This is a genomic window from Nocardioides sp. J54 (genome assembly GCF_000519005.1).
Taxonomy (GTDB): Bacteria; Actinomycetota; Actinomycetes; order Propionibacteriales; family Nocardioidaceae; genus Nocardioides.
Map to the genome: position 1 here is coordinate 1 of NZ_JAER01000027.1, position 54,762 is coordinate 54,762.

The 54,762-nt window shown below is 73.2% G+C and carries 52 protein-coding genes, 1 other RNA gene and 1 riboswitch; of the genes, 26 read left to right on the forward strand and 27 right to left on the reverse strand.

Going from position 1 to position 54,762, the window contains the following annotated elements; genetic code table 11:
• Positions 1-710 precede the first annotated feature (710 nt).
• The 3 genes from NOCJ54_RS0115940 to NOCJ54_RS26285 form a co-directional block, all read right to left on the reverse strand.
• Positions 711-1,145, reverse strand: a complete 435-nt coding sequence (locus tag NOCJ54_RS0115940; RefSeq protein WP_036518315.1) for a hypothetical protein — start codon at positions 1,143-1,145, stop codon at positions 711-713.
• Between the two features lie 54 nt (positions 1,146-1,199).
• Entirely contained in the window at positions 1,200-2,048 is an 849-nt protein-coding gene (locus NOCJ54_RS0115945; RefSeq protein WP_028656282.1) for an NmrA family NAD(P)-binding protein, read from the reverse strand.
• A gap of 67 nt (positions 2,049-2,115) precedes the next feature.
• Complete coding sequence (locus tag NOCJ54_RS26285) at positions 2,116-3,009, reverse strand: SDR family NAD(P)-dependent oxidoreductase (protein ID WP_051485944.1); 894 nt, start codon at positions 3,007-3,009, stop codon at positions 2,116-2,118.
• Between the two features lie 54 nt (positions 3,010-3,063).
• Between NOCJ54_RS26285 and NOCJ54_RS26290 the strand changes: the two genes are divergently transcribed.
• A complete protein-coding gene (locus NOCJ54_RS26290; protein ID WP_051485945.1) occupies positions 3,064-3,747 on the forward strand; it encodes a GOLPH3/VPS74 family protein in 684 nt (227 codons plus the stop codon).
• Positions 3,748-3,763: 16 nt separating this feature from the next.
• Here the strand turns inward: NOCJ54_RS26290 and NOCJ54_RS26295 are convergent, their stop codons facing one another.
• A complete protein-coding gene (locus tag NOCJ54_RS26295) occupies positions 3,764-4,597 on the reverse strand; it encodes a hypothetical protein (RefSeq protein WP_036518316.1) in 834 nt (277 codons plus the stop codon).
• Between the two features lie 216 nt (positions 4,598-4,813).
• Here NOCJ54_RS26295 and NOCJ54_RS0115965 point away from each other — a divergent pair, with 216 nt between their 5' ends.
• From NOCJ54_RS0115965 to NOCJ54_RS26305, 3 genes are read left to right on the forward strand one after another with little or no spacing between them, the layout of a single operon-like run.
• Entirely contained in the window at positions 4,814-5,935 is a 1,122-nt protein-coding gene (locus NOCJ54_RS0115965; protein ID WP_036518317.1) for a Nif3-like dinuclear metal center hexameric protein, read from the forward strand.
• Positions 5,932-6,675, forward strand: coding sequence for a zinc ribbon domain-containing protein (locus tag NOCJ54_RS28435; RefSeq protein WP_028656285.1), 744 nt, complete (start codon positions 5,932-5,934; stop codon positions 6,673-6,675). The genes NOCJ54_RS0115965 and NOCJ54_RS28435 overlap by 4 nt, the downstream gene beginning before the upstream one ends.
• The gene (locus NOCJ54_RS26305) at positions 6,675-7,838 is read left to right on the forward strand and encodes a bifunctional RNase H/acid phosphatase (protein ID WP_036518319.1); all 1,164 of its coding nucleotides are present in this window, start codon (positions 6,675-6,677) and stop codon (positions 7,836-7,838) included. Before NOCJ54_RS28435 ends, NOCJ54_RS26305 begins: the two co-directional genes overlap by 1 nt.
• Positions 7,839-7,857: 19 nt before the next feature.
• On the opposite strand, the gene yaaA is transcribed toward NOCJ54_RS26305, so the two are convergent.
• Positions 7,858-8,637 carry a peroxide stress protein YaaA gene (yaaA, locus tag NOCJ54_RS0115980; protein WP_028656286.1) on the reverse strand — a complete coding sequence of 260 codons (780 nt, stop codon included), beginning with the start codon at positions 8,635-8,637 and terminating at the stop codon, positions 7,858-7,860.
• Between the two features lie 23 nt (positions 8,638-8,660).
• Here yaaA and NOCJ54_RS0115985 point away from each other — a divergent pair, with 23 nt between their 5' ends.
• Both NOCJ54_RS0115985 and cobU read left to right on the forward strand, forming a co-directional pair.
• Entirely contained in the window at positions 8,661-10,094 is a 1,434-nt protein-coding gene (locus tag NOCJ54_RS0115985) for an RNB domain-containing ribonuclease (protein ID WP_028656287.1), read from the forward strand.
• Positions 10,091-10,612: a bifunctional adenosylcobinamide kinase/adenosylcobinamide-phosphate guanylyltransferase gene (gene cobU, locus NOCJ54_RS0115990; protein WP_028656288.1), complete on the forward strand. Its 522-nt coding sequence runs from the start codon at positions 10,091-10,093 to the stop codon at positions 10,610-10,612. The genes NOCJ54_RS0115985 and cobU overlap by 4 nt, the downstream gene beginning before the upstream one ends.
• A 24-nt stretch (positions 10,613-10,636) precedes the next feature.
• Here cobU and NOCJ54_RS0115995 read toward each other — a convergent pair whose 3' ends face one another.
• Both NOCJ54_RS0115995 and cobT read right to left on the reverse strand, forming a co-directional pair.
• Positions 10,637-11,401 carry an adenosylcobinamide-GDP ribazoletransferase gene (locus NOCJ54_RS0115995; RefSeq protein ID WP_028656289.1) on the reverse strand — a complete coding sequence of 255 codons (765 nt, stop codon included), beginning with the start codon at positions 11,399-11,401 and terminating at the stop codon, positions 10,637-10,639.
• 13 nt (positions 11,402-11,414) lie between these two features.
• The gene (cobT, locus tag NOCJ54_RS0116000) at positions 11,415-12,452 is read right to left on the reverse strand and encodes a nicotinate-nucleotide--dimethylbenzimidazole phosphoribosyltransferase (RefSeq protein ID WP_028656290.1); all 1,038 of its coding nucleotides are present in this window, start codon (positions 12,450-12,452) and stop codon (positions 11,415-11,417) included.
• A 241-nt stretch (positions 12,453-12,693) separates the two neighbouring features.
• Here cobT and NOCJ54_RS29090 point away from each other — a divergent pair, with 241 nt between their 5' ends.
• From NOCJ54_RS29090 to NOCJ54_RS26315, 3 genes are read left to right on the forward strand one after another with little or no spacing between them, the layout of a single operon-like run.
• The gene (locus NOCJ54_RS29090) at positions 12,694-14,178 is read left to right on the forward strand and encodes an ABC transporter substrate-binding protein/permease (RefSeq protein ID WP_232221807.1); all 1,485 of its coding nucleotides are present in this window, start codon (positions 12,694-12,696) and stop codon (positions 14,176-14,178) included.
• Complete coding sequence (locus tag NOCJ54_RS0116015; protein ID WP_084255325.1) at positions 14,175-14,975, forward strand: amino acid ABC transporter ATP-binding protein; 801 nt, start codon at positions 14,175-14,177, stop codon at positions 14,973-14,975. Before NOCJ54_RS29090 ends, NOCJ54_RS0116015 begins: the two co-directional genes overlap by 4 nt.
• 28 nt (positions 14,976-15,003) lie before the next feature.
• Positions 15,004-15,612, forward strand: a complete 609-nt coding sequence (locus tag NOCJ54_RS26315; RefSeq protein WP_084255327.1) for a 2'-5' RNA ligase family protein — start codon at positions 15,004-15,006, stop codon at positions 15,610-15,612.
• Here NOCJ54_RS26315 and NOCJ54_RS0116025 read toward each other — a convergent pair.
• Positions 15,526-15,840 (reverse strand): DMT family transporter, encoded by a 315-nt coding sequence (locus tag NOCJ54_RS0116025; protein WP_028656292.1) that lies wholly within the window; start codon positions 15,838-15,840, stop codon positions 15,526-15,528. The two genes, NOCJ54_RS26315 and NOCJ54_RS0116025, sit on opposite strands and share 87 nt — an antisense overlap.
• Before the next feature lie 13 nt (positions 15,841-15,853).
• Positions 15,854-15,919: riboswitch (guanidine-III (ykkC-III) riboswitch) on the reverse strand.
• Positions 15,920-15,954: 35 nt separating this feature from the next.
• Positions 15,955-16,758, reverse strand: coding sequence for a GTPase domain-containing protein (locus NOCJ54_RS0116030; protein ID WP_051485946.1), 804 nt, complete (start codon positions 16,756-16,758; stop codon positions 15,955-15,957).
• Positions 16,759-16,841: 83 nt separating this feature from the next.
• Between NOCJ54_RS0116030 and NOCJ54_RS0116035 the strand changes: the two genes are divergently transcribed.
• Positions 16,842-17,288 carry an MmcQ/YjbR family DNA-binding protein gene (locus NOCJ54_RS0116035; protein WP_028656294.1) on the forward strand — a complete coding sequence of 149 codons (447 nt, stop codon included), beginning with the start codon at positions 16,842-16,844 and terminating at the stop codon, positions 17,286-17,288.
• A gap of 22 nt (positions 17,289-17,310) precedes the next feature.
• Here NOCJ54_RS0116035 and NOCJ54_RS0116040 read toward each other — a convergent pair whose 3' ends face one another.
• The gene (locus NOCJ54_RS0116040; protein ID WP_028656295.1) at positions 17,311-17,535 is read right to left on the reverse strand and encodes a hypothetical protein; all 225 of its coding nucleotides are present in this window, start codon (positions 17,533-17,535) and stop codon (positions 17,311-17,313) included.
• Between the two features lie 69 nt (positions 17,536-17,604).
• Between NOCJ54_RS0116040 and NOCJ54_RS0116045 the strand changes: the two genes are divergently transcribed.
• Complete coding sequence (locus NOCJ54_RS0116045) at positions 17,605-18,138, forward strand: glycine cleavage system protein R (protein ID WP_028656296.1); 534 nt, start codon at positions 17,605-17,607, stop codon at positions 18,136-18,138.
• A gap of 22 nt (positions 18,139-18,160) precedes the next feature.
• Here NOCJ54_RS0116045 and NOCJ54_RS0116050 read toward each other — a convergent pair whose 3' ends face one another.
• From NOCJ54_RS0116050 to NOCJ54_RS0116060, 3 genes are read right to left on the reverse strand one after another with little or no spacing between them, the layout of a single operon-like run.
• On the reverse strand, positions 18,161-18,703 hold the full coding sequence (locus NOCJ54_RS0116050; protein WP_028656297.1) for a MarR family winged helix-turn-helix transcriptional regulator: 543 nt from the start codon (positions 18,701-18,703) through the stop codon (positions 18,161-18,163).
• Complete coding sequence (locus NOCJ54_RS26320) at positions 18,700-20,340, reverse strand: FUSC family protein (protein WP_157514930.1); 1,641 nt, start codon at positions 20,338-20,340, stop codon at positions 18,700-18,702. The genes NOCJ54_RS0116050 and NOCJ54_RS26320 overlap by 4 nt, the downstream gene beginning before the upstream one ends.
• Positions 20,341-20,399: 59 nt before the next feature.
• Positions 20,400-20,876, reverse strand: coding sequence for a MarR family winged helix-turn-helix transcriptional regulator (locus tag NOCJ54_RS0116060; protein WP_051485948.1), 477 nt, complete (start codon positions 20,874-20,876; stop codon positions 20,400-20,402).
• A 61-nt stretch (positions 20,877-20,937) separates the two neighbouring features.
• On the opposite strand from NOCJ54_RS0116060, the gene NOCJ54_RS0116065 reads away from it, so the two are divergent.
• A complete protein-coding gene (locus NOCJ54_RS0116065; protein ID WP_028656299.1) occupies positions 20,938-21,279 on the forward strand; it encodes a hypothetical protein in 342 nt (113 codons plus the stop codon).
• Between the two features lie 43 nt (positions 21,280-21,322).
• On the opposite strand, the gene rnpB is transcribed toward NOCJ54_RS0116065, so the two are convergent.
• Positions 21,323-21,706, reverse strand: an RNA gene (gene rnpB, locus NOCJ54_RS28445) — RNase P RNA component class A.
• Between the two features lie 52 nt (positions 21,707-21,758).
• Between rnpB and NOCJ54_RS0116070 the strand changes: the two genes are divergently transcribed.
• Positions 21,759-22,199: a tetratricopeptide repeat protein gene (locus NOCJ54_RS0116070; protein WP_051485949.1), complete on the forward strand. Its 441-nt coding sequence runs from the start codon at positions 21,759-21,761 to the stop codon at positions 22,197-22,199.
• Here the strand turns inward: NOCJ54_RS0116070 and NOCJ54_RS0116075 are convergent.
• Genes NOCJ54_RS0116075 through NOCJ54_RS0116085 form a run of 3 tightly spaced genes read right to left on the reverse strand, consistent with a single transcriptional unit; the run spans position 22,183 to position 25,438 of the window.
• Positions 22,183-22,968 carry a transglutaminase family protein gene (locus NOCJ54_RS0116075; RefSeq protein WP_051485950.1) on the reverse strand — a complete coding sequence of 262 codons (786 nt, stop codon included), beginning with the start codon at positions 22,966-22,968 and terminating at the stop codon, positions 22,183-22,185. The two genes, NOCJ54_RS0116070 and NOCJ54_RS0116075, sit on opposite strands and share 17 nt — an antisense overlap.
• Before the next feature lie 2 nt (positions 22,969-22,970).
• Positions 22,971-23,921: an alpha-E domain-containing protein gene (locus NOCJ54_RS0116080; RefSeq protein WP_028656302.1), complete on the reverse strand. Its 951-nt coding sequence runs from the start codon at positions 23,919-23,921 to the stop codon at positions 22,971-22,973.
• On the reverse strand, positions 23,921-25,438 hold the full coding sequence (locus NOCJ54_RS0116085) for a circularly permuted type 2 ATP-grasp protein (protein WP_028656303.1): 1,518 nt from the start codon (positions 25,436-25,438) through the stop codon (positions 23,921-23,923). Before NOCJ54_RS0116085 ends, NOCJ54_RS0116080 begins: the two co-directional genes overlap by 1 nt.
• A 79-nt stretch (positions 25,439-25,517) precedes the next feature.
• Between NOCJ54_RS0116085 and NOCJ54_RS0116090 the strand changes: the two genes are divergently transcribed.
• The 4 genes from NOCJ54_RS0116090 to NOCJ54_RS0116105 all read left to right on the forward strand — a co-directional run bounded on the left by NOCJ54_RS0116090 (position 25,518) and on the right by NOCJ54_RS0116105 (position 28,290).
• On the forward strand, positions 25,518-25,712 hold the full coding sequence (locus NOCJ54_RS0116090; RefSeq protein ID WP_028656304.1) for a hypothetical protein: 195 nt from the start codon (positions 25,518-25,520) through the stop codon (positions 25,710-25,712).
• Positions 25,713-26,021, forward strand: a complete 309-nt coding sequence (locus tag NOCJ54_RS0116095; RefSeq protein ID WP_051485951.1) for a hypothetical protein — start codon at positions 25,713-25,715, stop codon at positions 26,019-26,021.
• Positions 26,022-26,089: 68 nt separating this feature from the next.
• The gene (locus tag NOCJ54_RS0116100; RefSeq protein WP_028656306.1) at positions 26,090-26,650 is read left to right on the forward strand and encodes an HhH-GPD-type base excision DNA repair protein; all 561 of its coding nucleotides are present in this window, start codon (positions 26,090-26,092) and stop codon (positions 26,648-26,650) included.
• 113 nt (positions 26,651-26,763) lie between these two features.
• Complete coding sequence (locus NOCJ54_RS0116105) at positions 26,764-28,290, forward strand: RNA polymerase sigma factor (RefSeq protein WP_028656307.1); 1,527 nt, start codon at positions 26,764-26,766, stop codon at positions 28,288-28,290.
• Between the two features lie 624 nt (positions 28,291-28,914).
• Here the strand turns inward: NOCJ54_RS0116105 and NOCJ54_RS0116110 are convergent.
• On the reverse strand, positions 28,915-29,136 hold the full coding sequence (locus NOCJ54_RS0116110) for a DUF7455 domain-containing protein (RefSeq protein WP_028656308.1): 222 nt from the start codon (positions 29,134-29,136) through the stop codon (positions 28,915-28,917).
• A gap of 429 nt (positions 29,137-29,565) precedes the next feature.
• Here NOCJ54_RS0116110 and NOCJ54_RS0116115 point away from each other — a divergent pair, with 429 nt between their 5' ends.
• The 3 genes from NOCJ54_RS0116115 to NOCJ54_RS0116125 all read left to right on the forward strand — a co-directional run bounded on the left by NOCJ54_RS0116115 (position 29,566) and on the right by NOCJ54_RS0116125 (position 34,263).
• Entirely contained in the window at positions 29,566-31,563 is a 1,998-nt protein-coding gene (locus NOCJ54_RS0116115) for a DNA gyrase/topoisomerase IV subunit B (protein WP_157514931.1), read from the forward strand.
• Between the two features lie 87 nt (positions 31,564-31,650).
• On the forward strand, positions 31,651-33,819 hold the full coding sequence (locus NOCJ54_RS0116120; RefSeq protein WP_157514932.1) for a CocE/NonD family hydrolase: 2,169 nt from the start codon (positions 31,651-31,653) through the stop codon (positions 33,817-33,819).
• Between the two features lie 36 nt (positions 33,820-33,855).
• Positions 33,856-34,263 (forward strand): hypothetical protein, encoded by a 408-nt coding sequence (locus tag NOCJ54_RS0116125; protein ID WP_028656311.1) that lies wholly within the window; start codon positions 33,856-33,858, stop codon positions 34,261-34,263.
• 24 nt (positions 34,264-34,287) lie between these two features.
• Here the strand turns inward: NOCJ54_RS0116125 and NOCJ54_RS0116130 are convergent, their stop codons facing one another.
• Genes NOCJ54_RS0116130 through NOCJ54_RS0116145 form a run of 4 tightly spaced genes read right to left on the reverse strand, consistent with a single transcriptional unit; the run spans position 34,288 to position 39,792 of the window.
• Complete coding sequence (locus NOCJ54_RS0116130; RefSeq protein ID WP_028656312.1) at positions 34,288-34,782, reverse strand: beta-class carbonic anhydrase; 495 nt, start codon at positions 34,780-34,782, stop codon at positions 34,288-34,290.
• A 9-nt stretch (positions 34,783-34,791) separates the two neighbouring features.
• Positions 34,792-36,555, reverse strand: coding sequence for an MFS transporter (locus NOCJ54_RS0116135; RefSeq protein WP_051485953.1), 1,764 nt, complete (start codon positions 36,553-36,555; stop codon positions 34,792-34,794).
• Positions 36,552-37,274: an LppX_LprAFG lipoprotein gene (locus NOCJ54_RS0116140; protein WP_028656314.1), complete on the reverse strand. Its 723-nt coding sequence runs from the start codon at positions 37,272-37,274 to the stop codon at positions 36,552-36,554. The genes NOCJ54_RS0116135 and NOCJ54_RS0116140 overlap by 4 nt, the downstream gene beginning before the upstream one ends.
• A 4-nt stretch (positions 37,275-37,278) precedes the next feature.
• Entirely contained in the window at positions 37,279-39,792 is a 2,514-nt protein-coding gene (locus NOCJ54_RS0116145) for a DNA gyrase/topoisomerase IV subunit A (protein ID WP_028656315.1), read from the reverse strand.
• A gap of 105 nt (positions 39,793-39,897) precedes the next feature.
• Between NOCJ54_RS0116145 and NOCJ54_RS0116150 the strand changes: the two genes are divergently transcribed.
• The 3 genes from NOCJ54_RS0116150 (at position 39,898) to NOCJ54_RS0116160 (ending at position 44,447) form a co-directional block, all read left to right on the forward strand.
• Positions 39,898-42,621: a bifunctional acetate--CoA ligase family protein/GNAT family N-acetyltransferase gene (locus NOCJ54_RS0116150; protein ID WP_232221808.1), complete on the forward strand. Its 2,724-nt coding sequence runs from the start codon at positions 39,898-39,900 to the stop codon at positions 42,619-42,621.
• A gap of 73 nt (positions 42,622-42,694) precedes the next feature.
• Positions 42,695-43,288: a DUF5998 family protein gene (locus NOCJ54_RS0116155; protein ID WP_232221809.1), complete on the forward strand. Its 594-nt coding sequence runs from the start codon at positions 42,695-42,697 to the stop codon at positions 43,286-43,288.
• The gene (locus NOCJ54_RS0116160; RefSeq protein ID WP_232221810.1) at positions 43,281-44,447 is read left to right on the forward strand and encodes an alkaline phosphatase family protein; all 1,167 of its coding nucleotides are present in this window, start codon (positions 43,281-43,283) and stop codon (positions 44,445-44,447) included. The genes NOCJ54_RS0116155 and NOCJ54_RS0116160 overlap by 8 nt, the downstream gene beginning before the upstream one ends.
• A 30-nt stretch (positions 44,448-44,477) precedes the next feature.
• Here the strand turns inward: NOCJ54_RS0116160 and NOCJ54_RS0116165 are convergent, their stop codons facing one another.
• On the reverse strand, positions 44,478-45,143 hold the full coding sequence (locus tag NOCJ54_RS0116165; protein ID WP_028656319.1) for a thymidine kinase: 666 nt from the start codon (positions 45,141-45,143) through the stop codon (positions 44,478-44,480).
• A gap of 170 nt (positions 45,144-45,313) precedes the next feature.
• On the opposite strand from NOCJ54_RS0116165, the gene NOCJ54_RS28440 reads away from it, so the two are divergent.
• Positions 45,314-46,606, forward strand: coding sequence for a hypothetical protein (locus NOCJ54_RS28440; RefSeq protein WP_157514933.1), 1,293 nt, complete (start codon positions 45,314-45,316; stop codon positions 46,604-46,606).
• Positions 46,603-48,630, forward strand: a complete 2,028-nt coding sequence (locus NOCJ54_RS0116175; protein ID WP_028656321.1) for a M3 family metallopeptidase — start codon at positions 46,603-46,605, stop codon at positions 48,628-48,630. Before NOCJ54_RS28440 ends, NOCJ54_RS0116175 begins: the two co-directional genes overlap by 4 nt.
• 31 nt (positions 48,631-48,661) lie before the next feature.
• Here NOCJ54_RS0116175 and NOCJ54_RS0116180 read toward each other — a convergent pair whose 3' ends face one another.
• The 3 genes from NOCJ54_RS0116180 to NOCJ54_RS0116190 all read right to left on the reverse strand — a co-directional run bounded on the left by NOCJ54_RS0116180 (position 48,662) and on the right by NOCJ54_RS0116190 (position 51,710).
• On the reverse strand, positions 48,662-49,879 hold the full coding sequence (locus NOCJ54_RS0116180) for a PQQ-dependent sugar dehydrogenase (protein ID WP_028656322.1): 1,218 nt from the start codon (positions 49,877-49,879) through the stop codon (positions 48,662-48,664).
• An 80-nt stretch (positions 49,880-49,959) separates the two neighbouring features.
• Entirely contained in the window at positions 49,960-50,823 is an 864-nt protein-coding gene (gene panB / locus NOCJ54_RS0116185; RefSeq protein WP_028656323.1) for a 3-methyl-2-oxobutanoate hydroxymethyltransferase, read from the reverse strand.
• Positions 50,824-51,242: 419 nt separating this feature from the next.
• On the reverse strand, positions 51,243-51,710 hold the full coding sequence (locus tag NOCJ54_RS0116190) for a VOC family protein (protein ID WP_028656324.1): 468 nt from the start codon (positions 51,708-51,710) through the stop codon (positions 51,243-51,245).
• 72 nt (positions 51,711-51,782) lie between these two features.
• On the opposite strand from NOCJ54_RS0116190, the gene NOCJ54_RS0116195 reads away from it, so the two are divergent.
• On the forward strand, positions 51,783-53,825 hold the full coding sequence (locus tag NOCJ54_RS0116195) for an NAD(+) synthase (protein ID WP_028656325.1): 2,043 nt from the start codon (positions 51,783-51,785) through the stop codon (positions 53,823-53,825).
• Positions 53,826-53,908: 83 nt separating this feature from the next.
• Here the strand turns inward: NOCJ54_RS0116195 and NOCJ54_RS0116200 are convergent, their stop codons facing one another.
• Positions 53,909-54,670, reverse strand: coding sequence for a hypothetical protein (locus NOCJ54_RS0116200; RefSeq protein ID WP_028656326.1), 762 nt, complete (start codon positions 54,668-54,670; stop codon positions 53,909-53,911).
• Positions 54,671-54,762 lie beyond the last annotated feature (92 nt).

Here is a 54,762-nt window from a genome sequence, read left to right on the forward strand (position 1 = left end):
CGCACCTGCCGCGCTCCCGAGCCGCCGCACGGACGCTCACCACGACACCGACTTCCGGGTCGTGATCGATGTCTTCGATCACGGTCTTCTCGATCCCGAACACTGCCCGCCATAGGCTGAGATCACGCACGCCGTTCTCCTGCGCTTGGTTCCTGTTCCTCGACAGCTCAGAAACTTAGACAGGAAGCGGCGTGCGGCCTCTCAAGACGACGAAACTCGCCCACACATCAGTCAGAAGAGCCCTGTGGACTGGGAAATCTCCCTCCACAGCCCGCCTTGAAGGCCCGGTGGTTTCGAGGCTCGGCGCCGGGGCGCCTCGCACCTCAACCACCGGGAGTGCGGGCGCCCGGCGCGACCAACCCGAGCCACCTACGCGACCGCAGGCCGACGTGCGGACCCGACCACCCACCCAGCCTCCCCGTCGCTGCCTTTCGGCACTGTGACGGCTACGCGACCGAAGCCCGGCTGACACCGACCAGTCCACCTACGCACCGCAAGCCACCCGGCCGGACCCGACCATCCGCCGTACTTCCTCGTCGCTGCCTTTCGGGTCTGTGCCGGCTACGAGACCGCAGCTCGCCGGGACCACGCCCCGATCGCCTACCCAACCGCAAGCCGACAGCCGGACCCGACCACCCACCCAGCCTTCTCGCCGCTGCGATTGAGAGCTGTGCCGGCTCACCAACCGCAGCCCATAAGCAGCCTCCCCGTCAGTCCTCCGCGCCCGGCTTCCGCTCGTGGCCGGGGCGGCCGTTGCTGCGGCGGTCCTCCTTCATCTCCGCCTCGTAGAGGTGGCGCTTGCCCTCGACCAGGGCCTCGCGGGCCTCGCGGTCGAGGCGTTTGAAGGTGGCGTAGTAGCCGTCGTCGTACTCCTCGACGACCTGGAAGGTCCACCGGCCCTGGAGGACGTTGCGGCCGACGAGCTCGCGGTCGATCTTGTCGGCGAGCTCGGCGTGGCCGGCCTCGCGCAGCTGCTCGACGCCCTTGCCGAGGGTGAGGTCGGCGGTGCCGCTGAGGCGGTGGAAGGTGTAGAGGTGGCCGCGGGCGATCTCGATCGCCTCCAGCGCCTCGGAGATGTTGCCGAGGGCCTCGACGGTCAGGTCGTCGACACCGTCGGGTCGGGTGTGGTCCTCATCGATCGCCATGGTCCGACGATGCCCGCGACGGGGGAGGAGCACACGGGTCCGCCCCCGTGCCGGTCAGAGGACGGCGCGGATCGCGTCGGCGAGACTGGTCGCCGGGCGACCGAGGAGGCCCTCGAGGTCGGCGGTGTCGACGTGCAGCTCTCCGCGGGCCAGGCCGAGGTCGCCGTCGGCGATGACGGCGGCGTACTGCTCGGGCAGGCCCGCGCCGACGAGCACCTTCGTCAGCTCCTCGGCCGGGACGTCGGTGTAGATGACCGGGGTGCCGGTGACCTCGGTGACGGTGGCGGCGAGGTCGGTGAGGGTGAAGGCGGCGCCCCCGAGCTCGTAGACCTCCTTCGGCTCGTCGAGGAGCAGCGCGGCAGCGGCAGCCTCGGCGAAGTCGGCGCGGGTGGCGGCGCTGACCTTGCCGTCGCCGGCGCTGCCGAGGACGGTGCCGTGCTCGAGGTAGGTGGCGAGCTGGCCGGTGTAGTTCTCGAGGTACCAGCTGTTGCGCAGGAAGGTGTGCGGCAGGCCGGAGGCGGCGATCGCCTCCTCGGTCGCCCGGTGCTCGGCAGCAAGGACCAGCCTGCTGGTGTCGGCGTGCGGGATGCTCGTGTAGGCGAGCAGCTGCACGCCGGCGGCGACGGCCGCGTCGATGACGTTCAGGTGCTGTGCGGCGCGCTGGCCTACCTCGCTGCCGGAGACGAGCAGGACCTTCTCGGCGCCCTCGACGGCCGCGGCGACGGCCGCGGGGTCGTCGTAGTCGGCACGCCGCGCGGTGACGCCGAGGTCGGCCAGTGCGGCGAGGCGCTCCTCGTCACGACCGACGGCGACGACCTGGTCGGCGGGGACGCCCCGCGCGAGCAGGGACTCGACGACGAGACGGCCGAGGTGGCCGGTGGCACCGGTGACGACGAGGGACATGGGGAGACCTTTCAGCAGGACGTGGTTGACAGCCGGTTGAACCGGCGAGGGTGGTGGTTGCTTCCCGTCAGGGGCGGGCGGTCGCCGTACGACGGGCGGCCTCGGAGTCCGGCGAGTGCCGGTGCGCGAGCGCCATGAGGAGGTCGGAGAGGCGTGGGGCCGCGACGTTGAACGCCGCGTAGAACGTGCCGAACGCGCCGTCGACGGTGATCGGACGGTCCTCCAGCGCCCGCACCACGCGCTCCGCGCAGTGCTCGGCCGACTCGCCCCGGCCCTCGTAGGCCGCGGTCGGGCCGATCATCGGCGTGCGCACGATCGCGACGCGCATGTTGGTGCAGGTGACGTTGTCGAAGAACGCCTCCCGGCCCAGGATCCGGCCGAACACCTCGAGCGCGGTCTTGGAGGCGATGTAGGGGGCGAACTTCGGCGCGCGGATCTGGTTGCCCCACGTGACGATGTTGACCACGTGGCCGAACCGCTGCGCACGCATCGCCGGCAGCAGCCCCATCGTCAGCCGCACCGGGCCGAAGTAGTTGACCGCCATCATCCGGTCGAAGTCGTGCAGCCGCCCGTGCGTCAGCTCCAGCGAGCGCCGGATCGAGTGCCCGGCGTTGTTGACGACGTAGTCGACCGTGCCGTGCTCGGCGAGGAGTCGCTCCACCAGCGCGTCGACGGAGTCGGGGTCCGTCATGTCCACGACGTACGACGACGCCTCGCCGCCCTCGTCGCGGATCTCCTGCTGCACCCGGGCCAGCTCCGCCTCCCGCCGCGCGGCCAGGAGCACGTGCGCGCCCCTCCGCGCGGCGGCGCGGGCAGTGGCCTCGCCGATGCCCGAACTGGCGCCGGTGACCAGCACGGTGCGCCCGGCGAGCGGGCCGGGGCTGCCGCTGACGGCGCGGGCGACGCGCGCGAGCCGGGCCCGTGGGGACTGGAGCAGCGGGGTGCTGAGCAGGCTGGTCATCGACGCGATGATCGCACGCCCACGAGCCCGGGGGAGCAGCCGTAGGGTCCTGCCATGAGCCTTGCGACGGACCTCGTGCTCCTCACCACCGACCCGGCCACGGGCCGCAGCATGTTCGGCTCGAACGAGACCGGCCCGGTCCTGGGCGGGGCGCTGCTGGTGGACCTCGTGCTGGCGGAGCGGGTCGAGGTCGACGGCCCGCCCAGGCGGGCGCGGGTGCGCCTCGTGACCGGCCGCCCGGTCGGCTCCGCGCCGCACGACCGTGCCCTCGCCCTGGTGCGCCCCGGCAAGGAGCCGCGGGCGTCGTCGCTGGTGCCGAGGCTCGGCAAGGGGGCCAGGGCTGGGCTGCTCGACCAGCTCCGCGCCGAGGAGGCGCTCGCCCCGCGGACGGAGCGGGCCCTGGGGATCTTCCCCGTGACACGGCACGACGTCGTTGACGTCGCCCGGCGGGAGCGGGTCCTGGCCGCGGTGCGAGCCGTGCTGCTCGGTCACGTCGGGCCCGACGAGGTGACCGGTCCGCTGGTCGGCCTCCTCCACGCCGGCGGGGTGGTCAAGCGGCTGGTGGCGCAGCCCGAGCGCCGCGGCGCGGTGCGCCGCGCGAAGGAGGTCGCGAAGGGCGACTGGGCAGGCTCGGCGGCCAGGGCGGCCGTGGTCGCGGCGAGCCAGGCGGCCACGGCCGCCGTCAGCGCCGCGGTGGCGGTGTCGGTCACGAGCGACGGCGGCGCGCCCGGCGCCTGACCCGCCAGGGCGCCGGTCAGTACCACGGACCGCGCACGGGCTCCTCCACCTTCAGGTCGCACAGGCCGGACGTGCCGGTGACGGTGCCGACGGTCAGGTCGTAGGTCGCCCACGGGCCGTCCGCACCGTGCTGGACGCACACGCTGATGGTGTGGACGGCGTCCTCCTGCCACGAGTGCCGCTGGCAGCCCGCGACCTGGTTGCCCGGGCTCAGGACGCCGCGCTCGCGCAGCTGCCGCGTCGGCGGGACCCGCTTGCAGGAGCTCGCATCGTCGAGGACCTCGGAGGAGAGCGCGAGCAGGTCCCGTCGTACCTCCCGCAGGCTGCCGGCCGGTGGCGGGTCGAAGGAGCAGTGACCGGAGTCGCCGAGGGAGGCGATGCCGCCGGGGCGGGTGGAGTCCCAGGTCATCCACGGTCCGGTCGGGACCGACTGGACGCACAACCGGAACGACGAGCGGTCCGCGCCGGGCTGGTAGTCGATGCGCTCCGAGCTCGTCCAGACCTCCAGCTCCTCGAGCCGCTCGGCGTCCAGGGTCGCCGGGTAGGCGCCGGTCGCGGCGCGCTCCTGCCCGGCCGCATCGGCGAGGCTGTCCAGGTCCTCGATGACCAGGGTGCTGCGGTCGTCGAGCACCTGCGCGTAGGCCTCGGGGATCGTGCGCAGCACCTTCTCGCCGCGCACGACGTCGGGCAGCCCGAACTCGGGCCACTTCAGGACCGCCCCGGCCTGCTCGACGCCGCACTCGGTGCCGAACCCGTAGACGTAGGCGCCCTGGCGGCGCTCGACCGTCAGCCGGGCGCCGTGCTCGCCCGTCAGGCACTCCTCGTCGCCGGGCCTCGATCCGGCGCTCATCCTCGCGCAGCTCGTCGTTCACCTCGGCGAACATCCGCGACCACGAGTCCTCGCGGGAGGACACCTGCGCCGCCCGCGGCGAGTCGCCGTCACCGTCGTCGCCGTCGTCGTCGGTGCCGCTGCACGCGGCCAGGGCGGGGAGGAGCAGGGGGAGCAGGGCCGCAGGGGCCAGCAGTCGACGCACGGCGCACTTCCTACCCCAGTAGCCTGACGGCCATGCCCGCACTCAAGGACGTCGTCGACCTCGTCCACGGTTGGTACCCACCCGCGACCGCCGACTCCTGGGATGCCGTCGGCCTGGTCCTGGGGGACCCGGAGCAGCAGGTGAAGAAGGTGCTCCTCGCCGTCGACCCCTCCCCGGCGGTCGCCGAGCAGGCGGCGGACTGGAAGGCCGACCTGCTCGTGGTCCACCACCCGCTCTTCCTCAAGCCGGTCCACGGTTTCGCCGCCACCACGCCCAAGGGACGCACCTTTCACACGCTGGCGAAGGCCGGGTGCGCGCTGCTCACCGCGCACACCAACGCCGACCAGGCGGTCGGTGGCGTGTCCGAGGCGCTCGCCCACGCGGTCGGGCTCGCCGACCTCGAGCCGATCGTCCCCGCTCCGTCGGGCCCGCGCGACAAGCTGACGATCTTCGTCCCCGCCGACGCCGCCGCCCCGGTGCGCGCCGCGATCGCCGAGGCCGGCGCCGGGCGGATCGGCGCCTACGACTTCGCCTCCTTCACCAGCGCCCCGGGCGAGGGTCGCTTCCGCCCGCTCGACGGCGCGGAGCCCATGGTCGGCACCGTCGGTCAGCTCGAGACCGTGGAGGAGGTCCGCATCGAGGTCGTGCTCGACCGCTCGCTGCGCAGCGCCGTCGTCCGCGCGATGCTCGCCGCGCACCCCTACGAGGAGCCGGCCTACGACGTCACCGAGGTCGCCGACGCCGGGCTCGCGCCCACCGGCACCGGACGGATCGGCACCCTGCCGCAGGTCACCCTGCGCGAGTTCGCCGAGCACGTCGCCGCCGTCCTGCCGCTGACCTCCCACGGCGTCCGCGTCGCGGGAGACCCGGAGCGCCCGGTACGACGCGTCGCGGTCTGCGGCGGCGCCGGGGACTTCCTGCTCGACCGGGTCGCGGGCCTCGGCGTGGACGCCTACCTGACCAGCGACCTGCGGCACCACCCCGCCGCGGAGTTCGTCGAGAAGGGCGGTCCTGCGCTCGTCGACGTCGCCCACTGGGCCGCCGAGTCGACCTGGCTCCCGGTGCTGCGGGACCGGCTCGGCGAGGCGCTCGGCGACGCGCTCGAGACCCGGGTGAGCGACATCGTCACCGATCCTTGGACAATGCACCTGTGAACGCCGACCCCGCCGCCCAGCTCCGCCTGCTCGACCTCCAGGCCCTCGACGCCCAGGTCGACCAGCTCAGGCACGTGCGGGCCAACCCGCCGCAGGCCGCCGAGATCAAGGACCTGCTCGGCAAGCGCGCCGACGTGGACGGCCGGCTGCGCGACCAGCGCATCGTCGTCGACGACCTCGCGCTGGCCCAGGCCAAGGCCGACGCCGACGTCGAGCAGGTCAAGGCACGTCGTACCCGCGACCGCGAGCGGATGGACTCCGGTGCGATCGCCGACCCCAAGGCGCTGGAGCGGATGCAGCAGGAGCTGCAGTCGCTGGAGCGGCGCATCGCGACCCTCGAGGACGAGGAGCTCGAGGTGATGGAGCAGCTCGAGGAGGCGCAGTCCGCGCTGGCCGAGCTGACCTCCGCCATCGACGAGCTCGACGCCCGGCTCGGCGAGCTCGCCACCGCCCGCGACGAGAAGGCGGCCGAGCTCGACGCCCAGATCGCCGAGGTGTCCGCCGGCCGCGCCGCGATCGTCGCCGACATCCCCGACGACCTGCTCGCGCTCTACGAGAAGCTGCGCGCCAGCAAGGGTGGCGTCGCCGTCGGTGCGCTGCGCGCCCGCCAGTGCGGCGGCTGCCAGCTCGCCCTCGACGCCGGTGAGCTCGCGGAGATCCGCGCCACCCCGGCCGACCGCGTGGTGCGCCACGAGGAGTGCCAGCGGATCCTCGTCCGGACGCCGGAGAGCGGCCTCTGATGGTGTCCCCGCAGCGGGTCGTCGTCGAGGCCGACGGCGGCTCCCGCGGCAACCCGGGGCCGGCCGCCTACGGCGCCGTGCTGCGCGACGCCGACACCGGGGCCGTCCTCGCCGAGGACGCCCGCACCATCGGCGTGGCGACCAACAACGTCGCGGAGTACTCCGGCCTCGTCGCCGGGCTCTCCCTCGCCCGCGACCACGCGCCCGGCGCCACGGTCGAGGTGCGGATGGACTCCAAGCTCGTCGTCGAGCAGATGTCGGGCCGCTGGAAGATCAAGCACGCCGACATGAAGGTGCTCGCGGCCGAGGCCGCCGCCATCGCACCGGCCGGTACGACGTACACCTGGGTCCCGCGCGCCGACAACAGCCACGCCGACCGGCTGGCCAACGAGGCGCTCGACGGCCTGCGCGAGGGCGTGAGCGTCCCCGGTGACGGCCTGCCTGACGCCCCGGACTCCGCCGCCGAGGAGGCGTCCTCGCCGTCCAGCGGACCCGGCGAGCCGACGACCATCGTGCTGGTCCGCCACGGCGTCACCGCCCACACCACCGGCCGCCGCTTCTCCGGCGGCCTCGGCGGCGACAACCCGCCGCTGTCGGAGGAGGGCCGTGCCCAGGCCGCCGAGGTGGCCGCGTGGCTGAAGGAGCTCAAGGAGAGCATCGACGTCGTCGTGGCCTCGCCCGTGCGTCGTACCCGCGAGACGGCCGAGATCGTCGCCGGCGCGCTCGGCCTGCCCGTCGAGGAGGAGCCGGCGTTCGCCGAGATGGAGTTCGGCGAGTGGGACGGCCTCACCTTCACCGAGGTCGCCGAGCGCGACAAGGAGCGGATGGAGGCGTGGTTCGCCGACATGTCCTACCCGCCGCCGGGTGGTGAGTCCTTCGTCCAGGTCCGCGAGCGGGTCCTCGCCGGCCTCGCGCGGTTGCTGGAGACCCACGCCGGGCGCACCGTCGTCGTGGTCAGCCACGTCACGCCGATCAAGACCCTCGTCGCCCATGCGATGGAGGCCCCGCTCGACTCGGTCTTCCGCCTCGAGCTCGCCCCGGCCGCGGTGTCGGTGATCTCGTTCTGGCCGGACCCGAGGACGGGGGAGAAGAAGGGCTCGCTGCGGTTCTTCAACGCCCTGGCACCCGGGCGGCGGACGCTGCGCGACACCGGGCGCTGGTAGAGCCCTCGCCCCCACCAGCTCAGAGCTCGCTGACCACCACGTCCAGCTGCGTGCCGTTCTTCCCGGCAGCGCCGACCTCGACGGTCCAGCCGAGCCGCTCCAGCACCCCGGCGAGCGCGGCGGGGGTGCGCGGGTCGGCGCCGTCCTCGAGCAGGGCACGGACGATGCGGCCCTTGGTGGCCTTGTTGAAGTGGCTGACCACCTTGCGGGTGCCGTTGTGCTCGTGCAGCACCCGCACGGTCGCGGTGCGGGCCGCGAGCTCCGGGCCGGGGCGCCAGAAGCTCGCGTACATCCCCGAGCGCAGGTCGACGAAGAGGCCCTTGCCGATCGCCGCGGCCATCACTTCGGGCAGCGCCTCGCGCCACACGCCGGCGACAGGGCCGAGGGCGGGAAGGCTGACGTCGCCGGAGAGCCGGTACGACGGGATGCGGTCACCGAGGCGCACCATGCCGAACAGGCTGGACGCCACGGCGACCCGCGACGTCGCCCGCCGCTTCGCCGCGGCGGACAGGGTCTCGACGTCCAGCGCGTCGTAGAGCACGCCGGTGTAGATCCGGTCGGCGCGAGCGGTCGGGGCGTCCGTCAGGTCGGCGTTGCGGGCGACCAGGTCCCGCTGGCCGGCGGACAGGCCGAGCACCGCGGCCGCCTTGTCGGCGTCGTCGCGGCACAGCGTGACCAGGGCGTCGAGCACCTCGGCCCGGGCGGCGGTCAGCCCGGGCGACGAGAGCGCCTCGAGGTCGAGGGGCTTGCCCCGCTTCGGCTCGGACTTCCCCTCGCTCGGGGGCAGCAGGATCAGCACCGGGCAAGGATAGGGTCGAGCCCATGCCGAACAACCTCGTGGTCCGGGTCCACGCGAGCTCGCCGGCGCTCCAGGAGGGCCTGCAGGCGATCGTCGAGGATCTCGAGCTCCCGGGCGAGTTCCCCGCCGAGGTGACCGCCGCCGCGGAGCGGGCCGTCGCCGACGCCGTGCTGCCCGACCTCGACCGGACCGACCTGCCGCTGGTCACCATCGATCCCGAGGGGTCGATGGACCTCGACCAGGCCGTGCACATCGAGCGGGACGGCGACGGCTTCGTCGTCCACTACGCGATCGCCGACGTCGCCTCCTTCGTCACGCCGGGCGACCCGGTCGACCTCGAGGCGCACCGCCGCGGCGAGACCCTGTACGGCGCGGGCAGTCGGATCCCGCTGCACCCACCGGTGCTGTCCGAGGACGGCGCCTCGCTGCTGACCGAGCAGGTGCGCCCGGCGCTGCTCTGGACGGTCCGCCTCGACGCCGCCGGCGCGATCACCGGCGTCCACGTCGAGCGGGCGCGCGTGCGCTCCACCGGACGCTGGTCCTACGTCGAGGCCCAGAAGGCGCTCGACGACGGCTCCGCGCCGGAGGTCCTCCAGCTGCTGCGCGAGGTCGGCCGGCTGCGCGAGCAGCAGGAGGTCGACCGGGGCGGCGTCTCGCTGCCGCTGCCGGAGCAGGAGGTCGACGAGACCGACGCCGGCTTCCAGCTCGTGCTGCGCGAGCAGCTGCCCGTCGAGCAGTGGAACGCGCACATCTCGCTGCTCACCGGCATCGCCGCCGCAGCCCTCATGGTCGAGCACCGTGTCGGCCTGCTGCGCACCCTGCCGCCGCCGGACCCGCGCGACGTCGAGCGGTTGCGCCGCGTCGCCAAGGGCCTGCGGATCGACTGGCCGGCCGACGCCGACTACCCGGCGTTCATCCGCTCCCTCGACCCGGCGGTGTCGCAGCACCAGGCGATGGTCGTGGCCTGCACCCGCCTGCTGCGCGGCAGCGGGTACGCCGCCTTCGACGGCGACCTGCCCGAGCAGACCCTGCACTCGGCGATCGCCGCCGAGTACGCCCACGTGACGGCGCCGCTGCGGCGCCTCGGCGACCGCTACGCTGGCGAGGTGTGCCTCGCCCTGTGCGCCGGTGAGCCGGTCCCGGACTGGGTCCGCGAGGCGCTGCCCGCGCTCCCGAAGGAGCTGCAGGACTCTGCCCGTCGGGCCGGGGCCTACGAGCGCGCCGTGCTCGACCTGCTCGAGGCAGCCGTGCTCGCCGACCGGGTGGGTGAGGACTTCGACGGAGTCGTCACCAGCGTCCGCGAGGACGAGCCGGAGGTCGGTGTCGTCGTGCTGGCCGAGATCGGCGTCGAGGCGCCGGTGACCTCGCCACGCCCGCTCCCGCTCGGCGAGGACGTGCGCGTGCGCCTCGCCTCCGTCGACCTGGCCGCCCGCAAGGTCGCCTTCGAGCTGCCGTGAGGGTCCTCGTCACCGGTGGCGTGCGATCCGGCAAGTCGCGCCACGCCGAGGCCCTGCTCGCCGACGCCGGTGACGTCACCTACGTCGCCGCCGGCCCCGTGTACGACGACGCCGACTGGGCCGCGCGCATCGCCGTGCACCGCGAGCGCCGGCCGGCGGGCTGGCGCACCGAGGAGACCCGCGACGTCGCCGGTGTCCTCACCGGCGCTGGGGGAGCGGTGCTCGTCGACTGCCTCGGCACCTGGCTCACCGCCGTGATCGACGAGGCCGGGCTGTGGGAGGCGCCGGTCGGCGAGGTGGAGGCGCACGTCCTCGCCGAGCTCGACCGCGTGGTGGAGGCCGTCGCCGCAGCGAGCGTGCCGGTCGTGCTGGTCACCAACGAGGTCGGCCTCGGCGTCGTACCGGTCGAGCGGTCGGGGCGGCTGTTCCGCGACCTGCTCGGCACGGCCAACCAGCGCGTCGCCGAGGTCTGCGACGAGGTGCACCTCGTGGTGGCCGGACGGGTGCTCCGTCTCTGAGCCAGGGCCGGTTCAGGGCTGGTGTCAGAGGTGGTCGTAGCCGGCGAGCCCGACGAGCAGCACCGCCAGCGCGACCTCGATGGAGGCGCCGAAGACGTCGCCCGTGACCCCACCGAAGCGGCGCACCGCGTGCCGCACCAGCAGCGCGACCGCGACGGCTGCGACGAGGACGGTCACCGGGCCGCGCACCGGGTCCAGCAGGGCCGCGAGGCCGGCCAGCGCCGCCCACCCGAGGACCGCGACGGGCAGCGGGACCCGCCGGGTGAAAGTGACGCCGAGACCGTCCTGACGGGCCGGGGGAGCCAGGCGGCAGCAGGTGATCCACAGCGCGGCCCGCGACGCGCAGACCAGCAGGCCGGCGACGACGGCGTACCGCCACTCGCCGGGCAACGGGACGAACCACGACAGCGCCGCGGCCTGGGCGCCGAGCACGAGCACCAGCGCCGCGACGCCCGCCGGCCCGGCCGTGCCCGACTTCATCACCGCCAGCGACCGCTCACGGTCGTAGGAGGACGTCAGGCCGTCGACCACGTCGGAGAGCCCGTCGAGGTGCAGCGCCCGGCTGCCGACCGCGAGCGCCGCGAGCGCGACGAGCGCCACGGCGACGTCGGGCAGCCCGAGGCGTCCGCCGGCCCAGAGCACCACCGCGACGGTGGCACCGAGCGGCAGGACCGCGACCGGGGCGAGCAGCAGCGCCCCTGTGGCGGTGCCGGGGGTCACCCGCAGCACGGGCGGGACCCGCAGGGCGGTCAGCATCCCGATCGCGAGCCGCAGGCTGCGACCCACCACGGCGGGGCTCACCTCACTCCGAGGGCGGCAGGAGGTCGGCGAGCAGGGCGACGTCGCGCAGCACGGCGACGGCCGAGCGGAGCACCGGGACCGCGGCCACGGCGCCGGAGCCCTCGCCCAGTCGCATCCCGAGGTCGAGCACCGGCTCGAGGCCCATCTTCTCCAGCGCGAGCGACTGGGCGGGCTCGGTGGAGCGGTGGCCGGCGGCGAACCACGCGGCGGCACCCGGGGCCATCCGGTCCGCGGTCAGCGCGCACGCGACCGACATCAGGCCGTCGAGCAGGACGGGCACGCCGCTCTCCGCAGCCTCGACCAGGTAGCCCACCGTCGCGGCGAGGTCGGCGCTGCCGACCGCCTGCAGGGTCTGCACCGGGTCCGCCAGCCGGTCACCAGCACGGTCGAGCGCCTGCTGCACGACCTGCTGCTTGAACAGCAGCGCCGCGTCGTCGACGCCCGTGCCGCGGCCGGTGACCTCCTGGGCCGGCAGGCCGAGGGCCGCGGCGACCATGGCGGAGGCCGGCGTGGTGTTGCCGATCCCCATGTCGCCGGACATCAGCAGCTGCGCGCCGGCCGCGATCTCGTCGCGGGCCACCTGGCGGCCGACCTCGATGGCGGCGGCGGTCTCCTCCGCGGAGAGTGCGTCCTCGACGTGGATGGCGCCGCTGCCGCGGCGCACCTTGTGCGCCTGCACCTCGGCCGGCACGCCCTCGAGGTCGTCGTCCACGGCGATGTCGAGCACGCGCACGTGCACGCCGTGCGCGGCGGCGAGCGCGGAGACGCCGGCCTTGCCGAGGACGAAGGTGTGCACCATCGCCGGCGTGATCGCCGGCGGGTAGGCGGAGACGCCGTGCTGGGCGACCCCGTGGTCGCCGGCGAAGATCACCAGGCGCACGTTGTCGAGCGGCGCGGGCGGGCACTGGCCCTGCGTCGCGGCGACCCACACGCCGAGCTCGCCGAGGCGCCCCAGCGCCCCCGCAGGCGTGGCCAGCCCGGCGAGCCGCTCGGCGGCGGCGGTACGGACGGCGGGATCGGGTACGGCGACGGCGTTCATGGACCCAGACGCTATCGCGAGGGCCGACGTGTCCCGGGCCACGTCCCAGCCGAACTGAAGTGGGGCAGTCGAGTTGGTCGACTATCCTCGCGCCATCTCGGGTGGTTCGCTGTCGGCGTCGGGGCCGCACCGCGCCCGGGCGTGAGGAGACGACATGCGACGACGACAGCCGCGACGACAGCTGCGACGACAGCTGCGGCCCGCCCGACGCGCGGCAGGACTCGGTGGGATCGCGCGGATCGTGGCAGTCCTCGCCGGGGTGCTGGGGTCGCTCCTGCTGGCAGCCAGCGGCCCTGCGCACGCCGACGGCGACGGCGATGGTGGTGCCGCCGGCGAACGCCGGGTGGTCCGCGTCGGCACCGAGGGCACCTACCCGCCGTTCTCCTTCCACGAGGCAGGCTCTGCCGAGGTCACCGGCTACGACATCGACGTCGTGAAGGCGGTCGCGGAGCGCGCCGGGTGGGAGCTGGAGTTCGTCGAGACGCAGTGGGACGCGATCTTCCCGGCCCTCGACGCCGGACGGATCGACGTCATCGCCAACCAGGTCTCGTGGAACGAGGAGCGCGCCGCCGACTACGGGCTCTCGGACCCCTACACCTACTCCGAGGGCGTGATCGTCACCCGTGCGGACGAGGACGCCATCACCACGCTCGAGGACCTCGCCGGCCGCACGACCGCGCAGTCGGCCACGAGCAACTGGGCCCAGGTCGCGCGTGACGCCGGCGCGAGGGTCGAGACCGTCGAGGGCTTCGCGCAGGCGGTCGCGCTGCTCGCGCAGGGCCGCGTCGACGCCATCGTCAACGACAACATCGCCGTGCTCGACTACCTCGCCCAGACCGGGTCGGAGGAGGTGAAGATCGCCGGCGTCGCCGAGGGCGAGTCCACCGAGCAGGTGCTCACCTTCCGCCAGGACGACACCGAGCTGCTCACCGCTGCCAACCAGGCCCTCGCCGAGCTGTCCGCCGACGGCACGCTGGCCGAGATCTCCGAGAAGTACTTCAAGGCCGACGTCTCCGTCGAGGGCGGCGGCGGTGACGTCGACGTCAGCGGCGCACGGGCCCGCTCGTCGAACTGGGACATCGTCCGGGACGAGTCCTGGCCGATGATCAAGGGCCTGCTGCGGATCACCGTCCCGCTGACTGTCGTGGCCTTCGCGGGCGGTCTCACCCTCGCGGTCCTCGTCGCGCTGGCGCGCATCTCCAGCAGCCGGATCCTCGCCGGGGCAGCGCGGGCGTTCATCTCCGCGATCCGCGGCACCCCGCTGCTGCTGCAGCTGTTCATCGTCTTCTACGGACTGCCGCAGGTCGGGATCCGGCTCGACGGCTTCGTCGCGGCAGCGCTGGCCTTCGGCCTCAACGTCGCCGGATACGCCGCCGAGATCGTCCGTTCCGCGATCCTCGCCGTGCCGAAGGGCCAGTTCGAGGCGGCGCAGACCATCGGGCTGGACTACCGGCAGACCCTGCGGCGCATCGTGTTCCCGCAGGCCCTGCGCACCGCCGTACCGCCACTGTCGAACACGCTGCTCTCGCTGCTCAAGGACACCTCGCTGGTGGCGCCCCTGCTGCTGTCCGACATCACCCGCGTGGCCCAGGAGGCGGCCGGGCGCACCAACGAGTTCCTGCTGCTCTACGCGTACGCAGGCCTCTACTACTGGATCATCTGCACCCTGCTCTCGGCCGGCCAGACCCGGCTCGAGGCCCGACTCGACAGGTACGTGGCGAAGTGAGCGAGACCGACGTGGGTACGACGAACGGCACGACCACGCCCGAGATCCGGGTCCGTGGCCTCGCGAAGTCCTTCGGCGACAACGCCGTGCTGAGGGGCGTCGACTTCACGGCCGCCCGCGGCACCTCCACGGTGCTGCTCGGGCCGTCCGGCTCCGGGAAGACCACCGTGCTGCGCTCGCTCGCCGTGCTCGAGCGCCCCGACGAGGGCGTGGTCGGCATCGGCGACGTCGAGGTCGACTTCTCCCGCCTGCCCGACGGCAAGGCCGGGCAGCGCGAGGTGGCCCGGCTGCGGGCGCAGAGCGGCTTCGTGTTCCAGACCCACAACCTCTTCCCGCACCGCACCGTGCTGGAGAACCTCATCGAGGGCCCGGTCGTCGCCCAGCGCCGGCCGAAGGAGGAGGTCGTCGCCGAGGCGCGGGTGCTGCTCGAGCAGGTCGGGCTCGCCCAGCGCGAGGACGCCTACCCGTTCCAGCTCTCCGGCGGGCAGCAGCAGCGCGTGGGCATCGCCCGCGCGCTGGCGCTGAAGCCGGAGGTCGTGCTCTTCGACGAGCCGACCTCCGCGCTGGACCCCGAGCTCGTCGGCGAGGTGCTCGCGGTGGTCCGCGACCTCGCCGAGCAGGGCTGGACCACCGTCATCGTCACCCACGAGATCCACTTCGCCCGCAAGGTCGCCGACCAGGCGCTCTTCCTCGACGGCGGCCGGATCGTCGAGGCGGGGCCGCCCGGCGAGGTGCTCGAGGCGCCCCGCACCGAGCGGGCCCGGCAGTTCCTGCGCCGGATCCTCGACCCCGGCTGACAGGTAGGCAGGCAGGTAGGGTCCGGCCGTGGCCCACACCGTCCTGCTCGTCCCCGTCCCGGCCCTCGAGCCGTACGTGCGGGCACGGTGGGAGCACTACGAGCCGGGGTGGGTCTCCCGCGACCCGGCGTTCACCCACGCCCACGTCACGGCGCTGGCGCCGTTCCTGCCGGACCCCGCTGCGGCCGACCTCGCGGTGCTCGCCGAGGTCGCGGCGTCGGTCCCGGCGTTCGACTTCGAGCTCACCGAGGTGGCGGTGTTCCCGGACGGGGTCATCCACCTGCTGCCGGAGCCGGCCGGCCCGTTCTCGTCGCTGACCGGCCGGCTGTGGGAGCTGTTCCCGCAGTGCCCGCCGTATGCGGGCGAGTTCGCGGACGTCGTACCGCACCTGACGCTGGACCACACCGCCGCCGGCGTCACCGTCGAGTCGGTGCGGGCCGACCTGGCCGGCCTGCTGCCCGTGCGCTGCCGGGCCGACCGGCTCGAGCTGCACCACTACGCCGAGGGCGACTGCCGCGTCCTCGCGTCGTGGCCGCTGGGGCCGTCACGGTCAGTGGACGACCTTGAGGCCGACGACGCAACCGACCAGGCCGAGGATCAGCAGGATCCGCACGACGCTGACCGGCTCCTCGCCTGAGGCCATCGCGACCGCGACCGTCAGCGCGGCGCCGATGCCGACCCACACCGCGTAGGCGGTGCCGACGGGCAGGGTGCGCATCGCGTAGCCGAGGCCGAGCATGCTCGCGACCACGGTCACGGCGAACACCACCGACGGACCGAGGCGGGTGAACCCCTCGGAGCGGGAGAGCGCGGTCGCCCACGCTGCCTCGAGACCGCCCGACAGGACCAGGACGAACCAGGCCATCACAGCCACATCCTTCGTGGCCGTCTTGTCGCGCTCCGGGTACGGCTCCCTCGTCCGGCGGCCGCCTTCCGGCCGTGGCCCCAGTCTAGGAACCGCCGCAGGTGCGGGCAAAGCTCAGACGTGGCCGCTGAGCTGGGCGAGCCGCTTCGCGAGCGCGTCGACCAGTGCGTCGGCCTGCTTCGGCGGCAGCGCCGAACCCTTCTCGCCGCCCTGGCTCGACACCGGGAGCACGTCGACCGACAGCCGAGCGCCGCCCGCGAGGGCGCGCAGCTCGTCCACCTTGTCGCCGAACGGGCTGCCGCTGCCGGGGGCGTAGTAGCGGACGACCTCGTCGAGCTGGTCGGGGAAGAGGTCGGCCTTGGTCACCGCGATCACCAGCCACACGGGCTTGTCCCGGCGCACCGCCATCGATGCGATCCGGTGCGCGGTGATCGTCCAGTCCTCGAGCTCGGCGGCCAGCTGCTCGTCCCGGGACGCGTCCGCCGTCCCCGTCGTGCCGGCGGGGCGCCGCGGCGTGGCGTAGCCGTTGGCGACGACGTGGATGACGCCGTCGACCGGCTCGTCGTGGAAGACCTCGTCGAGCGCGCCCAGGCGGGTGGCGGCGTTGTCGCCGGGCACGACGAGGAACCGGAACCCGGAGAGCCGGCGCGAGCGGCGGGTCCGACGCTCCATCACTGCCGAGCCGACGTCGGCCGCGCTGCTGTCGGTGCTGCGCCGCGCGAGCCGGTCCGCGAGCTGGCTCTTGCCGACACCGGTCATCCCCGTGACCGCCACGGTCGGGAACCGGCGACGCAGCAGCCGGCGCGCGCGGTCGGGCGCGGCGGCGATGCCGCCCAGCAACCCGGTCGCGACCGTCGCGCCGACGGCGGCACGGCTGGAGCGGGGCAGGATCGTCCGGTAGCGAGCGGTTCGGGACACGACGCCTCCTCGGGCTGCCATCGGTGACCGGTTCGCCCCGAGCCTACGGTCCGGCCCCGAGCGCACCGGCCTACGCTGGCGGGATGGCCAGGAGGAAGGCACGGCCGGCGACAGTCGACGACGTGCACCGGCTCGCGCTCGCGATGCCGCACGTCGCGGTCGTCGAGGGCACCAGGGGACGCCCGGTCTACCAGGTGGGCGGCAGGTCCTTCGTCTTCTTCCGCAACCCACGCCCGGACGCGTTCGACCCGGGCACGGGCGAGCGGTACGACGACGTGATCGTCCTGTGGGTCGCGGACCTGGGTGAGAAGGAAGCCCTCGTGCAGGACCCGTCGACGCCGTTCTTCACCACGCCGCACTTCGACGGCCACCCGTCCGTCCTCGTCCGGGGCAGCCGGGTCGGAGAGCTGGACCACGACGAGCTGGCCGAGGTCGTGCAGGAGGCCTGGCTCGCGCGGGCGTCGCGGACCCGTGCCGCGCGGTGGCTGGCCGAGCACGGAGGCAGCGCCTCGGGTCCCGCCACGCCCTGAGTGCCGGCCGGGGGGAGAGCGGCTACTGGCGCGGGCGCAGGCAGACGAAGCCGAGCGCCACCCCGATGCCCGCGACCAGCGGGCCGAGGATGCTGAGGCCCTTGGACTGCTCGTCGCCGATGACACCCCACGACACCAGCGTCAGGTAGGCGCCCGCCAGCGTCATGAACACCGCGATCGGCAGGCCGACGGCGAGCGCCGGCCACCGGGAGGGCCGGCCGTAGCGGGGGTCGTCGTGCGGAGGCATGCCGCCATTCTCCGGCACCACCCGGCCCGGCGGGCGACAGGGTGCGGGCGGCTCTCCTAGCCTGCACCCATGGCGACTTTCACCCTCACCTGCATCGGCGACGACCGCGCGGGCCTGGTCTCCGACCTCTCCGGCCCGATCCGCGCCCACGGCGCCAGCTGGAACCGCAGCCAGATGGCGCGGCTGGGCGGCAAGTTCGCCGGGATCCTCCTGATCGACGTGCCGGACGCGGCCGCCGACGCCCTCCTCGCCGACCTCGCCGCCCTCGACTCGGTGGGCCTGCACGTCACCCTCGAGCGCACCGACGCCGTCGAGGACGCAGGCGCCACCGTCCGCTGGACCCTCGAGCTGCTCGGCGCCGACCGGCCGGGCATCGTCGCCGAGATCTCGTCGGCCCTCGCGGCCCAACAGGTCAGCATCGAGGAGCTCGAGACCGACGTCCGCGAGGCACCGATGGCCGGTGGCCACCTCTTCGAGGCGAAGGCCGTCCTCGCTGCCCCGCCCGGCGCGGCCGCAGACACCGTCCGCACCCTGCTCGAGGCGATCGCCGACGAGCTCATGGTCGACATCAGCCTCGACGCCGGAGCCTCGGCGGCCAGCTGACCGGAGGGCCGTCGTACGACGCTCAGCGGGTGGGGCCGGCGCGCCCCTCGAGCTGGACGAGCAGTGCCGACAGCAGGTCGGCGAGCCGCGCGGCGTCCTCAGGGGCCAGGTCGGTGAGCAGCTCCCTGTCTGCGTCGAGCTGGACCGGGAGGTAGTCGGCGTGGAGCCGGGCACCGGCGTCGGTGAGGCTGATCCGCACGATGCGGCGGTCGCGGTCGTCGACGCGGCGCTCGACGAGGCCGCGCTCCTGCAGGGCCTTGACCCGCTTCGTGATCGCGGCGCCGGAGGCGAAGGTCTCGCGCGCGATCTCGGTCGGGGACATCTCGCGGCCGGAGCGGCGGAGCAGTCCGAGCAGGTCGAACTCGGCGCGGGTGAGGCCGGCGCCGTCGAGGTGCTGGTCGGTCGCGGCCAGCAGGGTCGCGATCCGGTTGACCCGGCCGATGACCTCGATCGGTGCCAGGTCCAGCTCGGGGGCGACCGCCTGCCACTGGGCGAGGGCGCGGGCGACCGCGTCGTTGCGGGACGTGGCGCCCGGACGGGCCGGCGGGGGAGCGCTGTCGGTCATCGCGACGCATCCTGCCGCAGCGCGACCAGCGCCTCGTGGGCGCGCTCGGTCGCGGCCGTGGCGGCGGCCTCGTCGTGGCGGCGGGACCACCACTCGCCGCTCGCGTGCAGCGCGGCCTGCCGGAGGGCGGCGTGCTCGTCGTAGATGCGCCGGCGCAGGCGCGCGGCCTGCCCGGGTGACGACCCGGGACCGGCGGCCAGCGCCAGGGCGGCGGCGTCCTCGAGGGCGCCGACGTGGTGGACGACCCGGCGGTGGAGGTGCGGGTTCGGCACGATGACGGCCGCGACCAGCCCGAGCGCCACGCCGAGCAGGGTGTCGAGCAGCCGGTCGGACACCAGCTCGCCGGCCGGGTGCACGTGGCCGAACTCCGTGATCAGCAGCGCCATCGGCGTCACCAGCACCTGGCCCAGGAGGTAGCTGCGGGGGATCACGAGCTCGACGACGGCGTTGAGGGTGAGCACCAGCGCGACCATGACCAGCGGGTCGCGGTGGGCGAGCGGGGCCAGCGCGACGAACAGCAGCACCCCGAGCGCGGTGCCGCCCGCCCGTGCGGGAGCCCGCTGCCAGGTGAGGGTCCGGTCGGGCAGCATGATCGCCGCCGCGGTGACCACGGCCCAGTAGGGCCGGCCCACGCCGAGCAGGTGGGACAGGCTCGCGGCGGCGAGGCAACCGACGAGCACGCGCAGGAGGTACGGCGTGTAGCGCGAGCCCGGCCGGAGTGCGGCCAGGACCGGGTGGCGGGTCGCGAAGGTCGGCGCCACCGCCCGCGTGACCGCCGGGACGTGGGGCGGTGCGGTCGGCACTGCCGGCGGCGGGAGCTCGCCGTTGCGGCCCTTGATGAGCACCGCGTCGGCACGCAGGCGCTCCGCCGCCACCGCGGCCGGGTCGACGAGGACCCGCTCGGCGGCCGCGAGGTGGGCGGCCAGCGCGCGGCGGATCGGGTGGTGCGCCCCGGGAGCGGCGAGGCAGTGCGCGGCGTCGCGCACCGCGGTGACGAGGGCTCCGCGGGTGGCTGCATCCGGCGCGTCGACGTACGCCGCCGCCGCGTCCAGCGCGACGGCGACCGCGCGTCGTTCCGGGCCGTAGGGGCGCACCACGCCCGGAGCCATGACCACCAGCCAGCCCACCAGGGCCGAGCCCGCCGCGAGCCCCAGGTGGCCGGGCACCTGGCCCCACTGCTCGGGGGAGAAGGTGAGGCCGGAGAAGACGAAGATCGGGAGCACGGGACCGGGTGGACCGACGGTCGACGCCTCGCCCACGACCTTGGTGACGGCAGCGAGCACCGCGACCACGAGGATGTGCGCCACCACCGACGTGGTCGACGCGGCAGCCGCCAGGCTCACCGCCACGCCCGCGGTCCAGGCCGCGACCAGGCGCAGGTGCAGCAGCGCCCGCCGCCGGTAGGGCACCGCGTGGCAGTAGACCGCCACCAGCGACCCGGACAGCGCGCAGGCGGTCAGGTCGAGCCGGTCGAACGCGGCCAGCACCAGGGCCGGGACCAGGCCGGCGACGAGCACGCTCAGCGCCGGCTTGTGCCACGGGTGGTGGGGCAGCCGCGCCACCCGGAGGACGGGCGCGACGCTCAGCGTCGCAGGGACGCGGGCCGCCGACGGGCTGGCAGGAGGACGGGCGGACATCCAAGAAGGTTAACAGGTGCTTTACTCGTGAAGCATTTTCCGGCTCGGGCGCGGCGGGCTCAGCCCTTCGCGGCGGCGATGACGGTGGTGAGCCGGTCGTGCAGGTCCATCAGGTCCTCGACCGGCAGCCCCAGCCGCTCGACGATGCCGGCGGGTATCGACTCCGCTTTCGTGCGGAGCGCGCGGCCCTGGTCGGTGAGGACCACGGCGAGGGCGCGCTCGTCCCTGGGGTCGCGCTCCCGCCGGACGTAGCCGGCCGCCTCGAGGCGCTTGAGCAAGGGGGAGAGCGTGCCCGGGTCGAGCTCGAGGAGGCGCGAGAGCTCGGAGACCCGGCGCGGCTGCTCCTCCCAGAGCGCCAGCATCACCAGGTACTGCGGGTGGGTGAGGCCGAGCGGCTCCAGGAAGGGCCGGTAGAGCGCGACCACGCTCCGGGAGGCGATCGCCAGTGCGAAGCAGACCTGCTGGTCCAGGGCGAGCGGGTTGTCGGGCAGATCACCCTGCCTGCTGTCCCCGCGGGGATGAACCGGGCGCGTCATGACGTTAGTCTACCAATAGTTGGGGCACCAACTACTTTGGACAGTGACCAAGGAGCTTGCCATGACAGAAGTCGCCAGCCGCCCCCGCCGCCGCCACCTGATGGACCCGGCGAACCCGGTGCGTCCGGTCAACGACCGCTCGCTCACCCAGGTCCAGCGCTACGTCATGTCCACGCTGGTCGTCTTCACCGCAGCCCACCTGGCCGCCGGCGTCGTCCTCGCCGCGATGGAGGCCGCCGAGACCGCGCAGGCGGCACGGATCGGGCTCAACGTCATCGCGGGTGCGTTCATGGCGATCGCCGTCGTGGCTGCCCGTGCCATCCACCGGCGCACGCCGCTGACCGTGTGGCTGCTGGTCGCCCCGGCGACGACCGCGCTGGGCCTCTGGATCACCCTGCGCTGACCGTGCGCACCGGCGAGCCTGCCGCGACGGGCCGGGTCGAGGTGGGACGGGCTGGCCTGTAAGCCGGGTTCTGTCCCTGTTGCCAGGGGGCGACCATCCATCTGGGGCTGCCGTTGCCGACAGCCTCGAGCGACCTACCCGCACACTCGGGCGAGCAGCCCTTCCGGCCGGAGCCTGCGTGTGCTGTCTGGTCTTGCTCCGGGTGGGGTTTGCCGAGCTGCACCGGTCACCCGGTGCACTGGTGGGCTCTTACTCCACCGTTTCACCCTTGCCGCGCCCCGAGGGGCGAGGCGGTCTGTTCTCTGTGGCACTGTCCCGCGGGTCACCCCGGGTGGGTGTTACCCACCACCCTGCTCTGTGGAGCCCGGACTTTCCTCGGGACCCGACGCCTCGCGGCGATGGGTCACGCGGTCGCCCGGCCAGCCCGTCCGCAGGTCACTCTAGGGAACAACCGCCGCGCGCGGACAGTTGAGGCTGGCATGGAAGAGACGACGCAGCCCGAGGTCCGCATCCAGGCGCCCGCGATCGTCTTCCCGGGCGCCACCTCCCGCCACGAGACGGCGTACCGCACCGCCCACGACCTGCTCGGCCGGCGTGCGCCCAGGGAGGCGCTCGAGGTCATCGAGCCCGCGCTGGAGGAGGAGCCGACCAACCGCGGCCTCCGCTCACTGCGGGTGTGGGCCTACCTGATGCGCGCCCAGCTGCAGAAGGCGCACGACGAGCTCGTCGAGCTGGTCGCCGAGGACCCCTCGGACGCCTGGTCGCGGCACGCCCTCGGCCGCGCGCTCGAGCGCCAGTCCCGCTACGCCGAGGCCCTGCCTCACCTGCGCCTCGCCGCTGCCATGACCGGCGACCCCGAGCACGAGTACGACGTGCTGCGGGTCGAGCGGCTGGCCGGCCAGATCACGCCAGGCGGGTGACCTCCACGTCGACCGTGAGGTTGGCGGTCTGCGCGCCGGCGTAGATCCCGCGCAGGGGCGGGACGTCGGTGTAGTCGCGGCCGTGGCCGATGGCGACGTAGCGGTCGTCCGGGGCGCGGTCAGCGGTCGGGTCCCACCCGCGCCAGCCGTCGTCCCACCACTCCAGCCACGCCCGCGACTCGCCGGCGACGGTCTCGCCGACGACCGGGGCGTCGCCGGGGTGGACGTAGCCGGAGACGTAGCGCGCGGGGATGCCGAGGCTGCGCAGCCCGCCGATGGCCAGGTGCACCACCTCCTGGCAGGCCCCGGCCTGCTCGCCGGCCAGCCGGCACACCGCCAGCGCAGCCTCCCCGGGCAGCGCCGACCGGGCGCCGACCTCCTCGACCGAGGTCGCCAGCTCGACAGGCGGGGCGACCAGGTCGGGCAGGACGAGGTACTCCGTCCACCGGTCGCTGACCTCGCGCGCCACGTAGGCCTCCCACCCGGCCGACGGCTCCGGCGTGGCGCCGTCGCGGCTGACCTGCACCGTCGAGCTCGCCGTCACGGTCATCAGCTCGTGTGGGTCCACCACCTCGAAGACGGTGACCGCCGTGCCGAAGTAGTCGGTGTAGGTGTGGGTCCACGGCGTCGGGCTGATGTCGAGCCGGTGGTGCACGACGATCTGCTCCGGCGTGATCGCCGGCGCCATCCGCGCCTGGTTGTACGACGCCATGGCGGGTCCGTCGTAGACGTACTCCGAGCGGTGCACGATCCGCAGCTGCATGCTCATGGTCAGCCGACCCCCTTCCAGGCGAGGGCCTCGGCCCCGGCGAAGTAGCGCCGCCCGATCGCGTCGGTCGCCGCGGCGCAGGTGCGTTGCAGCCGCTCCATCTCGTCGGGCAGCGTCTCGACGAGGTCCGAGAGCGAGCGGTACTCCAGCTCCGCGCGCATCCGGCCGATCAGCCGCTGCGCCTCGTCCTGGAAGCCCGCCCGGCGCGGGTCGCCGGAGAGGTTGGTGAGTGCCTGCTCGGCGCGGTCGAGCGCGAACACGACCGAGCGCGGGAAGAGGCGGTCCAGCAGCAGGAACTCCGCGGCGGCACGGTCGGTCTCGATCCCGCGGTAGGTGCGGAGGAAGGCGTCGTAGGCGCCCGACGCGCGCAGCGCCGAGGTCCACTGCCCGGCGCCGCTCGAGAGCGCCGTGGTGGCGACGAGCCGGGAGGACATGTCGGCGCGCTCGATGCTGCGGCCGAGCACGATGAACTGCCAGCCCTCGTCGCGGGTCATCGTGGCGTCCGCGGTGCCGTTGATCAGTGCGGCCCGCTCGCGCACCCAGCTGAACACGTAGGGCGGGCGCAGGGTCTGGAAGTGTCCCGACGGGATCGGGCGCCAGGTCGTGTTGATGACCTCCCACAGGGGCACGGTCAGCGTCTCCCGGGCGCCGCGCGCGGCCTCGCGGGCGAAGCCGATGATGGCGGCGATCGAGCTCGGCGACCCGCTGTCGTAGGCCAGCAGCCGCAGCACCTGGTCGATGGTCACGTCGCCGTACAGGTCGACGCCCGCGGCAGCGGCCTGCTCGTCCTCGATGCCCATGCACGACAGCAGGTCGCGGCAGGTCTGCGCCTCGTCGACCGTGGCGTCCTCCAGCAGCAGCTGGGTCTGCACGTCGAGGATCCGCGCGGTGTCGTCGGCGCGCTCGATGTAGCGCCCGATCCAGAACAGCGACTCGGCGATCCGGCTCAGCATCACGACGCCTCCGTGCCGGTCTGCTGGGCCTGGTGCTGGCCCTGGTCGTGGCCTTGCTGGCCCTGGTGCTGCCGTTGCTCCGCGGCCGGCCCGGCCAGCACCCAGGTGTCCTTGGTGCCGCCGCCGCGCGAGGAGTTCACGATCAGCTCGCCCTTGCCGAGTGCGACCCGGGTCAGCCCACCCGGCAGCACCCACACCCGGTTGCCGTCGTTGACCGCGAACGGGCGCAGGTCGACGTGGCGGGGGCCGAGCTCGCCGTCCACGAAGGTCGGCACCGTGGACAGCTGCACCACCGGCTGCGCGATCCACGACCGCGGGTCCGCCAGGACCTTGCCGCGCAGCTCGTCGAGCTCCTCGCGGGTGGCGCGCGGGCCGATCACGATGCCCTTGCCGCCCGATCCGTCCACCGGCTTCAGGACGAGCTCGTCGAGCCGGTCGAGCACCTCCTCGCGCGCCTCCGGCTCCCCGCAGCGCCAGGTGTCGACGTTGCGGATCACCGGGTCCTCGCCGAGGTAGTAGCGGATGATGTCGGGCATGTAGGTGTAGACGAGCTTGTCGTCGGCCACGCCGTTGCCGACCGCGTTCGCGATCGTGACGTTGCCGGCCCGCGCCGCGTCGATCAGCCCCGGGCAGCCGAGCATCGAGTCCGCGCGGAAGTGCACCGGGTCGAGGAAGTCGTCGTCGACGCGGCGGTAGATCACGTGCACCGGGGCCAGCCCCTTCGTCGTGCGCATCATCACCTCGCCGCGACGGCAGACCAGGTCGCGGCCCTCGACGAGCTCGACGCCCATCGTGCGCGCCAGCAGGGTGTGCTCGAAGTAGGCGCCGTTGTAGACGCCCGGGGTGAGCACCACGACCGTCGGGTCGGTGACGCCGGCGGGGGCGGCCGCCCGCAGCGCAGCCAGCAGACGCTGCGGGTAGCTGGCCACCGGCCGGATCCGGTGCTGGGCGATGGCCTCGGGCAGCGCCGCCGAGATCGCGCGCCGGCTGGTCATCACGTACGACACCCCGGACGGGATCCGCACGTTGTCCTCGAGCACTCGGAACTCGCCGTTGTTGTCGCGGATCAGGTCGATGCCCGACACGTGCACCCGCACGCCGTTGGCGGGGCGGATCGTCGAGGCCTGCCGGTGGAAGTGCGAGCTGGTGGTGATCACCTGGCGGGGGAGCACGCCGTCCTCGAAGACCCGGCCGGCGTCGTACACGTCGGCGAGGAGCATCTCCAGCGCCTTCACCCGCTGCTGGAGCCCCTTCTCGATCGTGGTCCAGGTGTCCATCTCGATGACCCGCGGCAGGATGTCGAGCGGCATCGCCCGTTCCTCGCCGCCGATGTCGAAGGTGATGCCCTGGTCGAGGTAGCTGGCCTGCAGCGCCTCCACCCGGCTGATCAGCTCGGGGGTGCTCATCTTGTCGAGCGAGTCGCGCATGCGCAGGTACGGCGGGCGCAGCTGGTCGCCGTCGAACATCTCGTCGTAGGCCGGCCCGCTGGTCCCGTAGCCCTCGAACATCGTGCTCATGTCGTGACACTAGCCGTGGTGGGTGACGCGGGTGTTGCGCGACGCGACGTGCCGGCCACGGGGGAGTAGGTTTCGGGCCATGGCGAATGAAGGCGAGTTCTGGTTCTGCCTCAAGCACCACGCCGTCGAGGGCGTCGACGGGTGCCCCAACAAGGACCGCCTCGGTCCCTACCCGAGCCACGCGGAGGCGGCGCGGGCCCTCGAGAAGGCGGCCGAGCGCACCCAGGCCTGGGACGAGGACCCGGACTGGAACGACGACGCAGGGGAGCGGTAGTTGCTCCGTCGCCGACGCCGGGTCCGCCCGGTCGCCATCGACCCTGCCACCGGCGAGCAGATCTCGCCCCTGCCGTTCATCGGCCTGGTGCTCGTCCTGTCGTCACTCTTCCTCTACGGGTTCTCCGGCCTGCTCGCCCCGGTCTGGGCGGTCGTCGTCCTGCTGCTGACCTGGCTGGCGATGTTCGTGCTCTGCTTCGCCTGGTGGAAGCCGCACCCCCGGCGCGTGCTCGCCCTCGGCATCGTCTCGTGGGCGTGGTGGTTCGTCGCCATCACCGCCGGCGGCATCCTGCTCGACTGGACGGCCTGACGTGCCCGACCGCGCCCCGGGCGGGATCGCCGGGCCGACCGCCTGAACGGCTGCGGCAGGATGGACCCATGGCCATCCACATCACCGACGACCCGGCTGCCGACGAGCTGCTGACGACCAACCCCTTCGCCCTGCTCGCCGGGATGATGCTGGACCAGCAGTACCCGATGGAGCACGCCTTCATGGGTCCGCAGAAGGTGGTCAGTCGGCTGGGCGGCTTCGACCCGGCCGCGATCGCGGGCGCCGACCCCGAGGAGTTCAAGGAGCTCTGCAGCGTGCCGCCGGCGATCCACCGGTTCCCGGGCTCGATGGCGGCCCGCCTGCAGGAGCTCGCCCGCATCGTCGTCGACGAGTACGACGGCGACGCCTCCCGGATCTGGACCGAGGCCACCGACGGCAAGGACCTCGCCAAGCGGCTCCAGGCCCTGCCGGGCTTCGGTGCCCAGAAGGCGAAGATCTTCGTCGCCCTCGTCGCCAAGCAGCTCGGCGTCCGGCCCGACGGCTGGGAGAAGGCCGCCGGCGACTACGCGCTCGAGGGCTACCGCTCCGTGGCCGACGTCGTCGACCGGGACTCGCTGCAGAAGGTGCGCGACTACAAGAAGATGAAGAAGGCCGCCGCGAAGGCCTGACGCACCGGGGGAGAGCCCGGATGCCGAAGGGCTTCGGACCCCGTGGCAGAATGAGATCTGCGGTCTTGACGCCTCCGGGCCTCGCCGCGCCCTAGACCCGCCAGTATCGAGAGGTGTTCGTGTCCTCGAACCGTTCGGTCCCGCCCGCCGTGCTCACCCACCCGTCCATCGTCGCGCTCGTCGAGCGCGGCACGCCTGCCGGAAAGGTGACCGCCGAGGAGGTTCGCCAGGCGTTCGCCGCGGCTGACGTCGCCCCGGCCCACCTGAAGTCGTTGATGGCCCACCTCGCCGGACTCGGGATCTCCGTCGAGCTGGGCGCGCCCGCCGAGCAGCGCGCGGTCGCCGCCGCCCGCAAGACGGCCGCGAGCACCGCCACCACCGCGAAGAAGACGCCGGCCAAGAAGGCCGCAGCCCCCGCGGCGAAGAAGGCGGCGGCGCCGGCCAAGAAGGCCGCGGCGCCGAAGGCGGCGGCCCCCAAGGCCGCCAAGGCGGCCAAGGGCGGCGAGAAGGCGGCCGCGGAGGCCGAGGTCGTCGACCTCGCCGAGGTGACCGTCGTCGGCCCCGACGGCAAGAAGGTGCTGCCGGACCTCCCCGACGAGCAGTTCGAGAAGGACGTCGCGGCCGACCCCACCATCAAGGAGGACGAGGAGGAGGCCACGGCCACCTCGTCGTTCGTGGTCTCCGCCGCCGACGACACCGACGAGCCGGCCCAGCAGGTCATGGTCGCCGGTGCGACCGCCGACCCGGTCAAGGACTACCTCAAGCAGATCGGCAAGGTCCCGCTGCTCAACGCCGAGATGGAGGTCGAGCTCGCCAAGCGGATCGAGGCCGGCCTGTTCTCCGAGGAGAAGCTCGCGAAGGGCGGCAAGATCTCGCCGAAGCTCCAGGAGGAGCTCGAGTGGATCGCCGAGGACGGCCGCCGCGCGAAGAACCACCTGCTCGAGGCCAACCTGCGCCTCGTCGTCTCGCTCGCCAAGCGCTACACCGGCCGCGGCATGCTCTTCCTGGACCTGATCCAGGAGGGCAACCTGGGCCTCATCCGCGCGGTCGAGAAGTTCGACTACACCAAGGGCTACAAGTTCTCGACCTACGCCACCTGGTGGATCCGCCAGGCCATCACCCGCGCGATGGCCGACCAGGCCCGCACCATCCGCATCCCGGTGCACATGGTCGAGGTCATCAACAAGCTCGCCCGCGTCCAGCGGCAGATGCTCCAGGACCTGGGCCGCGAGCCCACCCCGGAGGAGCTCGCCAAGGAGCTCGACATGACCCCCGAGAAGGTCGTCGAGGTCCAGAAGTACGGCCGCGAGCCGATTTCTCTGCACACCCCGCTCGGCGAGGACGGGGACTCGGAGTTCGGTGACCTCATCGAGGACTCCGAGGCGATCGTCCCCGCCGACGCGGTCAGCTTCACGCTGCTGCAGGAGCAGCTGCACGCCGTCCTCGACACGCTCTCCGAGCGCGAGGCGGGCGTCGTCAGCATGCGCTTCGGCCTGACCGACGGCCAGCCGAAGACCCTCGACGAGATCGGCAAGGTCTACGGCGTCACCCGCGAGCGGATCCGCCAGATCGAGTCGAAGACCATGTCGAAGCTGCGCCACCCCTCCCGCTCCCAGGTGCTCCGGGACTACCTGGACTGAGCGCGAGCGCGTCGCCTGTCGACGGAAGCCGCACGGGCGCTCGCAAGCTCGGCCCGCGGGCATCCGTCGACGCGCCTTCGGCGCTGGGCGCCGCGCTGCCGCGCGCGCGGTTGGCTTGCGCAGGTCCTGCCTCCGCCTGGCGGCAGGCCGGGCGTAGGTGGTCGGTGCGCGCCCCCCGGTGGTTGAGGTGCGACGAGCGCCAGCGAGGAGCCTCGAAACCTCCGGGCCTGTCAGGCGGGCTGCGGCGGGCACAGTCGGGTGGACCGGGGCCGCTGGCTCCGACGTTCGGCGCTGGGGCGCCTCGCTGGCTGGTGGCGCGAGCGCGTCGCCTGTCGAGGGCGGCGCGCAGGCACTCGCAAGCTCGGCCCGCACTTGCCCTCGACGCGCCTTCGGCGCGGGCGCCGCGCTGCCGCGCGCGCCGTTGGCTCCGGTGCGTGGCTGAGTTCGCCTGGCGGCAAGCCTCGGGTTGGCTGCGCCGGACTCCCGGTGGTTGAGGTGCGACGAGCGCCAGCGAGGAGCCTCGAAACCTCCGGGCCTTCGCGGCGGGCCGCGTGGCGAAGGTCACGCCCCGAAAAACACCGCAGCCCCGGGATCGCCCCGGGGCCGCGGTCCAGCAGGTCGACGTCAGTCGGCGGCGGGGGCCGGCTTGTCGGTCAGCTTGTGCGTCTCGTCGTGCACGTGAGCAGCGATCTCGCGGATCTTGTCACCGTGCTCGCGGGCGTGGTGCGCGCAGAAGAGAAGCTCTCCGCCCGTGATGAGCTCCACTCGGAGGTAGGCCTGGGCGCCACAACGGTCGCAGCGGTCCTCCGCGGTGAGCGGGGCGCTGGGAGCTACAGCAGTCGTCATCTCGGGCCTCTCTTTCGCCGGCTACAACACCCTCATCGGGTGACGTGTGGATCAACGTAGCGACCAGGACAAAGATTCCCGACCGGTTGTGGCTGATTCCACGTTCCCGATGCGTTCATCCCATCACCAAGTCCCCGTAGGATTCCTGATTTTCCACTACCCGAAACAAGGTTGTGATCCTCCGACCGGTCACTGTGACCTGATCTGGTCAGTCCCCTCGCCGATGTCCGTCATCGTCCACCCGGCCCGCACCGTGTGCCTGCACCGGCCTCCGGCGTGTCGCGGGTAGATTCAGGCTTGGTAGTACCCAGCCGCCGTGCGTGCAGCACCAGTTTTTCCAGAAGGAGTCCGGTCATCGCCGACAACGCCTACAACGCAGCCCACCTCCTGGTCCTCGAGGGCCTCGAAGCCGTGCGGAAGCGTCCCGGGATGTACATCGGCTCCACCGACACCCGGGGCCTGATGCACTGCCTGTGGGAGATCATCGACAACGGCGTCGACGAGGCCCTGGGGGGCTTCGCGCACCGCGTCGAGGTCACCCTGCACGGCGACGGCTCGGTCGAGGTCCACGACGACGGCCGCGGCATCCCGACCGACAAGGAGCCCAAGACCGGGCTCACCGGCGTCGAGGTGGTGGCGACCAAGCTGCACGCCGGTGGCAAGTTCGGCGGCGGCTCGTACGTCGCGACCGGTGGTCTCCACGGCGTCGGCCTGTCGGTCGTCAACGCGCTGTCGAGCCGGATGGACATCGACGTCGACCGCTCGCCGGCCCGCCAGGGCATCAGCTTCCAGCGCGGCGTGCCGGGGGTCTTCGACGGCGAGGGACCCGACGCCCCGTTCACCCCGACCTCCGGGCTGTCCCGCAAGGGCGGGCGGGTCGCCAAGGGCAAGTCCGGCACCCGGATCCGGTTCTGGCCGGACCGCCAGATCTTCACCAAGGACGCCGGCTTCGTGCTCGACGGCCTGATCGGCCGCGCCCGCCAGACGTCGTTCATCGTGCCGGGCCTCGAGCTCGTCATCCGCGACCAGCGCGCTGCCGACGCCAGCGAGTGGGTCGAGGAGAAGTTCCGCCACGACGGCGGCATCGGCGAGTTCTGCGACTTCCTCTCCACCGGCGAGCCGGTCACCGACGTGCTGCGCCTGCAGGGCAGCGACACCTTCACCGAGACCGTCCCGCTGCTCGACGACAAGGGGCACATGACCCCGCAGGACGTCGAGCGCGAGCTGACCGTCGACGTCGCCGTCCGGTGGAACAACGGCTACGACACCGAGCTGCGCTCCTTCGTCAACGTGATCGCTACCCCCAAGGGCGGCACGCACGTCTCCGGCTTCGAGGCCGCGCTGACCAAGACGTTCAACGAGGCGATGCGGGCGTCGAAGGCGCTCCGGGTCAACGACGACGACGTGATCAAGGACGACATCCTGGAGGGGATGACGGCCATCGTCACGGTCCGCCTGGCCGAGCCGCAGTTCGAGGGGCAGACCAAGGAGATCCTCGGCACGCCGGCCGCGCGCACCGTCGTCCGCAAGGTCGTGGCCAAGGAGCTCAAGGCGTTCCTCACCTCGAGCAAGCGCGCCGAGAAGGCGCAGGCCAAGCTGCTCATGGAGAAGGTCGTCTCCGCCTCCAAGACCCGCATCGCGGCGCGCCAGCACAAGGAGACCCAGCGCCGGAAGAGCGCCCTCGAGTCGTCCACGCTGCCGGCGAAGCTCGCCGACTGCCGCGCGAACGACAACGAGCGCACGGAGCTGTTCATCGTCGAGGGTGACTCCGCGCTCGGCACGGCCAAGCTGGCCCGCAACGCCGAGTTCCAGGCGTTGCTGCCCATCCGCGGCAAGATCCTCAACGTCCAGAAGGCGTCGGTCGGCGACATGCTGAAGAACGCCGAGTGCGCCTCGATCATCCAGGTCGTCGGCGCCGGCTCGGGCCGCACCTTCGACCTCGAGGCCCGCCGCTACGGCCGGATCATCTTCATGGCCGACGCCGACTCCGACGGCGCGCACATCCGCACGCTGCTCGCGACCCTGTTCTTCAAGTACATGCCCGAGCTGATCATGGCCGGCCGGGTCTACTCCGCCGTGCCGCCCCTGCACCGGATCGAGATCTCGAACCCGAAGAAGGGCCAGGACAAGTACGTCTACACCTACTCCGACGACGAGCTGCAGCGGAAGCTGGCGGAGCTGAAGAAGAAGAACGTCAGGTGGAAGGACCCGGTCCAGCGCTACAAGGGCCTCGGTGAGATGGACGCCGATCAGCTGGCCGAGACGACGATGGACCCCCGTCGTCGCACCCTCCGCCGGCTGACGGTGGACGACGCCGAGCTCTCGGCCGAGGTCTTCGAGCTGCTCATGGGCAGCGACGTCGCGCCCCGCAAGGAGTTCATCGTGCAGGGCGCCTACGAGGTCGACATGGAGGCGCTCGACGCCTGAGGGCCGTCGCACCGGCGCGGACTGCGTAACTTTCCGTCCGATCGGTCGGTTTTCTCCCCGGACCCGTCACCGGACCCAGGGGAGAGCATGCCCGTACCGCCGCAGCTGACCATCGCGTTCCCGCGCCGTGCTCGGGACGGGGCACCCCGGCGACGCTGGGTGGCGTGGGCCGCCGCCACCGCCCTGGTGGCCGGCCTGGGGGTCCCGGGGGCCGTGGCCCTGGCCGGCGGCGACGCGGACCAGCCGGCAGCCGACGGTGCTGCTGCGGCCGGAGGCCCGGCCGACGGTGCTGACAGGTCGGGGGCCGCGGGTGCGGCCGACGCAGCTGAGCGCGGCAGCGGCACGACGGCAGGCGCCGCGACCGGGGACGGTCCGGGCGGCTCCGGGAGCGCCTCCGGCGACGGCGCGGTGGCGGCCGGCGGCGGCCCCGGCTCGGGCGGGTCCGACATCGACCCCGCGGCGACCGCCTCGGAGCCGGTCTACGGCGTCTCCGTGCGCCGCAACCTCCCGATCACCATGGAGGACGGCGTCGTCCTGCGCGGCAACGTCTACAGCCCGACCGACCCGGCCACCGGCGAGCCCGCCGAAGGTCCGTTCCCGGTCGTGCTGATCGAGACGGCCTACGGCAAGGACCTGGCCGGGTACGCCGGCGGGTTCACCGCGCTGCTGGGCAACCCCGACTACTTCACGAAGCGCGGCTACATCGCCGCGATCGTCGACGTCCGCGGCACCGGCTCCTCGCAGGGCCAGTGGTCGTTCAACCACCCCCAGGAGGCCCGCGACAGCGTGCGGGTCGTGGAGTGGGCCGCCGCGCTGCCGCGCAGCAACGGCAAGGTGGGGATGACCGGGGCGTCGTACCTCGGCATCACGCAGCTCTTCGCCGCCGCCGAGGTCGGCCCCGACTCCCCGCTGAAGGCGATCTTCCCGATGATCGCCTCCAACAGCATCTTCCGCGACGCGGTCCTGCCCGGCGGCCTGCTCGACCTCGAGGGCGTCGCGGCCTACCTCTCGCTGACCGCGGCCACCAACACCCTCAACCCGCTCATCGCCGCCGACCCCGCCACGATCCTCTCGCCGCTGCTGGACCACGCCGCGGGCCTGCTCGACTTCCACGTCGGCGCCACCGCCGACGTGCTGCTGGGCGGGGCGAAGGCCGAGGACGGCGCGTACTGGCGGGCGCGAGGCCCCGAACGGGCCCTGTCGCGCATCGTCGAGAACGGCATCCCGGCCTACCTGGTCGGCGGCTTCGACGACATCTTCCAGGCCGGCGTCTTCCGCAATTACGTCGGCCTGCAGAACGCCGTGGCCGGTCGCGAGACCACGCTGGCGATGCAACCCGGCCAGCGGGTCTCCGGGCGCTACCAGGCGCTGGTCGGCCCGTGGTTCCACGCCACCATCGGCACCTTGCACGTCGATCTCGAGGCGCTCACCCTGACGTGGTTCGACCGCTGGCTCAAGGGCGTCGACAACGGCATCGAGGACACCGACACCCCGCTGCACGTGGTCCAGCGCGACGACACCCGCCGCGACCTGCGGGAGTGGCCGGTCCCGGACGCCCCCGCCCGCGCCTGGGAGCTCGCCGCGGGCGGCCGCCTCGTCGCCGACGCCCCGGACGGCAGCACCTCGCTGCTGTGGACCGGACTGTCGCTGCCGTGCCAGCGCACCACCGAGATGTACGCGCTCGGCATGCTCGAGCTGGTCGCGAAGAAGCTCGGCTTCTCCCAGCCGTGCGCCGACTCCTCCCTCCAGCCGTCGCTGCCCGGCCCGCTCTCGCGCACTTTCACCACCGAGCCGGTCAGCAGGGCGACCACGATCGCCGGGCCGATCAACGCCCAGGTCACGCTGTCCTCGACCACCCGCGACGCCCAGGTCGTCGCCAAGGTGTACGACGTCGCGCCGTCCGGCAAGGCCGTCGAGATCAGCACCGGCGCGCTGCTGGCCTCCCACCGCGCGGTGGACGAGGAGAAGTCGTGGCGCTCGCCGGACGGGCTGGTGCTCTACCCGCACCACCCGATCACCCACGCGGCGAAGAAGCCGCTGACGCCGGGCCGGGCGACCACCCTCGACGTGATGGTGCCGCCGGTCGTGCACACCCTGGCGCCGGGCCACCGGCTGCGGCTGGTGCTCGCCACGGGTGAGCTGCCGGCGTACCTCCCGCTGCCGGGCGACCTGCTCAACCTCGTCGGCGGGATCTACCGGGTGCAGCTGGGCGGGGCGACCCCGTCGCGGCTCGTGGTCCCGGTCCTGGCCGACTGACCGCCCGGGCCGCCGGCGTCCGCGGACGGGACGCCGGTGGGCAACCAGGGCCCGGTCCGCGATGCTGGTGCCGTGGTGAAGCAGGCGCGGGCGGCGGTCGTGAAGCAGCTGAAGGCGCGGGGCGCGAAGGCGCGTCGCGGCCACCTCCGCATCCCCGTGGGCGAGCTTTTCTGGTACGTGGACCCGCGGGCCTCCGGGGTCGGCAGCCAGGCCGGCCTGGTGCTCGAGGTCGGGTGCTGGACGCCCGCGCTGCCGCCCGAGCCGGACGGGGGAGCGGTCGACTGTCCCCTGCTGCTGGACGTGCCGCTGGCCGACCCGGTGGCGGACACCGACCGGCTGCTCGACGTGGTCACCGGGATCGGTGACCTGCCGACGCTCGGGCAGCGGCTCGACGAGCTGCCCGGCGCGCTGGTCGACGCGGCGCTGCGCGAGCTGCTCGGCTGAGCTGCTCGACCGAGCCGGAAGGGCTCAGACCTCCTGGGAGAGCAGGCCCGTGTCGACGTCGTAGATGAAGCCGCCGACCTTGACGGTGTCCGGGATCAGCGGGTGCGAGCGCACCTTGCGGATGTCCTCGGCGAGGGCGACCTTCTGGTCCTCGATGACGTGGAAGGTGTGCCAGCTGACGTCGTGACCGACGGCGGCGCCGATCTTCTCCTGGATCGCGGCCTCGGAGTTCGACGCCATCGCGCAGCGGGTGTGCGGGATCACCAGGATCCGGTCCACGTTGAGCAGGTGCGAGCCGAGCACGAGGGCCTCGAGGGCGGCCTCGGTGACGCGGCCACCGGGGTTGCGGAAGATCTTCGCGTCGCCGTAGTCGAGCCCGAGCATCTTGAGCGGGTCGATGCGCGAGTCCATGCAGGTCACGATCGCGACCCCGGCATGGGCCTTGCCGTCGAAGCCTCCCTGGTCGAACGACGCTGCGTAGTTCTGGTTCGCCTTCAGGAGGTCATCGAAATCGCCCATGCCGACAGGTTATCCGCCGGCCCGAAGCGCCTCCGCCGTGTCCACCCCTCGGGTGCCGGCGCGGGCGAACACGAGGAGGGCGAGCAGGCCGGCGGCGAGCGCCGCGACGGCCGCCCCGGCGAACACGGCGTGCTCCTGCACGATGCCGAGCTCGCGGATCCCCAGGTCGGGGTCCTCGGCCTGGGCGGCGTAGAGGCGGCGCAGGCCGATCGTGGTCAGCGCGGAGATGCCGACGAGCATGCCGACCATGCGGGCCACGACGACCAGCGCGCTGGCCAGGCCGTGGGTGTCGTCGTCGGTGGTGGCGAGGATTGCGGCGTTGACCGGGGCGAGGGCGAGGCCGAAGCCGAGGCCGCAGAGCACCAGCGGGACGTTGCTGCCGAAGCCGTCGAGGCTGGTCTCGTCCCAGCGCGCCATCGCCACGAACGAGGCGCTGGCTGCGGCCATGCCGACGGCGGTGAGCACACCGGCCGGCACCCGGCGCAGCAGCCAGCCACCGACGAGCGCGCCGACCGGGAGCGCGGCGAGGAAGCGCAGCAGCACGAGCGCCGCGCCGAGCTGGGAGTCCTGCTGGGTCGTGGTCCGGGCGAAGAGGGGGATGTCGACCAGGGCCGCGATGAGCGCCCAGCCGACCAGGAAGCTGACGACCAGCGAGCCCCACGCGGGCGTCGCCCGCAGCGCGCCCCGCGGCACGATCGGGTCCTCCGCGTGGCGCAGGTGGAGCAGCAGCAGGACCAGCGCGAGGGCGGAGCCGGCCAGGAACCACGGGCCCTGCGGCGAGAACACCGCGACCTCGGGGTCGGCGGTCGCGAAGGCGAGCACGATCCCGCCGAGGACCGCAGCGAGCAGGGTGGCGCCGAGCAGGTCGGCGGCGACCAGGTGGCCGAACCAGCCGCGCAGGTCGACGAGCGCGCGTGGCACGAACCAGCACCACAGCAGCAGGGCGACGCTGCAGCCGATCGTGGCGACGCCGACCGGTGTCACCCAGCGGGACCCGCCGTCGACGTACGGGATGAACAGCTGGCCCCAGGTGAGGTCGCGCTGCAGCTCCGAGGGCTGGACGAAGGTGATGAACCCGGTCACCACGGTCGCCGCGAGCAGGAGGACGGCGACGAGGCGACCGCCCCAGCGCCGCGCCGACGGACCGGCCCCCGGGGTGGGGCTGCCCGCCGCGACCGCCCGCACGGCGCCGCCGCGCGCCAGGAGCGAGACGGCGACGAGCAGGGCCGCCCCGCCGGCGAGGTTGATGGCGAAGATGCCGCGCCAGGTGGTGAACGACAGCACGACCGCCCCGAAGAGCGGACCGAGGACGGCCCCGAACTCCTGCACCGCCGACACCAGGCCGAGCGGCAGGCCGCGGCGCTCGACGGGGTAGAGCGCGGCGACCAGCGACATCGTCGCCGGCACCAGGCCACCGCCGCCGACCCCCTGGAGGAAGCGGCCGGCCACCATGCTGGGCAGGTCGTAGGAGATGGCGGTGACCAGCGAGCCGATGGCGAAGAGCACCAGCGACATGGCCAGCACCGGGACCTGGCCGCGCAGGTCGGCGATGCGGCCGATCAGCGGCAGCATGGCGACGTACCCCAGCAGGAAGCCGGACACGATCGGCGCGGCCCGCTGGAGCTCGTCGACCGGGATCCCGGCGCCGGCCATCATGTCCGGCAGGGCGAGGACGACGACGTAGGTGTCGATCGCCGCGAAGGCCACCGCCACCCCGCACAGCACCAGCAGGAGGCGGTCGCGGCCGGTCGGCCGCGCGTCGATGGCGGTCATTCCGGTGCGGTGATGTCCTTGGTGACGTCGTAGCCGGTGACGTCGATCGTGTAGGTGACCTCCTCGGCGTCCGGGAAGAAGACGCCGGTCAGCCGGGCGGTGCGCAGGTAGCCGTCGTCGTCGACCCGGTAGGTCGCGCCGAACTCGTCGCCCTCGGCGCAGGGGAGGATCTCGCGGATCGCGTCACCCGTGGCCGTGCCGGACCAGGTCGTGAAGACCTCCTTGTTGTCCTTGCCGCCGCGCTCGGACTCGCCCTTCTCGACGTCGGTGCTGGACGTCAGCACGTTCGAGACGCCGGAGTCGGGCGACAGCAGCGTGGCCGGGTCCGGCGCACAGAGGTCGTCGGGCTGGAAGCGGTCGCTCCAGCCGCCGAGCAGCGGGTGGTTGATCCACAGCGTGCCGCCGGTCGAGACGACGGGCACGTCGTTGACCGCGAACCCGGTGACCTTGCCGCTGACCTCGCCCTCGAAGGCGGCCGGGTCGGCGACGATCGTCCCGGTGGCCGACGACAGGTAGTCGACGCCCGGGTCGTCGGTCGTCGAGATCGACACCGTGATGCCGCTCGTGCCGTCCAGCAACTCCTTGGCCTTCGCGCCGGCCTCGGACCAGGAGGAACCCCCGCCACCACCGCCGCCGTCGTCGCCGGAGCAGGCGGAGAGCCCGCCGACGGCGAGGAGTCCGGTGAGCAGGCCGGCGGCGACACGGGTGGGGGTCGTCATGGGGTCACCCTGACACATCGGTGGAGGCCGCACCGGGGGAGGTCGCGGCGACGGCCGGGCTCGCCGTGAGCGGTCCGGCGACGGCGACGATCGGCTGGCTGCCGGGCACGCCGGAGCCGTCCCGGCGCCCGCCGGACTCGGGAAGGTCGACCGGTGCGCCGCTGGCAGCGGCCGCCCGGGCCGGGGCCGGACCGGCCCACGCGAAGACCAGGGCGTCCTCGCCCTTCAGGAACCGGTGGCAGCGCACGCCGCCGGTGGCCCGGCCCTTGGCGGGGTACTCCCAGAAGTCGGTCACCTTCACCGAGCCGGGCTCGGTGCCGGGCAGGGCGGTCGAGGAGCCGGACGCCGTCACCAGCACCACGCCGCCCGGCGCGTTGAGGTCGAGCGCGCCGAACCACACGACCCGCTCGCCGTCGGCGACCCGGATGCCGGCCATGCCGCCGCCGGAGCGGCCCTGCGGGCGGACCGTGTCGGCGGTGTAGTGGAGCAGCTGGGCGTCGGAGGTGACGAAGCACAGCTCCTCGGCGCCGGTGGTCAGCTGGACGGCGCCGACGACCTCGTCGCCGTCCTTGAGCGAGATGACGTCCCACTCGTCCTTGTTGAGCACCTCGGGGTTGACCCGCTTCACCACGCCCAGCTTCGTGCCCAGCGCCAGGCCGGGGCCGTCCCCGACCAGGGTGGTCAGCGCGAGCGCCCGCTCGCCGGCCGCCAGCTCGAGCATCTCGCTGAGCGGCAGGCCGCCCTGGAGGTTCGGCTCGTTGGCCGAGGGCGGGATCGCGGGGAGGTCGAGCACCGAGAGCCGCAGGAGCCGGCCGGCGGAGGTGAGCACGCCGATGTCGGCTCGGGCCGTCGTGCGCACCGCGGACACGACCACGTCGTGGTTGGCCCGTCCTCCGCCGGTGCCGAGCTCGTCGGCGCCGGAGGTGCGGGCCAGCAGCCCGGACGACGACAGCAGTGCGAAGCACGGGTCGTCGGGGACCTCGAGCGGGGTGGCCGCGGCGGCGACGGCGGTGCCGGCCGACTCGAGCAGGACGGTACGACGCGGGGTGCCGTAGGTCTTGGCGACCTCGGCCAGCTCGGTCGAGACGACCTTCTTCAGCAGGCCCTCGTCGGCGAGGATCGCGTCGAGCTCCTCGATCTCCTTGCGCAGCGTCTCCTGCTCCTTCTCCAGCTCGAGGCGGGAGAAGCGGGTGAGCCGGCGCAGCTGCATCTCGAGGATGTACTCGGCCTGCAGCTCGGAGAGGTCGAACACGCTCATCAGCCGCTCCTTCGCGGCCGCGGAGTTGTCGCTGGTCCGGATGACCTGGATGACCTCGTCGATGTCGAGCAGCGCGATGAGCAGGCCGTCGACGAGGTGCAGCCGGTCGGCCTTCTTGCCGCGGCGGAACTGGGAGCGGCGGCGCACCACGTCGTACCGGTGCTGGAGGAAGACCTCCAGCATCTCCTTGAGGCCCAGCGTCCGCGGCTGGCCGTCGACCAGGGCCACGTTGTTGATCCCGAAGGAGTCCTCCATCGGCGTCAGCTTGTAGAGCTGCTCGAGCAGGGCCTCCGGGACGAACCCGTTCTTGACCTCGATGACCAGGCGTAGGCCGCTCTCGCGGTCGGTGAGGTCCTTCATGTCCGCGATGCCCTGGATCTTCTTGGACTGGACCAGGGTCTTGATCCGCTCCATGACCTTCTCGGTCCCGACGTTGTAGGGCAGCTCGGTCACCACGATGCCCTTGCGCCGCCCGACGGTCTCGATCCGGGCCGTGGCGCGCATCTTGAACGAGCCACGACCGGTCTCGTAGGCGTCGCGGATGCCGTCGAGGCCGACGATCTTGCCGCCGGTCGGCAGGTCGGGGCCCGGGATGAACCGCATCAGGCCCTCGACGTCGGTCTTCGGGTGCTGGATGAGGTGGCGCAGCGCCTGGACCACCTCGACCAGGTTGTGCGGGGCCATGTTGGTCGCCATGCCGACCGCGATGCCGGTGGTGCCGTTGACGATCAGGTTCGGGATCGCCGAGGGCAGCACGGTCGGCTCGTACTCGCGGCTGTCGTAGTTGGGCTTGAAGTCGACGGTGTCCTCGTCGATCGACTCCGTCATGGCGACCGCGGCCGGGGCCATCCGGGCCTCGGTGTAACGCATGGCCGCCGGGGGGTCCTCGCCGCCGGGGGAGCCGAAGTTGCCGTGGCCGTCGACCATCGGCAGCCGCAGCGCCCACGGCTGGGCGGTGCGGACCAGGGCGTCGTAGATCGCGCCGTCGCCGTGCGGGTGCAGGCGACCCATGACCTCACCGACGATGCGCGCACACTTGGAGTGGCCGCGGTCGGGGAGCAGCCGCATGTCGTTCATCGTGTAGAGGATCCGGCGCTGCACCGGCTTGAGGCCGTCGCGGGCGTCCGGCAGCGCCCGGGAGTAGATGACCGAGTAGGCGTACTCCAGGAACGACGACTGCATCTCGTCGCGGATGTCGGTGTCGAGGATGTGCTCCTCGAAGTCCTCCGGGAGGGGTTCCTGCCTGGTGCGCCGTGCCATGGGACCCATTCTCGCTGGTCGCCCCGATGATTCCGCGGAGGAGGGTCCGGTCTGTCACCGGACGCGGCTCTGGCGCGTGCGGGGCTGCCCGATAGATTTCTCCCTGTGACCGCCGGAGACGCGACCCCGACCCAGGAGATCGTCGCGCCCCCGGCGCACTGGGAGGGCGACGTCCTGCTCCGCGACGGCCGCACCGCCCACATCCGGCCGATCCGGCCCGAGGACGACGAGATCCTCGTCGAGTTCTACTCCCGCGTGTCCGACGAGTCGAAGTACTACCGCTTCTTCTCGCCGATGCCGGTCCTCTCCGAGCGGGACGTGCGCCGGTTCACCCACGTCGACCACGTCGACCGGGTCGCGCTCATCGTGATCCTGCAGGAGAAGATGATCGCCGTCGGCCGGTACGACGCCGTGGGTGACGGCGAGGCCGAGGTGGCCTTCCTCGTGGAGGACGGGCACCAGGGGCGCGGCATCGCCCAGCTGCTCCTCGAGCACCTCGCCCAGGCCGGGCGGGAGCGGGGGATCGAGCGGTTCACCGCCGAGGTGCTGCCGGACAACACCCGGATGATCCAGACCTTCCGCGACGCCGGCTACCGCGTCGCCAGCGGCTACCACGACGGCGTGATCACGCTGGAGTTCCCGATCGACCCGACCGACACCGCGATCGGGGTGATGCGCGACCGCGAGCACGCCGCCGAGGCCGCCTCCATCCACCGCTTCTTCCACCCCAAGTCGGTCGCGATCATCGGTGCCAGCCGCCGTCAGGACACCATCGGCCAGGTCCTCGTCCGCAACCTGGTGATGGCCGACTTCACCGGGCGCGTCTACGTCGTCAACCCCAGCGCGCCCGCCGTCTCCGGCCTGCCGGCCTACCGCAACGTCAACGACATCCCCGACGACGTCGACGTCGCGGTCGTCGCCGTCCCGGCCGACGCGGTGACCGACGTCGTCCTCGACTGTGCCAACAAGGGTGTCCACGGGCTGATCGTGATCTCCTCCGGCTTCGCCGAGACCGGCGAGGAGGGCCGCCGCCGGCAGCGCCACCTCGCGGGGCTGTGCCGCTCCTACGGCCTGCGCCTGATCGGCCCCAACTGCCTCGGCGCGATCAACACCGACCCGACCGTGCAGGTCAACGCCTCGCTCTCCTCGGTCATGCCCAACCGCGGTCGAGCCGGCTTCTTCTGCCAGTCCGGTGCCCTCGGCTCCGCGATCCTGGAGAAGGTCAAGAACCGTGGCCTGGGCATCTCGACCTTCGTCAGCGCGGGCAACCGCGCCGACGTCTCCGGCAACGACCTCCTGCAGTACTGGGAGGAGGACGACGCCACCGAGGTCGTCATGATGTACCTCGAGTCGATCGGTAACCCGCGCAAGTTCTCCCGCATCGCGCGGCGGGTCTCCAAGCGCAAGCCGATCGTCGCGGTCCGGTCCGGCCGGACGACCCAGGGCGTGCCGATGGGCCACGCGGTCCGCCGGATCGGTGCCCCGCAGGCCGCCGTCGACGCCATGTTCCGCCAGGCCGGCGTGATCCAGGTCGACACCCTCGACGACATGTTCGACGTCGCCCAGCTGCTCGCGCACCAGCCGCTGCCGCGCGGGCGCCGGGTCGCGATCGTCGGCAACTCCGACGCGCTCGGCCTGCTCGCCGCCGACGCCGCCTCGGCCGTCGGGCTGGTGGTCAACCGGTCCGTCGCCCTCGGCGCCGACGCCACCGCGGAGGACTTCGAGGACGCGCTCGACGACGCCATCGACGACCCGGACGTCGACTCCGTCATCGCCGTCTACATCCCGCCGCTCGACGTCAGCGGCGAGGAGGTCGCCAACGTGCTCGCCGCGGTCGGCGAGCAGTCGGACAAGCCGCTGGTGTCGTCCTTCCTCGGCGCGGAGGGCATCCCCGAGCTGCTGCGGGTGCCCGACGTCGCGGGCTCCTCCGCGGGACGCGGCTCCGTGCCGTCGTACCCCGCGGTCGAGGCGGCGGTGCGGGCCCTGGCCCGGGTCGTCGACTACGCGGTGTGGCTGAAGAACCCCGACGGGAAGGTGGCCGAGGCCGAGGACGTCGACGTCCGCGCTGCCCGCCGGCTGGTCAACGGGATCCTGTCCGACCCCGCCGTGGTCGCCGCCGACCGCGAGGTCGAGCTCGACCAGGACCAGGTGACGCGCCTGCTGGCGGCCTACGGCATCGAGCTGTGGCCGACCCTGCAGGTCAGGGACGTCGACGACGCGGTCGCCGCGGGGGAGACGCTCGGCTGGAACGTCGTGCTCAAGTCGACCCTGCCGTCGGTCCGCGAGCGGCCCGACCAGGTCCACGTGTGGCGCAACATCGACGACGAGGCCGAGATGCGTGAGGCCTGGGACGACCTGTGCCGCCTCGTGGACCCGGCGACGGGCCGGTTCGTGGTCCAGCGCAACGCCCCCACCGGGGTCCCGATCGCCGTCCGCTCGTTCGAGGACCCGCTGTTCGGCCCGGTCGTCTCCTTCGGCATCTCCGGCCCGGTCATCGAGCTGCTTCAGGACTGGTCCTACCGGATCCCGCCGCTGGGGGAGCACGAGGTCTCGGCGATGATCCGGGAGGTGAAGAGCGCGCCGCTGCTCTTCGGCTACCGCGGTGCCGAGGCTGTGGACGTCGCCGCGATCGAGGACCTGATCACCCGCGTCGCCGAGCTCCAGAACGACCTGCCGCAGGTCAGCTCCCTCGAGCTCTCGCTGGTGCTCGCCGGCGTCGACGGGGCCCGGGTGCTGACCGCCACCGCGCGGGTCGCCGCGGTCAAGGACCCCCGCCCGGACTCGTTCGTGCGGCGGATGCCCGACCTGATCACGACCATCCCCGACTGAGCCTCGCACCGCGACCAGCGGCGTGCGCCCCCGTCCCGGTGGGGCGCAGGGCGGTCGTGCGAGGATTCCACCCATGCCGAACGCACGTGCGCGCACTGGTGACCACCGGGACCGGATGGCCGAGCTCCACACCGCCATCAACCGCACCGGCTACTACCCCGAGGTCGTCGCCGACGCGGTGACCGATGCCTGTGGCGGGGAGCCGGTGGTGTCCTTCTACGTCCACCACGAGCCGACGTTCGAGCGCGACGAGGTGCGCCGCCACCAGACGGTGGTCGTGCTGACCCCGACCCGGCTCATCCTCGCCCACACCGACGAGCACGCCGGCGACGACCTGCTGCCCGAGCCCTACACCTCGACGTCGACCGAGGCGGTCAGCCTCAGCGCGGTGGCGTCGGTGGTGGTCACCCGGATGACGACCAACCCGACGGCCGGGCCGCGCCCTCCGGCCGAGGCCGTGCTGACCATCGGCTGGGGCGCCGTGAGCCGCGTCGACCTCGAGCCGGCCGGGTGCGACGACCCGCAGTGCGAGGCCGACCACGGCTACACCGGCACCCTGTCCTCCGACGACTTCTCGCTGCGGGTCTCGGCGGCCGCCGACGGCTCGGACGCGGTGGGCGGGCTGCTCTCGTTCGCCGCCTCCCTGTCCGCGCTCACCCGTGGCTGAGCAGGTGGCCGACCCGGGCGCGGAACCGGGGCCGGCGGCCTTCTGCGAGCCGGCGTACGGCGTCCGCTCGCTCGGCGACCTGGTGCCGGCCGCGGCGCACGCGCTCGGCGCCCCGCTCGGCCCGGCACCGTCCGGTCTGGTCCTGCCCGAGGCGGCGTCGTACGTCGTCTTCCTCATCGACGGCCTCGGTGCCCGGCTGCTCGAGCGCTACGCCCACGCGGCGCCGTACCTCTCCTCGCTGCTGGCCACCTCGAGCCCGGCGACGGCCGGGGTCCCGTCGACCACCTCCACGTCCCTGACCTCGCTCGGCACCGGGCTCACGCCCGGCGCGCACGGCCTGGTCGGCTTCACCACCCGGATCCCGGGCACCGACGAGCTGCTCAACGCCCTGCTGTGGGACCACGACGTGGACCCGGCCCAGTGGCAGCCGCACACCACCGCCTTCGCGGCGCTGCAGGCGGCCGGGGTGCGGGTGACCGTCGTCAACAAGCGGGAGTTCAACGGCAGCGGGTTGACCGTCGCCGCGCACCGCGGCGCGGACTACGTCGGCGTCGACAAGGTGGGGGAGCGGATCGCGGCCGTCGTCGCAGCCTCCCGCCCGGGGCCGCGCCAGCCGACCCTCACCTACGTCTACGACGGCGACCTCGACTGGACCGGCCACCGCTGGGGCGTCGCCTCCACCCAGTGGCTCCAGCAGCTCGCGATGATCGACCACGAGGCCGAGCAGCTCCGCGAGGCGCTGCCCGCGGACCGCCGGATGGTCGTCGTCGCCGACCACGGCATGGTCGACGTCGCCGACGGTTCCCGGATCGACGTGTCGGCGCACGACGACCTCCGCTCCGGTGTCGCGATCGTCGGCGGCGAGGCCCGCTTCCGCCACCTCTACTGCACCGGTGGTGCGGTGCCGGACGTCGTGGCGACCTGGCGCGAGGTGGTCGGCCAGCGCGCCGAGGTGCTCACCCGGGCCGAGGCGATCGGCCGCGGCTGGTTCGGCGCCGTGGACCCGTCGGTGCTGCCACGGATCGGCGACGTCGTCGTGGCCTGCCGCGACGACTTCGCCGTGCTCGCCACCGACAGCTTCCCCTACGAGGCGAAGCTGATCGGCATGCACGGCTCGCTCACGCCCGAGGAGATGCTGATCCCGGTCCTCGTCGACTGAATCGACGGGGACCGCGACCGGGTCGGTGGCTCAGGCGAACGGCAGCGGCTCCGGCGACAGGCTGACGGCCCGTGCCCGGGCCGCGGTCATCCGTCGGCGGTGGTGCTGGCGGCAGAGCACCTCGTAGGCGACCTCGACGTCCGCGTCCGCGGGTGCGGCCGGCTCGGAGTCGACGTCGCCGACGACGATCACCTCGCCCTCGGTGACCATGACGCCGTTCTCGGTGCGGGCGTTGTGGGTGGCCCGCTTGCCGCACCAGCACAGCGCCTCGACCTGGAGGACCTCGGTCCGGTCGGCCAGCTCGACCAGCCGTGCCGACCCCGGGAAGAGCCGGGTGCGGAAGTCGGTGAGGATGCCGAAGCAGAAGACGTCGATCTGCAGCTCGTCGACGACCTTCGCGAGCTGGTCGATCTGCTCGGTCGTGTAGAACTGCGCCTCGTCGCAGATGAAGTAGTCGATCCGCGCGCCCTGGGTGAGGGCGTCGACGGTGTAGCGCCAGAAGTCGAAGCCCGGCTCGACCTCCTGCGCCAGCGCGGTCAGGCCGAGCCGCGACGACACCCGGGCCTGGCCGGCGCGGTCGTGCGAGGTGAACAGCCGCCCGGAGCGGCCCCGGGCGGCGTGGTTGTGGTTGGTCTGCAGCGCGAGGGTCGACTTGCCGGCGTCCATGGTCCCGGTACGGAAGATCAGCTCGGCCACGGGCGGCATCCTCTCATCCATCGGATGCGATGGAGAACGCGCCGTGCTCCGCGTGCGAACGCCGTCGTGACCTACGTCCCGCCGCGAGATCGACGGAAAGTGCTGCAAAGAACCGGATGAGGGCGAACACTGGGACGAGTCCGATCTTCCTCAGGAGAGGTGCGGTGGTGATGGGGGATTCCACCAGCCCGGCCCGTCGCTGGCTGTGGCGCACGCTGGGTGTCTTCGGGCTCGTCGCCGCGCTGGCGCTCGTGCTCACGCTGACCGGTGTCACCGGCCGCGGCATCCCGACCGCGACCACCTCCACGACCGACTCCGGTGCCGCCGAGCAGGAGGTCCCGGCCCTCGAGGACGCGCCCGCCGACGTGCCGCCCACGGCCGGGACGCCGCAGCAGGTCGCCCACGTGCCGACCGCGGTCCGTGCGCCCGTCGGCGCGGCCGCGGGCTACGACGGCGCCGTGCTCGACGCGCCGCCCGCGGCCCTGCTGGCCTACCAGCGCGCGGCCTCGATCATCGACGGCGCCGCCGGCTGCAACATCGACTGGCTCGTCCTGGCCGCCATCGGCCGCATCGAGTCCAACCACGGCCAGCGCGAGGACCTCTCCGGCTCGGTGAGCGACACCGGGCTGGTGCGTCCCGCGATCATCGGCACGCCCCAGGACGGCCGGGGTGGGCGCAACAAGGTCAGCGACACCGACGGCGGCAAGCTTGACCGCAACCGGCGCTGGGACGCGCCGGTCGGTCCGCTGGGCCTGCTGCCGGCGACCTGGTCCGCGGTCGCGGTCGACGCCGACAGCGACGCCCGCCGCAACCCCCACGACCTCGACGACGCCGCGCTCGGCCTGAGCGTCCTGCTCTGCTCCTCGCGTGCGGACCTGTCGAAAGAGAAGGAGCTGCGCAAGGCGCTGGCGTCCTTCAACCAGGCCAAGGGGTACGCCGACACCGTGCTCGCCCTCGTCGACCTCTACGCCGAGGAGATGGAGAGCCACGCGCTGGCCGTCGCCCTGCCGATGAGCTACGTGCCCGACGGTGGCCTCGCCGAGCTGTGCGACTGCGGCCGCAAGGACGACGAGGTGGCGCGGTCCGCACGCACGACGCACGCGACCCGGCCCACGGCCCGGCCGGTCCCGCGCTCGGGCCCTGCCGACGCCCGACCGGGTGGTGGCCGCGGCGCGAGCCCGCTGCTGACGGACGACCCGGAGCAGGACCCGAGCGAGGAGCCGGAGCCCACCCCGGAGCCCGAGCTGTCGACGGAGCCCGAGCCGACCCCGGAGCCGGAGCCGACCCCGGAGCCCGAGCCGTCCACCGAGCCGACCGCCGGCCCCGCACCGACCGAGCAGCCCGCACCGGAGGCCGAGGAGCCGGAGGACGAGGCGCCGGAGGACGAGGCGGGCGAGCCCGAACCGTCGACCGAGCCGGACGCACCCGCCGACGAGGAGCCCGTCACTACAGTGACGGAGTGACGACGCACGCCCTGCTCGAGCCGAGCGACCTGCCGCACCAGCTGCCGCCCTTCGCGGAGATCCGCGACGAGGACTACGCGCCTGCGATCGAGGAGGCGATGGCCCGGCAGCTCGCCGCCGTCGCCGCGATCACCGCCGACCCCGAGCCGCCGACCTTCGAGAACACGATCGTCCCGCTCGAGCTCAGCGGGACTGCGCTCTCCCGGGTGATGCGGGTCTTCTACAACAAGGCCAGCGCGGACTCCTCCCCGACCGTCGATGCCGCGCGGGCCGAGCTCGCGCCCCGGCTCGCGGCGCACGCCGACGCCATCCAGCTCGACGCGGCGCTGTGGCAGCGGGTCCAGGCGGTCGCAGCCGACACCAGCGGGCTGGACCCCGAGGCGGCGTACCTCGTCGAGCGGTACGTCGCCGAGCTCCGCCTCGCCGGCGCCGCCCTCGACGAGGACGACAAGGCCCGGCTGCGCGAGCTCAACGGCGAGATCTCCAGCAAGGAGACCGCCTTCGAGCTGGCGCTCCAGGCCGACAGCAACGACCTGGCGCTCGTGGTGGACGACGCCTCCGAGCTCGACGGCCTGACGCCGGGGGAGGTGTCGGCCGCCGCGGCCGCCGCCACCGCCCGCGGCCTCGACGACAGGTACCTGCTCACCCTCGTCCTTCCCACCGCGCACCCGCACCTCGCCGCGCTCACCGACCGGTCCGTGCGCGAGCGGCTGTCGGTGGCCCAGCGCTCGCGCGGCAGCCGCGGCGGCGAGCACGACACCCGGGCCCTGGCGCTGGACATCCTCCGGTTGCGTGCCGAGCGCGCCCGCCTGCTCGGCTTCGACAACCACGCCGCGCTGGTGACCGCGGACAACACCGCCGGCACGCCGGCCGCCGTACGAGCGCTGCTCGAGCAGCTGGCGGCACCGGCCGCCCGCAACGCGCGGCGCGAGCAGGCCGCCCTGTCGGCGAAGGCCGGCTTCGACGTCGAGCCGTGGGACTGGCCGTTCTACGCCGAGCGGGTCCGCGCCGCCGAGCACGACGTCGACCTCGCCGCCCTGCGCCCGTGGTCCGAGGCCGAGCGGGTGCTGCAGGACGGCGTCTTCTTCGCCGCGGGCCGGCTGTTCGGGCTGGCCTTCGCCGAGCGCGACGACCTGGCGGGCTACCACCCGGACGTGCGGGTCTTCGAGGTCACCCGCGACGGCACCCCGGTCGGGCTCTTCCTGCTCGACCTCTACACCCGCGACTCCAAGCGCGGCGGAGCGTGGATGAGCAGCTTCGTCACCCGGTGCGGACTCCTCGGCACCGGGACGTCGGTGGTCGTCAACAACCTGAACGTCCCCAAGCCCGCCGAGGGCGAGGCCACGCTGCTCACGTGGGACGAGACCCGGACCCTCTTCCACGAGTTCGGCCACGCGCTGCACGGGCTCCTCGCGCAGGCGACCTACCCGAAGCTGGCCGGCACCGCGGTGTTCCGCGACTTCGTGGAGTACCCCTCGCAGGTCAACGAGATGTGGCAGCTGTGGCCCGAGGTGCTCGCCAGCTACGCGGTCCATCACGAGACGGGCGCGCCGATCCCGGCCGAGGTCGTCGAACGGCTGCGCGCCGCCGAGACCTTCAACGAGGGCTTCGCGACCAGCGAGTACCTGGCCGCCGCGCTCATCGACCTCGCCTGGCACGAGCTCGGTCCCGACGAGGTGCCGACCGACCCGGAGGCGGTGCCGGCCTTCGAGCAGGAGGTCCTGGCAGCCGTCGGCCTCGACAACCCGGCGGTGCCGCCGCGCTACTCGACGCCGTACTTCGCCCACGCGTTCAGCTCCGGGTACGCCGCCGCCTACTACTCCTACGTGTGGAGCGAGGTCCTCGACGCCGACACCGTGGCCTGGTTCCGCGACAACGGCGGCCTGACGCGGGAGAACGGCGAGGCCTACCTGCGCCACGTCATCGGGATCGGCGGCACCCGCGACCCGCTGGCGTCCTACCTGGAGTGGCGCGGCCGCCCGGCACCGATCGAGCCGCTGCTGGCCCGCCGAGGGCTGGACTGAGCGACGCCGGTGCCGGCCGGACCCGCGGTGCTCAGCGCGGTCGGACGCGCAGCACCACGTCCCGGCCGCCGCCGTTGTCGGTGGTGACCAGCAGGGCCTGGCGTGACGTGGTGACGTCGCGCAGCCGGCCCCAGGTGCGCAGCGCGGCGGGGAAGCGCACCCACTGGCGCACCCCGTTGCGGTCGAGCTGGAGGAACATCAGCCGCTGGTCCTTCAGCACCGCGACGGCGAGGCTGTTGCGGTAGCCGCCCCAGGCGGCGCCGACGACGAAGTCCGCGCCCGACACGGCGATGGTCGGGTCCCCGGAGCGCCACCGGGCGTTGGTCTGCTGCCCGGGCAGGCGCTGGTCGGTCATCGGGACGCTCTCGTCGTAACCCGGCACCGGGTGCCAGCCGTAGTCACGGCCACCACCGAGGCGGTTGACCTCGTCGTCCCGGTACGAGCCGTGCTCGACCTCCCACAGCGTGCGGTCGGCCCGCTGGGCCAGGCCCTGCACGTTGCGGTGGCCGAAGGTGACGACGAGGCGCCGCTTGCCGGTGCGGCCGAACCACGGGTTGCCGCGGGCGGGGGCGCCGGTGAAGCGGTTGACGCGCAGCACCTTGCCGCCCAGCGAGTCGAGGTTGCGCGGGTTGGTGCCGACGGCGGCGTCACCGGTGCCGATCATCAGGGTGCCGTTGCGCGGCACGAGCAGTCGGCAGCCGCCGTGGCGGCCGATGCTGTTGGAGGGCAGCCCGGTCACGAGGTGCTTCACGAGCCGCGCCCGGGTGAGCGCGGCGTCGAGGGTCCAGGCGCTGACGCGGATGTCGTGGCGTCCGGACCCGGTGCGCCAGCCCTGGCAGGTGTAGATGCGCCGGTTCCTGGCGAACGCGGGGTCGACCTCGAGCCCCATCAGGCCGGTCTCGCCCTGCGCCCAGACCCGGGCACTCGGGAAGGCGAGGTTCCGCCTGCCACCGGAGAGGTTCAGCAGGGTGAGGGTGCGCCGCTCCCGCTGGGTGACCAGCAGGTGGCCCGACGGCAGCTGCTTGACCTCCCACGGGTGGTCGAGGCCCTCGGCCAGGACCTCCACCCGCAGCCGCGGCAGCGCAGCCCGGGCCGCCGGCGCCGCACGTCCCGCTCCGGGCGTGGCCGGGTCGACGGCGCTCGAGGCGACGCCGCGGGTGTCCGGTGCCGGCGGGTCACCGGCGTCGGCGCACGCGACCGTCGGGACCAGCAGGACGGCGGCCGCGACGGCGGCGATTCGGGTCCGCATGCCCCGACGGTACGCCGGTGGGCGCACCGCCGGGGGCAGTCACGGATGAGCGGGGGATCGGCGGGGGGATCAGCGGGGGATCAGAAGGTGTGCTCGGCGGCGGGGAAGCTGCCGTCCTTGACCTCGGCGTCGTAGGTCCGCGCCGCGTCGAGGAGCACCGAGCGCAGGTCGGCGTACTGCTTGACGAAGCGGGGCATGCGGCCGGTGCGCAGGCCGAAGGCGTCCTGCCACACGAGGACCTGGCCGTCGCACTGGTTGCCGGCGCCGATGCCGATGGTCGGGATGGTGAGCTTCGCGGTCACCTCGGCCGCGACGTCGCCGGGCACCATCTCCATGACGACCGCGAACGCGCCCGCCTCCTGCACCGCCTCGGCGTCGCGCAGCACCCGCTCCGCGGCGTCGCCACGGCCCTGCACCCGGTAGCCGCCGAGCGCGTGCTCGGACTGCGGGGTGAAGCCGATGTGCGCCATGACGGGGATCCCGCCGCGCGTCATCCGCTCGATCTGCGGCACCATCTCGACGCCGCCCTCGAGCTTCACGCAGTGCGCGCCGCCCTCCTTCATGAACCGCGCGGCGGTGAGGTAGCCCTGCTCGGGCGAGGCCTGGTAGCTGCCGAACGGCAGGTCGCCGACCACGAGCGCGCGCGTCACGGAGCGGCTGACCGCCCGGGTCAGCGGCAGCAGCTCGTCGACCGTCACCGGGATCGACGTGCTGTTGCCGAGCACGTTGTTGGAGGCGCTGTCGCCGACGAGCAGCACCTCGATGCCGGCCTCGTCGAAGACCTGCGCGGTCAGCTGGTCGTAGCTGGTGAGCATCGAGAAGCGCTCGCCGCGCTCCTTCATCTCACGCAGGTGGTGCGTGCGGACCCGCTTGATCGGGGTGGGGGAGGCTGCGGGCGCGGTGTCGCCACCGTAGGGGGCGGTCTCCTCGGGGGTGCTGCTCATCGTCGAGCTCCGTTCATTCGTGACTCGCGGCCCGCCGCTGCGGGTCCACGTTCGTGAAGGACAACCACGAGGCTAGTCCGCACCATGCTCCGAGCGCGCTGTGTGCCTCATCACGGCGCCTCGTTGTCCGCGCGAGCGCGTCGCGGTCGCCTCCGGTAGGTGGCGGACTCCCGGTGGTTGAGGTGCGACGAGCGCTAGCGAGGAGCCTCGAAACCTCCGGGCCTGTCGGGCGGGTTGTGGTGGGCACAGTCCGGCGCAGCGGGCCGCTGCTGGTTTCGAGGCTCGGCGCTGGGGCGCCTCACACCTCAACCAGCGGCGGTGGACGTGCTGAACGACGCCTCGCACCTCAACCAGCGGCGGTGGACGTGCTGAACGACGCCTCGCACCTCCACCACCGGCGGGTGGGCTCGGCGGTGGGGTCAACTGCTGGCGGCGGGGGACGCGGCGTCGGCGGCGGCCTCGAGGTCGCGCACGACGAGGCGGCGCATCCCCAGCATCGCCCGGGTCGCCGCCTCCCGGCGAGCCCGGTCCGGGTCCGTGACCAGCTCGTAGAGGCGGGCGGGGACCACCTGCCAGGAGAGGCCGTAGCGGTCGCGGAGCCAGCCGCAGGCGGACTCCTCGCCGCCGTCGACCAGGGAGTCCCAGTAGTAGTCGACCTCGGTCTGGTCGGCGCAGGTCACCGCGAAGGAGACCGCCTCGGAGAAGCGGAGGTCCGGGCCGCCGTTGATGGCGCGGAAGGTGAGCCCGTCGAGCGTGAACTCGCCGACCAGCGGGGTCAGGTGACCGATCGAGGAGCTCGGGAAGATCGAGGTGTAGAACCGGACTGCCTCCTCCAGCTGGTCGTCGAACCAGAGGCAGGGCTGGATCCGGGTGCTCACGATGCTCATGCCGGGGGAGACCGGGCCCGGGCGCCGTACTCATCGCGCAGCCCGCCGGCGACCGGTCCCTAGACTCCGGTCGTGGACTTCTACTCCGCCTACGCCCACGGCTTCGCCCGCGTCGCGGCGGTGACCTTGCCGGTCGCCATCGCCGACCCCGCCACCAACGCCGCCCGCACCCTCGAGCAGGCGCGCGCCTGCCACGACGACGGCGTCGCGGTCGCGGTCTTCCCGGAGCTGGGCCTGACCGGGTACGCCGTCGACGACCTCTTCCTCCAGGACACGCTGCTCGAGGCGGTGCAGGCCGCCCTCGGCGAGCTGGTCGAGGCCTCGCGCGAGCTGCGGCCGGTGCTCGTGGTCGGCGCGCCGCTGCGCAAGGGCAACCGGGTGTTCAACTGCGGCGTCGTCATCCACCGCGGGTCGGTGCTCGGCGTCGCGCCGAAGTCCTTCCTGCCGACCTACCGCGAGTTCTACGAGGCGCGCTGGTTCGCCTCCGGCGAGGACCAGCGTGGGGAGCGGATCGTCGTCGGCGGCGCCGAGGTGCCCTTCGGCCCGGACCTGCTGTTCCGTGCCGCCGACCTGCCGGGGCTGACGCTGCACGTCGAGATCTGCGAGGACATGTGGGTGCCGGTCCCGCCGAGCGCCCACGCCGCGCTCGCCGGCGCGACCGTGCTGGCCAACCTGTCCGGCAGCCCGATCACCGTCGCCCGCGCCGAGGACCGCCACCTGCTGGCCCGCAGCGCGAGCGCGCGCTGCAACGCGGCCTACGTGTACGCCGCTGCCGGGCAGGGCGAGTCGACCACGGACCTGTCCTGGGACGGGCAGACGATGGTCTACGAGATGGGTGACCTGCTCGGCGAGAGCGAGCGCTTCCCGGACGGGCCGCGCCGCACGGTCGTCGACGTCGACCTCGACCGGCTGCGCCAGGAGCGGATGCGCCAGGGCACCTTCGACGACAACCGGCGCGCGGCCGGCATCGCCGAGGGTGACTTCGACGTCGTCGAGTTCGACCTCGAGCCGCCGACAGGCGACATCGGGCTGCGGCGCAAGATCGACCGCTACCCGTTCGTGCCCGACGACCCGGCCCGGCTCGCCCAGGACTGCTACGAGGCCTACAACATCCAGGTCTCCGGGCTGGAGCAGCGGCTCGCCGCGATCGGGCAGCCGAAGGTGGTCATCGGCGTCAGCGGTGGACTGGACTCCACGCACGCCCTGATCGTCGCGGCGAAGGCGATGGACCGGCTCGGCCGCCCGCGCAGCGACATCCACGCCTTCACCATGCCGGGGTTCGCGACCGGCGAGACCACGAAGTCCTACGCCACCCGGCTCTCGCAGGCGCTCGGCTGCACCTTCGAGGAGCTCGACATCCGCCCGGCCGCGCGGACCATGCTCGAGGGCCTCGGGCACCCGTTCTCCGGCGGCGAGCCGGTCTACGACGTCACCTTCGAGAACGTGCAGGCCGGCCTGCGCACCGACTACCTGTTCCGGCTGGCCAACCACCGCGGCGGCATCGTGCTCGGCACCGGTGACCTGTCCGAGCTGGCGCTGGGCTGGTGCACCTACGGCGTGGGCGACCAGATGTCGCACTACAACGTCAACGCCGGCGTGCCGAAGACGCTGATCCAGCACCTGATCCGGTGGGTCATCGACTCCGACCAGCTGCACGACGGGCACTACGACGACGATGCGGACAAGGTGCTGCAGGAGATCCTCGACCAGGAGATCACCCCCGAGCTGATCCCCGGCGGCGAGCAGCGGACCGAGGACTCCGTCGGCCCCTACGCCCTGCAGGACTTCACGCTGCACCACGTCATCCGCCGCGGCTACCGACCCAGCAAGATCGCCTTCCTCGCCTGGCACGCGTGGCGGGACGCGGAGACGGGGGAATGGCCCCCGGGTTTCCCGGAGGAGCGGCGCTCGTCGTACGACCTCGCGACGATCCGGCGGTGGCTCGAGGTGTTCGTGCGGCGCTTCTTCAGCAGCCAGTTCAAGCGGTCGGCGCTGCCGAACGGGCCGAAGGTCAGCCCCGGCGGCACCATGTCACCGCGCGGCGACTGGCGGATGCCGTCGGACGCCAGTGCGGCCGCCTGGCTGGCCGAGCTGGCCAACGTGCCGGAGGCCTGAGCTCGCCCTGCCCGGGGACCCGCAGCAGCGCCGGCCCGACCGCGGGTGCGGCCGGACCGACGCCGGCGGGGTCCCTCGACCGGTCAGCCGAGCGGCGTCGCGGTGAGCGTCGCCTCGGACACCTTGATCTCGCCGGAGCGGGCCGTGCCCTGCTGCCCGTCGTAGCCGAACGCCAGCAGGCCGACCCGGGTCGGCGCGTCCAGCGTGATCACGGTCGAGCCGCTGACCGAGATGTGCCGGTCGGCCGCCGTGGGCATCAGTGCGTTGGGGCTGATCGAGCCCTCGCCGTTCTGCCACTGGAAGGCGCCGTCGCCGCTCTTGTCGAGCCACAGCGACAGCTGCGGGTAGACGTCGACGTCCGGGTCCTGTGCTGCCACGTCGCTGAGGAACGCGCCGTCGACCGTGACCAGGTAGGTGCCGGCCGGCAGCTCGAAGCCCAGGTCGAGGTCGGTGTTGTTGGCGTTGATCGGGCCGCCGATCTTGTCCACGACCACGGGCGCGTCGAGCGTGGCGACCTCGACGCCGGTGACGCCCTCGGGCACAGCCGGGGCGGCGCCGGTGAGCGCGTCCTTCGCAGCCTGGCTCAGGTCGGCCAGCCGGACGGCGCCGTCCTTGATGTCGGCGCTGGTGACGGAGCCGTTGCGGAGGTCGGCGCCGGTGATGCTGCCGTCGCGGACGTCGCCCCCCACGAGCGAGCCGTCCTTGACGTCGATGCTGCGGATCGTGCCGTTCTGGATCTGCGCGGAGGTGATGAGCTTCGCCGCGGTGGCGCCGGTGGCGCCCAGGGTGACCAGGATCGCGCTGCCGACGGCAACGGCAGCGACCCGGCTCGAGAAGTTGGACATCGTCGTCCCCTTCGATGGTGGTGTCGGGACCTCGCTCGGCCGGGTCCCCGGCCGGGGCCCACGGGGGCCCGGGAGGTCGGTCGCGGGAGCAA

What these genes read in the sequence shown, in the direction of transcription:
- NOCJ54_RS0115940 (WP_036518315.1), bottom strand. Translation starts at nt 1,145, where the DNA reads ATGGCGATCGATGAGGACCACACCCGACCCGACGGTGTCGACGACCTG.
- NOCJ54_RS0115945 (WP_028656282.1), bottom strand. Translation starts at nt 2,048, where the DNA reads ATGTCCCTCGTCGTCACCGGTGCCACCGGCCACCTCGGCCGTCTCGTC.
- NOCJ54_RS26285 (WP_051485944.1), bottom strand. Translation starts at nt 3,009, where the DNA reads ATGACCAGCCTGCTCAGCACCCCGCTGCTCCAGTCCCCACGGGCCCGG.
- NOCJ54_RS26290 (WP_051485945.1), top strand. Translation starts at nt 3,064, where the DNA reads ATGAGCCTTGCGACGGACCTCGTGCTCCTCACCACCGACCCGGCCACG.
- NOCJ54_RS26295 (WP_036518316.1), bottom strand. Translation starts at nt 4,597, where the DNA reads ATGAGCGCCGGATCGAGGCCCGGCGACGAGGAGTGCCTGACGGGCGAG.
- NOCJ54_RS0115965 (WP_036518317.1), top strand. Translation starts at nt 4,814, where the DNA reads ATGCCCGCACTCAAGGACGTCGTCGACCTCGTCCACGGTTGGTACCCA.
- NOCJ54_RS26305 (WP_036518319.1), top strand. Translation starts at nt 6,675, where the DNA reads ATGGTGTCCCCGCAGCGGGTCGTCGTCGAGGCCGACGGCGGCTCCCGC.
- NOCJ54_RS0115985 (WP_028656287.1), top strand. Translation starts at nt 8,661, where the DNA reads ATGCCGAACAACCTCGTGGTCCGGGTCCACGCGAGCTCGCCGGCGCTC.
- cobT (WP_028656290.1), bottom strand. Translation starts at nt 12,452, where the DNA reads ATGAACGCCGTCGCCGTACCCGATCCCGCCGTCCGTACCGCCGCCGCC.
- NOCJ54_RS0116025 (WP_028656292.1), bottom strand. Translation starts at nt 15,840, where the DNA reads ATGGCCTGGTTCGTCCTGGTCCTGTCGGGCGGTCTCGAGGCAGCGTGG.
- NOCJ54_RS0116035 (WP_028656294.1), top strand. Translation starts at nt 16,842, where the DNA reads ATGGCCAGGAGGAAGGCACGGCCGGCGACAGTCGACGACGTGCACCGG.
- NOCJ54_RS0116040 (WP_028656295.1), bottom strand. Translation starts at nt 17,535, where the DNA reads ATGCCTCCGCACGACGACCCCCGCTACGGCCGGCCCTCCCGGTGGCCG.
- NOCJ54_RS0116045 (WP_028656296.1), top strand. Translation starts at nt 17,605, where the DNA reads ATGGCGACTTTCACCCTCACCTGCATCGGCGACGACCGCGCGGGCCTG.
- NOCJ54_RS0116050 (WP_028656297.1), bottom strand. Translation starts at nt 18,703, where the DNA reads ATGACCGACAGCGCTCCCCCGCCGGCCCGTCCGGGCGCCACGTCCCGC.
- NOCJ54_RS26320 (WP_157514930.1), bottom strand. Translation starts at nt 20,340, where the DNA reads ATGTCCGCCCGTCCTCCTGCCAGCCCGTCGGCGGCCCGCGTCCCTGCG.
- NOCJ54_RS0116060 (WP_051485948.1), bottom strand. Translation starts at nt 20,876, where the DNA reads ATGACGCGCCCGGTTCATCCCCGCGGGGACAGCAGGCAGGGTGATCTG.
- NOCJ54_RS0116065 (WP_028656299.1), top strand. Translation starts at nt 20,938, where the DNA reads ATGACAGAAGTCGCCAGCCGCCCCCGCCGCCGCCACCTGATGGACCCG.
- NOCJ54_RS0116070 (WP_051485949.1), top strand. Translation starts at nt 21,759, where the DNA reads ATGGAAGAGACGACGCAGCCCGAGGTCCGCATCCAGGCGCCCGCGATC.
- NOCJ54_RS0116075 (WP_051485950.1), bottom strand. Translation starts at nt 22,968, where the DNA reads ATGAGCATGCAGCTGCGGATCGTGCACCGCTCGGAGTACGTCTACGAC.
- NOCJ54_RS0116080 (WP_028656302.1), bottom strand. Translation starts at nt 23,921, where the DNA reads ATGCTGAGCCGGATCGCCGAGTCGCTGTTCTGGATCGGGCGCTACATC.
- NOCJ54_RS0116085 (WP_028656303.1), bottom strand. Translation starts at nt 25,438, where the DNA reads ATGAGCACGATGTTCGAGGGCTACGGGACCAGCGGGCCGGCCTACGAC.
- NOCJ54_RS0116090 (WP_028656304.1), top strand. Translation starts at nt 25,518, where the DNA reads ATGGCGAATGAAGGCGAGTTCTGGTTCTGCCTCAAGCACCACGCCGTC.
- NOCJ54_RS0116100 (WP_028656306.1), top strand. Translation starts at nt 26,090, where the DNA reads ATGGCCATCCACATCACCGACGACCCGGCTGCCGACGAGCTGCTGACG.
- NOCJ54_RS0116110 (WP_028656308.1), bottom strand. Translation starts at nt 29,136, where the DNA reads ATGACGACTGCTGTAGCTCCCAGCGCCCCGCTCACCGCGGAGGACCGC.
- NOCJ54_RS0116115 (WP_157514931.1), top strand. Translation starts at nt 29,566, where the DNA reads ATGTACATCGGCTCCACCGACACCCGGGGCCTGATGCACTGCCTGTGG.
- NOCJ54_RS0116120 (WP_157514932.1), top strand. Translation starts at nt 31,651, where the DNA reads ATGCCCGTACCGCCGCAGCTGACCATCGCGTTCCCGCGCCGTGCTCGG.
- NOCJ54_RS0116130 (WP_028656312.1), bottom strand. Translation starts at nt 34,782, where the DNA reads ATGGGCGATTTCGATGACCTCCTGAAGGCGAACCAGAACTACGCAGCG.
- NOCJ54_RS0116135 (WP_051485953.1), bottom strand. Translation starts at nt 36,555, where the DNA reads ATGACCGCCATCGACGCGCGGCCGACCGGCCGCGACCGCCTCCTGCTG.
- NOCJ54_RS0116140 (WP_028656314.1), bottom strand. Translation starts at nt 37,274, where the DNA reads ATGACGACCCCCACCCGTGTCGCCGCCGGCCTGCTCACCGGACTCCTC.
- NOCJ54_RS0116145 (WP_028656315.1), bottom strand. Translation starts at nt 39,792, where the DNA reads ATGGCACGGCGCACCAGGCAGGAACCCCTCCCGGAGGACTTCGAGGAG.
- NOCJ54_RS0116155 (WP_232221809.1), top strand. Translation starts at nt 42,695, where the DNA reads ATGCCGAACGCACGTGCGCGCACTGGTGACCACCGGGACCGGATGGCC.
- NOCJ54_RS28440 (WP_157514933.1), top strand. Translation starts at nt 45,314, where the DNA reads ATGGGGGATTCCACCAGCCCGGCCCGTCGCTGGCTGTGGCGCACGCTG.
- NOCJ54_RS0116180 (WP_028656322.1), bottom strand. Translation starts at nt 49,879, where the DNA reads ATGCGGACCCGAATCGCCGCCGTCGCGGCCGCCGTCCTGCTGGTCCCG.
- panB (WP_028656323.1), bottom strand. Translation starts at nt 50,823, where the DNA reads ATGAGCAGCACCCCCGAGGAGACCGCCCCCTACGGTGGCGACACCGCG.
- NOCJ54_RS0116190 (WP_028656324.1), bottom strand. Translation starts at nt 51,710, where the DNA reads ATGAGCATCGTGAGCACCCGGATCCAGCCCTGCCTCTGGTTCGACGAC.
- NOCJ54_RS0116200 (WP_028656326.1), bottom strand. Translation starts at nt 54,670, where the DNA reads ATGTCCAACTTCTCGAGCCGGGTCGCTGCCGTTGCCGTCGGCAGCGCG.